The organism is Morganella morganii H1r, from assembly GCF_000633515.1.
In the GTDB taxonomy this organism is placed as follows: Bacteria; Pseudomonadota; Gammaproteobacteria; order Enterobacterales; family Enterobacteriaceae; genus Morganella; species Morganella morganii_B.
Genome location: NZ_AYMP01000041.1, coordinates 1 through 41,999, shown reverse-complemented (window position 1 = coordinate 41,999; position 41,999 = coordinate 1). Strand labels below are relative to the sequence as shown.

Sequence of the window (41,999 nt, the reverse complement as noted above, 5' to 3'; positions counted from 1 at the left end):
AAACACCAACTGAAAAATCAGATGTGATAAAAAAACCAAATCCAAACATCTCATTACTATGCAAAGACATTAGTAAGTAAACATAAAACATAATAACAGGAAAAACCAGCAGGAGAAAAATGATTATTTTTGATATCACTCGAAGAAAACAAAACAACATTGATATATTTTTCATTTCGATACCTGTTCTGTTAAAAATGGCTGGCATAACCAGCCATGATGATTATCTTTCACTGCCAACACTGTGATTTGATTTTTTACGGTCAGGCTTAAATGACTTATTCATCGTCTGTTCCAGCGGCCTTCCCCAGCGTTCTTCTTCATGAACATACTCGCCTGAACCATCGTAAAAAGTTGTTGTGTAAATTTCAGTAGTTGTACAAATAGCTTCAACACCATCATACTTATCATTATTCCAGTAAATGTAACCATTTTCCGGACAATTACTCCCTCTGCTTTCTTTTATTTTCCCTTTTCCGTAGTTGGTATAAGTTCTGTACGTTTTCCTGTAACTGTAGGGTTCGGCAGACTCCCCGACTGAACAGCTATTCCAGCTTGGCAGGGGTGATTTCCCTTTTTTTAAACGGTTTTTAAAGGCACTGTGTGCAGCCCCGCACCCCGTACCGAAACCTGCTGGCAAACATAACCAGATAGCGCATTCATCCTGACTGGCGGCATATGCCTGATTGCCCGGTAATGCACTTAACAACCCGAAAACACCGGCAAAAGCAACAGCAACTGTTTTTTTCATCGTGGTAATCCTTATTAAAAATCAGGTTCAACTACAAAAAGGCTATCCCGCTCTTTTAGTTCAAAAAGCATTTTAGCCAACTCGTTCTGCTCTACATCTAACAATGGAATATCCGGAATATGAGTTTCCGCATACTTTTTGCGGTCACTAAAATACGGTTCATCAAAATAAACGATTTTATCCGCGATAAATGGTCTGACAAACTCACTTTTTATAATTTCACGTAAAGCCATACCAGAAGAATGTTTAATATCACGTAATTCAATAATCTCCTGCGGCAGCATAAGAGCGCGTTTTTGAATGTTTTCAGCCTGAGATGTGGATGATGATTTACCCCGGGTTTTACTTTTATTAGTAATTTTCATGTCATAATAACCCAGCGTTTCACTCATTTTTTTTACAGAATCATCAACTTCTTTTGGCGGATAAACTAACTCAACAGCACAGTTTTTCAGGATAGTATTTCCGCCATTTTTTCCGTACCCCTTTTTTTCATCAAAAAGCTGCTCCTGATTTTGAAGAATGAAGACAAAACGCATGTTATAACCGGCTGTAAATGCCAGTGAAACCTGAATAATGTCTAAACATCCCATAGAGGTGAATTCATCCAGCATCATCAGACATTGATATTTCAAAGACGGATCATGCTCAGGCAGAGTACGCACATTTTCATTAAGAAGCTGACTGAAAAAAAGATTAGTTAAACGTGCGTACTGACTCAGTGCAGCCGGAGCCAAACCAAAATAGACGGTCATTTTTTTTCTGCGAACATCCCGCAAATCAAAATCATTACCATCAGTGGCGGCTGCTGTCACCGGGTTAGCAAACATTTTCATGTTAGCATTAAACGTCAGCATAATACTTTGTTGCTGTTCTGGTTTTTGCTGTGCGAACTGGCGCATCAGTGTCACTGTATCATCAGATAACAAACAAAGCTCGGGGCGTGCAACAGATTCATCCTCTTTCTTTAAATGCTCAAGATAGGTATTCCATGCCGCCTTATTTTCATCCGTATTTCTGAGTGCTATCTCACTTAAAAACCAGTCACCCAGCGTTTTTCCGTCTTTAGGTACAGATAATGAGAACACTTGAGACATAGTGACTTTATATTTTTGTTTTACGCGCTCCTCATAATAAACATTACCTTCTTTTTCAATTTCAACATCCTCAGTAATCGTTTCATTTTCTGTGTCCAGTAAAAAAAGCACAAGGGCATTAAAAACGTTTGCGGATAAATCAGTCCACATATCATTTTTATCCCCTGTCAGAGGAAATAATATAGAGGATATCTTTGTTAAATCACCAAACCGGTTAATCGGGTCACGGCGAATATAAAATAATGGGTTGTAGCGGTGGCTCCGTATGTTTTTCTCTTTCATATCATCACTATTCTGATAACCGTCCGGACAAAATAAAAAAACATCATGACCAAGATTATCTTGCCTGTGACCGGCTGTCGAAATGAAGTTTTCAAGCTTGATATCAAGCACAACTAAAGATTCAAGATAAAAAAGACAGTTAGGAATAACGATACCAACCCCTTTACCACTTCGTGTTGGTGCGTACAACATCAGAAACTGCTGCCCCATGTACTGAATATACTTTCCCTTAAACCGGCCCTTCGGCATTTTTCCGATAAGCACAGCAGTGGATGATTTTTTATTCGGTTTGTTTTTAGCCGGGAAAAAACCTGATTTAGCAAGGTCTATATCACTGGCAAACCGTGCGTTACCGTGAAGTGTTTTTTTCGGTCTTAACCCGGCAATAATAACACCGGTAAAAATCACCCATATGACCAGAGGCGCGGCACCGCCTGCAAACCCTGCAATAATATATTTTCGATATGCTTTTTGTCCTCCGTATGTCTGATAGATATCAACAAACAGATTCCATTTCACGGACTCAAAGGTTATAGGTTGTCCGATCATCTTTAACACTGCCATACCGGACGTATAAAAACCCGCAATCAGGGCAGTGATAAATAAAAATAACAGAAAAATAATAAAAGGCTTTTTGTCAGGCATGGTTTTACCTTTACTGTCAACGTAGATTTAAGGTCATAAATAACTTTGGTTTTATTCAGAATTACATTGATGCCAAAATTTTCATTTTCTCAAACGGATCATAGTAAACCTCAGTCATATAGGTATGGTTAAAAAACAGGATGATATCGATACTGGATTTAATCGTTTTTTGCACTAAATCCATATCCAGCGTTAATCCGACCTCAGACTGTTTAACTATCGACGCAAGCCGGGCAAACGAGGCATAAGTGTTATTAGCATGAATCGTTGTGATGCTTCCCTCATGCCCGGTATTTAAGGCTTCAAGGTAACTCCATGCTTCATCTCCCCGCAGCTCCGCAAGAAAAATATGATCGGGTTTCATCCGCATAGCCGCCTCAATAAGATACCGGGGCTGCATACCACCCTGTTTATAAAACAGGTGAACATGGTTATGGTGATAAGGTAGCGGCATCTCATGAACATCTTCAATTGTGATTATCCGCCGGTCATGAGGAAACAAATCTGCAATGGCTTTTCCTACAGTTGTTTTACCTGATCCCGTGCCGCCGACAACCAGAAAATTACAACGCGCCTCAACACCTTTACGGAAGAAATCAGCGTAAATATCGGGGTTACTCTGAGCCTGCTGATAGAGATCCCACAGCTCCTGTTGTTGCGCCGTAATCTTTCCTTCTGATTTTTTTGCTTGCTTTGCGCGTGAAAATCGTCCCGAGCTGACATAATCCTCTATAGTAAAACGGTTCAATGACGGTTTACGAATAGTCATTGAAATATACCCCGGCATACATGCCGGAGGAATAATGATTTGAGATCGTTCTCCGTGCGGCAAAACCAGTGATTTAACCGGTGACTTCGCATCAAGACATCCGGCGTTATTAAATGTGGTTAATGCTGTTCCCAGCCGCAGGAGATTATCAAATGTAGCTCCCGGGGCATCAAAAAACTCCCAGCCATTTTGACCCTCAATCACAATTTCGCCCGGCTGATTAATAATAATTTCAGTAACACCCTCTTTATCAAGATAATCCTGTAACCCTGTTTCTTTCAGATAATGCAAAGCCGTTTTATCTTTATCAGATGACATTTTTAACCTTTTTAAGTTAGAAGTGAAAATAACCCAGCAAATCAGGAATCACTATGTTAAACGTCACCTTCAAAAACAACCTGCAACGTTTTTCCTTTATTTATTCTCTCATGGTTTTTTATTAAAAAACCGATTTCAAGAATCCCCATGTAATTTTCAATAACAAGAACATCATCTTTGATCCACATGCTATCATCAAGGTCATCACTCTCATTATTACTAAGATAAATTTGCAGCATCTCCGCTAATTTAATTTCCCTCATTTCTTTACCAAGTGCATCTTCGGTCAGAATGTCCTTACCGGTTCTTGCAGCAATTCCATAAAAAACTTCAACCTTTTTTATTATCATAACGCTGACCTCTTTGAATAACATTACCTTTAATTGGCGAGGTATGAATCATACCTCGCCATAATTAATCACCAGCCAACCGCGAATCCGGCACCGGCAATTGAGTTATTATCATTATCCCAGGAGAAATTAACCCGAACGTTAGTATTTTCTGATGGTTTATATTGCACCCCTGCTGCGATGGCATTACCGTTTTTGTAGTTCCCCATTCCCATACCGAAAGAGAACCCATCTTCAGCCACATAAGGAATTGATGATATTGCAGTTACACCGGCAAGACCGGCATTTACACGTTTTTCAACGGTATCAATCCGTTTGTCAATCTGATCAAAACGCATCTCATTTTTTCCGTTTAACTGATTGAAACGATAATCGGTATAGTCATTTGCATTTTTTTCAGAGTTTTTAATATTTTGGTTAATGATTGTATTGTTTTCACTCACTTTGTTGTCAGTGTAATTATTGGCAGAATTAAGCGTATCTTGTGCCTTTTGGTTCATCTGCCCCACATTCACCGCGTCAGTATCCTCGACTCCGGCCTTGACGTTGGTTAACCATTTTTCGTTGCCGCTATCTCCGAAAGAAACAGAGTTATCACGATCTGTTTTTGACCCCGTACCAATCGCAACACTGTTATTATGTGACGCATTTGCCCCGTTACCCAGCGCAACAGAACCATTCTTCGCCGAGGAATTTTCACCTACAGCTGTCGAAAGGTTGTCGCCGGTAGAGGCTGAGCCGCCGACAGACAATCCGTTACCATGACCTTTATCAACTTTATTTCCCGCATCGATGGTAATTTCATTGATTTTCTGGTCTGTATATTTATTGCTAATACTAATTGCATCATTTTTTGCATTGTCGATATTTTGATTAATAATGTTATTATGCTCACTGATTTTACTATCAGTGTAATTATTTGAATTTTGTTCGGCTTTATCAGCGGCATCCTGTCCTTTCTGAATTGCCTCATTTTTTGCATTGTCAATATTCTGGTTAATCACCTTATTATTTTCAGTAATTTGATTATCGGTATAGCTATTTGCGGAATCTAACGTTTCTTTCGCTTTATCATTAAGCTGTTTTACGTTTACGGCATCAGTATCTGCGGTTCCCTTCGCCACATTCGTTAACTGACGTTCTGCACCATCGGAACCAAATGAAACCGTATTGTCACGGTCATTAGATGAATTATTACCAATAGCCACTGCATTATTTGCATTAACATCAGCGGAATGACCAAAAACTAAAGAATTATCACCATTTATACTTCCTGTTCCAACAATAACATTTTCATTACCATTAATGGTACTATCTATACCATGTAATATATTACCATTCCCTGAAACTGTATTTTTATGTCCATAAACACTATTATGTCCACCATCTATATTATTAGATTCTCCAAACACTTCAGTTCCGTTATTCAATGTATTATTTATCGTATTACCATCACCAACAATGGTTACTACACCATCAATACCAGTAATTTTATTATCAGCACCTGCTTGATAAGCAGCCATTGCCCCCGGCATATAGAGAGCCGAGCTGACCAATACACATAACACGCTTAATGTTTTATTGGCAGGTAATTTATTGCCCCTGTTCGGTGCATATGACATCAATTTTTGTGTTACATTCTCACTTGCAGTTTTCATGCTTAATGTTTCCTGTTTGATTGACATTACGTTAATTTGTGAATCTGCACGGTATGCCGTGCTGGAACACGGCATACCACCCTGATATCACTCCGTTTTATATACAGATGAAAAATCGATATTTCGCGGAACAATTACCGTCAGCATTTCGCCCTGATTGACATATGCAGTCGGTGGTATATTGATTGAGTTTTCCAGTGCCATTTCAGCCATATTTCCGGCAGTGTTACGTGTGTTATCGACCGTCACACTACTGTTTTCTTTGCTGGCATGACTCGCAGCAGCTGCTAATGCATCATCAATGAAAGACAACATGATCGCCCCGCCGAAACGCTCACCAAAATGACTGTCAATCCATGCAGGAAGCCCTGAAGCACCAAGACCATCAGCACCCAGCGCATCGATACGCACACGGATATTTCCGTCTTTAACGGTAGACCAGTTAACAAAAACTCTTGCAACGCCCTGCTGCATAACCCGGGTTTGTTCTCCCTGTAATAACGCACCTGCTCTGATCAGAATTGACTTTCCGTCATCGGAAACCACATTCTTGGTCAGCTGACACATTACGACCCCCGGATAACTGGTGACAATTTTTGTTCTGAGTACGCATGACATAGATGTACCGGCAGACAATAAAAACTCCCGGTTCCGGATGATACCGACTTTACCGTCAGCAAAACTCGCCCCTTTTAAAAAATCATTTTCACTTTTTGTAACCTGACGGCTATCAAGTGACTTATTCAAATCAGCTTCATTTTTTACCGGGACCGCGATACTTTTGGCGGATATTAAAATATCACCCTGCATTTTTCGCATTTCAGGGGTTACAACTTTTTTATTCTCCCGGGTATCAGATTCAGCGGGAGGTAAGATAATTACATCCTGTTTTTCCGGGACCTTTTTCTCTTCTTTTACTTTTTCCTCCTGATTGACTTCACTCATTACTTCACCGAGTGATTTTTTTTCATTTTTTTCCTGCTGACGTTTCAAATCGGCAAGAGATTTTGTGCTGGCTTCATTCCGCGCATATTGTTCAACTTCCACATTTTCATGAACAACCTCAACCGGCTTACTGTTTTTTTTGCTTAACAATAATGAACCGATAAGCGAAATAGCAATAATACCGGCACAAAGAACCGCAAACCCGGCTATCAGTTTTTTACCGCCTTTTCTTTGCTTCCCCTTAACGTTATAAAGGCCGCGATCACCTTCTATTTCACTAAGGATTGTCTCTGAGACGTTATTTTCAGTAATAGGAGTAATTTCATTACTTTTTTTCTTTTTATCAAAAAGTCCCATTATTGCCGCTCCGTTAATTTTTCTCCGGTGGTTGTACCGTTATAGTTATAACCGCGCTGAATGATATGATCTGTCTTCACATCCATAACATTTTTCCCTAAACGGATAACAAAACGTGGTGAAACCGTATGAATAACCATGATATTTTTATCCATATGATAATCTGCCAGTTGTTCTTTTCCGTCAGGTAAAACCCGGTAGATAACCGGTAAATCAACAGCATTCGTCCATTTAAAACAGGTAAATTCTCCGTTATCCCATATCGCAGAAGGAGTCAGAGATCTATCGCCTTTGACTTCATAATCAACGTTGACTTTACCGCCGTTAAAACACGGAATATCAATCTTCGATTTACCGAGGAAAACAGTCTGTTTAACAGGCTCCGGCTTTTTCGGGTAAACATACCGCATAATATAAGTAGGTTGTCCCTCGCCGCTGTCGGTCAGCTGAATAGAGTATGTGCGTTTATTTGTTACCAGCCCGATGTTTGTATCCGGCTGCTCTGCCACAGGCCGTAAAAAAATATTATTTCCGCGAACTGACACATTCCATGCCATCGGATCACCCAGCCCCATTCCGGTATAATCCCCTTCAAGAAATTCATCCTGTTCGAGCTGGATCAGGGTTGCCACGCCGGATTTTACTTTAACAACCGTAACATTGTTGGGGTTATACATAATTTCCTGCACTCTTGCATCTGCGCCGCTGGAACGGGGAACCGCCGCAGAATATGCCTGAAAAGAGATCGCAGCTGATACAGCTAATGTGATAATCCGTTTCATCATTTAATTACCTCAGCATCGACCCGGTAAGAGATAATTGACATACCAAGCGGATTTAACAGCCGCTGTTGCTCTGTTTTAATTTGCTTTCCGAAGTCAAATTTAACCGTAGCCAGCCATTTCGTGGTCTGATAGCCGGTTGCCTGCTTTCCGTCCGGGTCTGCAATCATTTTTGTAAACCGGATTTGAGCGGTATCACTATCAAGGAAAGTAATTCCGTTAACCTTCACCTGCATTTTCATACTTTTAGCCAGTTTTTTAACGGGTGAGTATTCACTCATCATGTAATTTTTATACGCATCAAAAACAGATTTTCCCGATGTGGCTTCAACATAATCATACATATTCTGTACAGTGAACCACTCATAACCTTCGCGGTTTTCAATATACCGGGCGAGGAAATAACGAATAACAGATTCATTAACGGTATTACGGCTGACATTATAAGGTTCAACCTTATCAACAAACCCGGTCGTGTTATCGACACGCAGAACAAAAGGCTCGACTGTTTTTAACGGCGTTAATCCGGCAATAGCGACAGAAACAGCAATAACAGAGATGCCCAAAAATAAAGACAGGTTGCGATATATCTTAATCTGTTTGTTTTTCGATTCAATAATATCGGATTCAAACATTTTCGTAGCTTCAAAAACTTTTTTTACTGCATTTTTTTCAGCCTTAATTTCTTCCGGGGATTTTGTTACTTCCCTGATAGAATCCGAAAAATATTCCTGATTATCGTTCATATTATTTTTCCTGTATATCCGCGAGTGTTGTATTTAACTTAATCCAGTTGCCTTTTGCCTCTGGTGCATCAGGCGGATTTATCGCCGTACATCCGGAAAGAACAAAAAATGCCAATAAAACTACTGTTATCTTTTTCATATCATCCGCCTTTAATCTGACCTTTACCTGTTGACGTTCGCAGCGCATTAGCCGCTGCACGAGCTGCATTTCCGGCACGGGAACCCATCATTGGCCCCCTTTCCGGGCGATTACCGAATGCAAACTGCCCCGCTTTACCTGCACCTCTTAAAGCCCCGCCGAAACTTCCGCGAATAGCTCCGCCAATAGCACCAGTCAGCCCGTTAATACCCACACCACCGGTTAAAATACTCATTAGAGTGGCGACCTGTTGCAAAAGAAAAACGCCGACAGCAAAAACAAGGGCTATGGTTGCGATATACCAAAAATTATTAGGCTCATTCTGCAATTTGTTTAGTTCAACAAATTTATTCAGATACTTAATCATGATGGTAAATAAAATTGAGTAACCGACATTTAAAAATATATAGTTAAAGCAACTGCCAACCCATGCCGTAAACATTTGCCGGGTTGCAGGGAATGGAGCAAAACCTATAAAAATACATCCAAGTGAAAGCAATATACCAACCATAACCATAGCAATAATCAGATACGCTGTTGCGTATAGAATAAAGGCACCGGCGAATATAACGAGAATAATCAGTTTAGCCACGTACAATAACGCCTCACCGAATTTATCCCAAAAGCCAGAGTCATTAAAAATCTGTTCTTGCTCTTTACCTAATTCAATAACGGTATCAATCATTTTATCAATCAGCTTTCCTGTTGAACCAGATTCATTTCCGACAAGATACCCTGCGATTTCGGAACCGCTGTTCATGACCATAGGGACAATATCGGTAAGATAAACAGTCCCAGCACCCATAAATACCGAAACAACAGAAAGCACTGCAATATGTTTAAAAAACTCACTGATAATAACCTGTTTTTCACTGTAAATAATTTCAAATACAATCACAGTAAAATAAAGGAGAACAAACCCCGACCAGATAGGCCATACAATTTCGTATAACTTCTGGAAGTTTCCCGCAACCTGTTCTGAAATAGCATATTCCAGTACCTTAAACATGCCATCAATGGTATTACTTTCGCTCATTTTATTTATACCCCGTAAAGAAAATAATTAATCGAGCGGAAAATAACCCGTTATTTTTGGGGATTCCATCTGTTCAGCCATATGTTTTTTCAGAGCCTCTTTCTCTGCAATAGCATCTTCCTGTTCTTGTTTTTTCATCTCAAACTCAACGGCTTTCATCGTATTTTGCATACTCAGATTTTCGAGTTGAATCGTATTCAGGATTTCTTCCCTTTTTTGCGGCGTTGTGGCTCCTTTAAACTCACGTTGCAGAGAATCCATTTTTGCTGATTGCACAGTCAGGTTATCCTGTAACTTTTCATAACGATGAATTTTAGCCGCTCTGCGCTGATATTCAGCCTCTAACCCAGAACCCTTTTCTGTTTCAATTTTTTGTTTAGCTTGCCAATCGTAATAATCTGCATCACTTAAATCTCCCTGAATATCTTTCAGTGTATCTTTAAGATATGCCGTAGAAGAATCAAAAATATTTCCGAAATCAGTAAATCCCTCAAGGCGTTTTTTGGTTTCCTCCGCCTCTTTCCTGAAATCTTCTAACTGACTTTTAGCTGTTGCAACCTGTTCTTTTAATTCTTCTAACTGCTTTTGTGCTTCAGCAACCATTTTAACGGATTGCTGAACATTAAGTGCATCAAAAGTAGGAATACCGTCAGCATAAGAAAAACTGACAGAACAGGTAAATATAACGAATAATGCCATAATATTTTTACGCATAACATCACCTTAAATTTATTCTTTGAAGCTTTTCTTAAATGCAGGAAGTTCTTTCAGAAAAACTGGAATCCAGATATGCGGGTCATCCGTTCCTAACCTCTCCCGGATTATTTCACATAACCGGATTCCTGCCGTAGAACCAGAAATAATCGGTAAATAATCGTCGAACCCGTATAAATCCATTTTGGCAAAGACAGAGCTGTTTGACTGCTTAATCAGCATTGTTCTTGATTCACGCCCTAATGATTTTAAAAGCGCAAATTCTTTCCGTGTTAAACCGATTTTCCGGTATCCATCTTCTGGTGCATCAGGGTTAGGCAAACATATTTTTGTACTGGTCTGCTGGACAATCTCAGCAAAAATGGCGCACTTAATAGCATCCTCCGGACTCTGACTGGTGAGCCATATCATTTCACCTTTCATACGACCCGCTTTCAGTGAATCTTGAATCATATCCTGTGTCATCGGGAAATTCGCCGGCTTCCAGAATTCCTCAATGATTGTCAGCATTAATTGCCCCTCTTTCTGCATACGGTTTTTGTAAAAAAACAGGACGCTGAGAATCATTTCACAGGCAGGGTGATCTTTCCCGTTGACACGTTTCAGAATAACCGTGGTATCAAATCCGACTTTCCGGTAATCCGCCGGATTGAATGTATTGGTTTCACTATCCAGAGCCCATGCCAGCGCACCTTTCCCGCACCATTTTTTTAGTCTGAGTGCAACATCCGAATCAGACGGCAGACTTTCAAGCAGCCGACTGAAACGGCGTATTGACACCGGCATCCCCATCAGGGCATCTACCGCATTATCAATTTGTTCAGCTTCTTTAGCGGTACAATCTTCTCCGGTATTAAAGACAGCCCCCCGTTTAACCCACTGTTTGAGGAATGACATAAGTTCTGCATCATCACTATTCCCAATCTGAAACGGGTTCAGGCCGGAATATTCACCTTCTTTCAGCGAAAAATAACTCCCGCCGAAAGCACGGACGAATAGCTCCGTAGACCGCTGAAAATCAATAACAAACATATCCGGATTAAAACGTTGTAAAAATGCCGCAGCTGAACCTTCAAAGGTAGTCTTACCCACACCTGACGCTCCGAGAATAAGCGCGTGACCAGCTATCATTTCGCCGGTAACAACCTTATGCAGATCGCTGTAGTGGGTATTAAAATAATACAGCGTATCGGAAACGCTTTTGAGCGGCATAATTGCCGTTCCGTCACCAATAGGATTGCCGGTTGCCTTTCCGTAACTGAAATTATGCAGTGAAAAAAGACAGGCAAAATTAGTCAGTGTCCGTTTTGACGGTAAAGGCCGGTACTTATTCATTGGCAAATGCGAAAAATAAGTAATCGGTGCTTCCTGAGTTGATTTCACGAACCGGAATCCTTTGCCGCCAGTGATGAACTCAGAAGATACTTTGATACCGTTATCCTTGGCTTTTTCCGGCGTTTCACCAAATACCGATAAAACCGCATGATAAGAACCAAACAACGTTGTCCCATCCTGGACGCTTTCCTGCCCAACTGTCAGTTCTGCCTGCTGCGTTTTACCGGCATCATTCGCGGATTCCATTTTATTAAGTTGTGAATCTATTAACTTAATTGATTTCGTTACAGACTCAGCGATAAAAGACTGTGTGAGAATAAACTCAAACGGTAATTTAAGCAGAAAATCCCACTGCCCTGAAATAGTTGTCCGGGGAAAATCCTTAACAACATAATTTGTACAATAAGTGTTTTTATTTGATTCTGACGGACGAATTTCTGTTATATCAAAACCAAAGATAACATCACCATCAGAGAGACTGTCACGGATTTTTGTTCCTGATAACGGAATATCTTTATTCTCATGATTGATAAGATATGAAAGATAATCACTTACAATACTACTGATATACTCATCACGTACACCCAATGTTTTCACGTTCATACCAGTCAGAGTAGCTTTGACTTGCTGAATAATTTCATTCAGTTTATCAATGCCATCTTGTACTGAATCTTTAGTGGACGATACAGAAACACTAAGAGTCAATGCATAGTCTGTCCGGAAAAAACGCCCGCTAGATAGTGAATCGATATATTTATCTGCAAAACCCTGTAAAAAATTATTGTCTTTAAATTTATAAAAATTATCCAGAGTCATTCGTCGTTTAATAATATGTGACCATATAGCTAATCCTCCCTGCTTGCCGATACCAACCAAGACATTTTTTAAATCATTAAACCTGATGACTATTTCATTATCATCCATTGATTCAAAAGGAAAACCATCAATAAATAATGGAGCAATCAGTTTACCTTCAGAAAGATAAACAATGTCTTCATCAACATGAAATTGATATCCCGGAATGAAATTACTCATACCTATAGATTTTATACTCATTCATTCCCTCCAACACGTAAAATAGACTTTCCTTTTCTGATAAGGAAACCATTAAATTTCAATAATAAAAATCGCAGAGAGTTAGGATCATCTTCGTTAATTATTTTTATAGCCATCATAATCAACCCACAGATAACCGCCGGAATCATTCCGTAGAATCCAAACGGAGGTATAAGGATAAATAATGAAAAAATAGCGATGCCAGTTAAAGCCAAACCCAAAACAATAGGAATCCCTCCCATAATTGTTGCCGGTCTGTTTAACCCGTTGTAGGTAAGAAATTCATCATTTATCTGCGTATTACCAGGTTCATTTTTTTCACTCATAAAATAACCTCGAAAAACGGGATAAGTTCCGAAGATACTTACCCCCAAGCCAGATTTATTAATCCCACATGCCGAGCATATATTCACCAGCCATTAATACGCCGCCTGCCGCCGCACAATAAACCAGTCCCATCCCGACATCAGACCATTGTTTTCTTTCCATAAAAGTCATAACAACAAGATACAGAAGATAACCAAGTGCAACTATTGCCGCAAAAGAGTTAAGCCATACATTAAGATCACCCGCTATATCATTTGATTTATACAAATTATCCAGCCCGCCGCCGCCAGCAGCTATTGCAGGTTGTGCAGCAATAAGCAAAATAAAAGCTGCTGCTATTAACATAAAATTGATTAGCGCATCTTTGTTAAAAGCATCACGTAACACCGAATTTTGATTCATAATTAATAATCTCCGAACACATCCCATTCCTGAGATGATTTAATTTCTTCATTTTGTTTAACAATAACCGCCTCCTTTTCAGTACGTTTATTTTCGGTACTCTGATTTTCAGAAACGGGTACACTTTTGACGCTGACAGCAATATCAGGAATCTGATAATTTTGTTCTGCTTTCAGTTCAATGCGCTGCACATAACTTTTTCCGTCTGCTTCTTTTTTAAACCCCCTTGACATGTTTCCGGAATAGTAACAACTCATACCCTTTCTGATAGCAATTTGCTTATCATCAGGATTTTCCTTTAAGGCTTTGGCAAAACATTGTTCAAGGATAGCCGCCCCTGCTTTTATATTTGTGCAGTGATCGAATACAGTTTCATTAGTCAGGCCATAAGCACTAAAATTTTTACTGTATATCTGCATTAATCCCGCGCTGTATGTTTTATTTTGAGCAGCAAGTTTATTAATATATAAAACGGCATCATCTTTATTATTAAACTTAGCACTTTTATTGTCCGTAACATTAGCGACAACATAGGGATGCCCTCCAGACTCAACACCAACTAATGCATGTAATGTCACAGGGCTTATATCCGGCGCACACTGTAAAAACAATGCACTTAGCACAGTAGCTTTGAGCATGAATAACCCTTTCAAATAAATGAAATAAAATATTAAATAGAAAAATTAATTAAGAGAGTCTTGCATCCACAAACAAATTAATTTCAGCTCATCCCGCTTACTTTGTCCGTTTTCTTTTGATACTTGCTTTAACCATGAATGAAAGCTTAACGGAAGATCTAACGTAACCCATTTTGTTAATTCTTCTTCATCAATCTTATTGATGTAGTGTTTTCTTTGATCTTGCCAGCATTCCTTGCTGAAGTGAGAGTCTTCAGCCATTAAATCAGCACAAAGAATCTTCAGCTCACCAAGCTTATATCGCTCATTTTTCTTAGCCCGGCTTCCAAGCCAGCAATGGAAACTTATAGGTAAATCAAGTGCAATTCTTCTTTTATTTACATTATCCACAATCAGATCTCACATGAATTGATTTGTTGGTAATTATTCTACGAATATAAAAATCAGTTGTATGTCCCGCAGCGTGGGACAAGAGACAAAAACAAAAAAATCCACCGTTAAAACAGTGGATTACATTACAAAAAAACATTTTATTTACTTATCTTTGCGTATATTTACATAACTGAATTAAAAAAAACCGCTCCGGTTCTCTGTAGAACACCCTGAGCGGTCACGCGAATATTAAAAATAATCCGCAGATCATGTATTGATTCACAATTTAGTTTTCGCCTCGCCCTTTTGAAATGTGTATCAACGGACGATTTCTCAACCCCTCTATCTCTGGCTATATCAGCCGGAGATTTCCCCATACAGAATAAAACAACAGAATCTTGCTCTGCCTCACTCAGTTCAGGAAACAGTTGCGAAAGAAGACGTACATAGGTACGATCCGCCTCAGTCATATTGACCTCCAGTATAGGTTAATGTGATTAGTTACGTGGGAGGCCGGAATCCTCTCACGTAACGTTAATACGGATGTGCAATACTACTCAATCTTTTTAAAAGTAGATTTCTTAGGTGAGTACAATGTAATAATTTCATCCCCTGAAATTTCAAACATTTTTTTATTGTTTTCTCCAACCAAAAAATTACCATCTTTTTTAGCAAACCCTACTAATGTAGGAGTGGAATTTTCATTGTAAAAATACTGCACCTCATAGTCCTTGTCTTTAAATGTAAGAACCATTTTTGAATTTGACTCAGGTTTTTTATAAACCCCCGCCAACTCCCCATTATCGCCACCACACCCAGATAACAAAACAACCACAGATAAAACAAAAGCAAATAATTTATTCATTTTGAAAACCTCCATTGATATTAATTTAATTTTAATTCTATTTAACTTGATAAACAACAAAAATTACATAATGTTTTTATAAAATCTATGGGAATCACAAATTTCCTTGAATCTCAAGCTTGCCATTTTTACTGAGATTTATAATTGGCAACTCTGATTCATTAGGAAGATCTTTTTTTAAAAAGTTGTAACTACATAATAGAATATCTGTATATATTGCTAGCTGAGGATGATTTAAAAAATCAATAACAGCCTTTATATTAATAGATATATAGTTATCATTACTAGCACTAATAATTGATCCTGATATTGCTGGCGCACTTAACCAAACTAATTTTTGTTTTATCAAAGAAAAGTAGCGCGATTTAATTACCATGTTACCATCATACTTAAAATCAAAATCAAAATCACAAGTTCTTTTTTTAATCAAAAAAATACAACGGTTAATATTTTCAACCAATAATAAATTATTTTTTATAACTTCAATTTTTGACTTAATTCTATTTTTAAAAATAACCTCTCTGCTTTTATTTTTTGAACTCAATTTATTTATATGTTTTTCAAAATTAATAGCGGATTTAACCAATGGGAATATATGTTCAATCCGCTCAATTTCCTTTAATGCACTTATTTCAAAAAACTCTGTATAACCATCATTTTTATTCATTTTTTTCTTAAAGGGTGAAAGAACCAGATGTAATGCCCCCTCAAGCTTATATACATCTGACTTATCTACTTTAATTTGATAACTTTTTTCTAAATCCGGAGTCCCCCAATGACCTAATTGCTGAATGCGGTTAAGTATCACATCCGCTTTTCCAACTTTGATCGCATTCAAATGAGGGTATACTAAAACATATACAAAAGAATTAGGCATATGCTAACCTTTTTTTATTTTAACAAGATTATTTTTTGTAATTTCAAAATACCAGCCATTAACATCACAAACCTTTCCAAGAGCAATTTTTAACTTGTATTTAAACTTAGCTAAATTTTTGTCATTAATGCCTGAAAGTTCATTTAGTTTACTTACAGAGTAATCTATCGGTTTATCATGGGATTGATAAAATCTAAAAAGCCACGTTTCAAGCCCTGCAAGAAATTGATTGTCAATCGATAAAGGTAGTCCCGTCCATGATCGCGCCATAAACATTTCAGCAATTTTGCTATTTATATTTAACTCAATGTTTTTTAAAACACGCTTACCATCAATTTCCGGTCTTGATATCAAGGACTCACTAATTAAATGACCTGAGTACTCCAACCCTAGCTTATGATCAACAATCCCCACATTTGCTTTTTCAAGTCTTTTTAAACTCGCCAGAATAAATTCATAATTTTTTTGAGATGGAGAAACCCCCATCATTTTAAAAGCTCTGTGCGGTATGAAATTGATATTATTTTTTTTATCTTCTTCAAATGATTTAATACACGTCATCCAAACCGTCAAATCCCGCTGATCTAACTCCTCGCCCGTAAATGAAATGGAATAATTAGATAATGATGCCCTTATTTCATTTTCTACATAATTTCTTTTTTTAGGCAATTTTTTAGCCGAAAAAAGAGCCCCCCTAAGAAGAGAGTTAGGAGCTAAAAAAACATCCTCCCCAACAACCGGAAACGCCAACGCCTCTATCTTAGGTAATTTAATAACATCTTTTGATTTTTTTGAAACCGATGCCCTTATTTTTTTTTCAGCTATTGAGCTGCTGATTTTTTTTGAAAGAGAATCGATTTTTTTTTGAAAATCGCTAGTCATTCAAAAAACCCTTTTTTCTCATAATTTCTTTTTGATGCCATCGCTGATGGGCATACCTGACAGTAGAAGGCGATATCAAGTGAGCCTTTTCGGCTGCAAGCCACATTGCGATTTCCTCATAGGTATAGCCAGCCTCGTCCTTTAAAAACACAATATCATCAATAAAATCATTCGTTTTTTTCGCATTTTTCAAAATGCATCTCCTTAATTTAAAGCGACTTCAACCAGCATACAATAATTTTATCAAAAAACTGAACGATTACAAGCAGTATTATTTTAAAAAAATAAAACAATAAAAAACAATTAATTACATGCAAATAATCTTCCGGAAATTATTAGATTTCGTACTTTCAGGGATAAATTAAGCAATATAATAATCCTCTCCAAATCAAAAAGACTAAAATGTTACAAATTTAACAAAAAACGAACACGCAGCAGAGATTCATTGTTCAAAAAAAAAGCAAAAATAATAATAACCTCGTTCTTTCAGGGATAATTCTCGTACTTTTAAGGATGCAAGCTCGTTCTTTCAGGGATAATCGTTCGTACTTTCGGGGATAATTGTTCGTACTTTCAGGAATGTTAAATTTTTTCAATCAATTGATATAAAAAAAGAAAATGTTGTTTTCCTTCCCCTATAGTCTTTTTTAGTATTTTTTAATCAAAAGATATAGAGCAATCGGAATAACAAACAAAATGATGATCTGTGGATAAAAAATTTTATTTCCGTAACATAACATCAACAACACAGTGACCGCGCCCTTATCAACTCCACGGATATTACGCTTCCTCGCCCGTTCGCTCACTCCGTTCGGTCTCGGGCTGCGGCGAGCGTTGCGGTTCAGGAAGTAATCCGATTTTTGTATCAAAACGGTGTGACTTAGTGTTACTTCACTGCTAAGATGATACTTGATGAATATGTTTTTTAGGGGGGCATCATGGCTATAACAAAACTGAGACAACAAGGCGGCGCTGTCGTCATGGCTATTCCTCGCGAGATCCTTATTGCAAAAGGTTGGTCAGCAGGAATGCAGATGAAAATTGATTCTGTCGGAGAAACAATCACAACCACGCCATTAAAGCGCATTCCCCGGGGGCGTAAAAGTATTTCTGAGATACTCTCAGACGTAGATCTCGCGGAGATCAAAAAACTCAGTGAACAGTTGGAAGACGGCAACCCGGTTGGTCTGGAGTTAATCTGATGGCAAAAAAAACTCCGGGAAAAGGTCAGATTTGGCATACAAACGGTGATCCTGTCAGTGGTAAGGAATTTAAGGGCAGTCATTACTACCTTGTAATTTCGGATGAGGTATTACACAAAACATTAGGAACCGCGATTTGTGTTCCGATTACGAGCGCAGGACTGAGAGCGCGTTCCACAGGGGTTACTGTAATACTTGATGGGGGAAGTACAGACAGCGGATATATAACAGGATGCGTTTTATGTCATCAACTACGCACACTCGATTTAAATGCCAGAGCCGCGAAATTTAAGACAAATGTAACGCCTGAAATTCTGGATGAGGTTATTGGAAAGATAGTCGATATTATTGATCCTGCGTAACTCCCCATCCGGGGAGACAGGATTTCACAGTTCACCAAGAAAAGATCCGAAGATCCAATTTAGATCCTATAACGATCACATTCAAAAACGCCACCAAACGCACTGTACGCAATTTTTACCACCAAACCCAAACCAACCTACCAATAAATAAAAATAACGTCTCAGAATCCGTTTCAGAGATGATTATTTTTAACCCTCCGGAATAATGAACCAAACAAAAAACATTATTTTATCATCATAAATGTTGTTTTTGAGCCGGTGCTTTGATATTATTTAAGGGCTGATTAAGGGGGAAACTTTGAAATACAGCGAGTTCCGAAGATGGCTTTTAGCTCAGGGTGCAGAGTTGGTAAAAGCGCCAGGCGGAGGGAGCCACTCAGAAAGAAAATACTTAAGGATTTGGGGCTGTAAGCCCCTGCCTTTTTGTGGAGGTGTCAGATGTTTACTTATCCTGTAAAAGTGGAAAAAGACGCTGAGACAGGCGCATATATCGCTTCCTGCCGTGATTTACCGTTGATGAACTCAGTGGGTGATGATTTGCAGGATGCACTTTTTGAATCTGTTTCAGGACTGGTTACTGCCATTTCAATTGAAATGGATGAACGCCGTCCGGTTCCCGTTGGTTCTGCACCAGAGCAAGATGAGCATTTAGTTACGGTTCCTGTTTTGGTGGCATTAAAAGCGTCTCTGCATAACGCTATGATTGAAACAGGAACACGAAAAGCGGATTTAGCCCGGAAAATGGGTAAAAATCCGCAGCAGGTAGATCGACTTCTGGATGCAATGCATTCATCAAAGGTTGAATCTGTTGAACAGGCTTTGTATTTGTTAAACCGAACAGTTGCCGTAAATGTAATTCAACATACCGAGCGATAGGTTATACCTACAGTGTATTTATGATGTATTTACATTGTATTTCTTTGTATACTTTTAATCTGTGAAGGGGGAAACCCCTTCTGATTCTTACCGTGTTTCCTTTCTTTTGCCTCCGGCCATTTTACAACCGTGCTGTTTTGAGTGTATTTCAGGACAAAACCGGCCTTGCAGTGAGTGGAGGTGTTACCGGCCCTTAAATCAATCCCCCGCTTTTATCGGCAAATTTGCAATAGTGATCCCTTTTCTTTCGTGTTGTTGCCTTACATGCCCTGCCGGGCATAAAAAATAAAGATTGTTGTTAGTGATTAATAGTCGAATATGAAAGACTATTTAGTATTGACATGCGACCTAAAGGTCGTAATATATGTGTATCGAAAGGGAAAATTTACGCAATCAAAAAGCCCAACCGGGCAGGGGTATAAAATGGCATCACGTAATCAAGATATTGCAACTACAATCTTATCTCAAATGGGCGGTAATCGTTTTATTGCCATGACAGGGGCAAAACATTTAGGTTTTATAACAAATGGTTTACAATTCAAACTCCCTGCTCGTTTTGCCGCTAATGGGATTAATTGCATTCAGGTTATTCTTGATCCGTCAGATACTTACACAATGAAATTTTTAAAAATCAGAGGGTTAGATTGTAAAAAAATTGCCGAAATACAAGGGCTGTTTTTCGATCAACTTCAGGAAGTTTTTACAGAGAAAACAGGGCTTAATACGTCATTATAATTTTATCAAAAGAGAAAGTATTGCATTGACAATACGACCATAAGGTCGTAATATGTTTATATCGAGGTGGGAAAACTCTGCAACCAAAAGCCCAAACGGGCAGGAGCATGAAATGAGTAAATTACAGCAGGCGTTAAATGTATTTGGATTATCTGGTGAGCTGACAGAGAAAGACATAAAAAGAGCTTATAAACAGGCAGCTTTAAAATATCACCCGGACCGTAATCCTCTGGGCGCAGAACTGATGAAAGCTGTTAATGCAGCGTTTGATTTTCTGATGGCTAATCTGGATAAGATTAACCAATATCAAAGTACAGATGAAACTGAACATTATCACTATGGTGAGGCATTAGAATCTGTATTAAACAGCCTTAGCGCACTTGACGGGATCACTTTTTTTGTCGCCGGTAACTGGATATGGATTGAGGGAGAAACAAAAACACATAAAGAGGCATTGAAAACGCTGGGGTGTAAATGGGCACCTGTTAAGAAAATGTGGTTTTACCGTCCTGATGAATACAAAGCACATAAGAAAAACAAAGAGTACACAATAGACGAAATCAAGGAAAAACACGGGTATAGCGGTAATATAAAAGCTCGCGGTTTTCAGAGAGTTGAAAATAGAGTATGAAAAAACGGGGGCAATGCCCCCGTTAATCTAAGATTTACGATGTATTTACAATGTGTATTCGGTGTGCATATCTTTTATTTACATCGTAATGCTACTTTTATTACTCTGTATTACGCTTAGGTATCTATATGTCCTCTTTTTTTGAACAAAACCGGATCACATTTGATATTGTGTGCCGGTTACTAGGTAACGGCTGGCGCGTTAATTTGCTTGACGATTGCCAATATCGCATCAAATTGAGTTCGCCCGAACTGAAGGGATTCATTATTACTGCCAGACCCGAAAAAGGCAGGCTTAAATTGTGTGGTTTTGTTGATTCCCGACTTTACCGGGGTCAGTATTTTACCTGTTCGCTGTCGCTATCACGAAATACGAATGCTATCGCACAGGCAATTGAACGAAAGATTTTACCGGATGCCCCTGCGGAGTTGGAGAAAGTGTGTATTGCTGAAAAAAGGGAACAGGACGCACTATATCAGGATAAAATCATCAAGGGGATGCTGTCCCGCCTGGTAAAGCTGGAAAGCCACTACAACGCCTTTACGGGCTTTAAGTCTGATAATGGGTTGCATGGTTGTATTAGTGAGCATTTTGATGGTTACGGGTTGACGGTGCGGGGATTGAGTGTTGATCAGCTAATTAGATTGTCGGGTCTGATTAATTCACTGTGATAGTGGGGGGGGGGATGCGTAAAAATAAAGGTGATGTTAGCTATTATATGGAGATATCAGGAGATAAATATCACCTGGTAAAAAAAATAAAAACACGGAATAAGGCATTGTTAAAAGACGGGGCAAAAACCACAAAACTAACAGTTTGCGATATTTTTTTTTCTGCTGGGGACTTATCCCCTGAATTTTTTATCCGGGATGGATTAAGGCCGGAGGATCAAAATATAGTGATACAGTTGATGATTGATATTGAGGATAAATCAGATGGAAATGGCTAATACCCCTGAAAACATTAAAGCATTACGCTTAAAAGCTGGCTATACACAAAAGCAGTGTGCGGAAATCTACGGGATAGGGTTAAGGGGCTGGCAGAAAAAAGAAGAAGTTAACACACAGAATAGCCAAAATTTATCAAAGGTTGAATTTGAGTTTTTATTGCTATTAGCAGGAGAACATCCTGAATATCCCGGGGTAAAACTCATTAAATAGTAGGTAATACTAAATTTTAGTTAAGTTATCCACGGTTTTAAAAATTTGAGCAGGATTACCGCACCCTTAAAAGTGCGGTAATCTGTAGCGTACGGGTAGCCGTTAGCGTAGCGCAGGCGTGCCTGCAAATTTTTAAAGCGGTGGATAACTTTATGCTACAGAAGGAGAATGGGTGCTTAATACCTGGTCTCAGCAATTCGGAGAAAAAGCGGGGGATTGCTCCCCCGCTGGCATCACCTTTCTTCGTAAGAAAGGCTTGCCTTAACTACTGTATTCCCGTTGCTGACGCTGACAGAACAGAGCCTGTCCCGCATCACCACTGAGAAACACAGCACCGTCACACAGACGGCAATCAGCCCTATCAGGGCATATCTGGTCATTCTCCTTGACTCCTAAATTGTAAGGAGGCAGAATCTTAATTGTCGAGTTAAGAGTCTGGCCTCGTTGGTTGAATATAAACAACTAACGGGGCTTTCTTCTTTCTGGTTCTCACAAAATGCTTGAACCAGTCAGGATCAAGCACCCGTGATAACTATATCATGCCTGATATCAATTTTGTTGCACCGCTAATAAAAAGTCATGTCCTGATTTGTAAGTGTCATCAGAAAAATCTCAAAGGGATAAAATATAAGTTGCGAATACGACTAAAAAGTCGTAACATGTTTATGTTGGATGGAGAGAACTTCGGGTAAACAGAAGCCCATACGGGCAGAGGTAAAAATGAGATTTTGCGATTTAAAAAAAGATGAATCTGACTATTCAATTACAGCTATTTTCGAATATAACGGTTTTTATACTTATCACATTCAAAAAACCGGAGCTATTGATCAGGTAATTGAGTTTGATAGTGATGCGAACGTTACAAAAACATCATTTCAAAAAAATTCAATAGAGGAAAAAGAGGCAATAGAATTTATTCGCAGAGTGCGGAGCAATCATATTTGTTCCGTAATTTAAGAAATGATATCAGGGGTTGCCCCCCCTGATATCTGACAAGAAACCATAACGGAGATTTGCTATGTCAGAAAAGATGATAGCAGCGGCTAAAGATTTTGCCAAGAACAAGCGCGGAACATTCCCTATCATGACGTTTAGTGAGCTACCTTTATTTTTTCAACAAATCAGGAAGGAACAGGCCAATTTAGATAATTAGAATGGAAAAAAACCGGGTCCGCCCCGGTTTTTTAACGTAGCTGAAAACGTTGCATCACAAAGGAAAAAGGGTGCCCGATACCTGTCTAAGCAACCAGGAGAAAAAGCGGGGGATTGCTCCCCCGCTGGCATCACCTTTCTTCGTAAGAAAGGCTTGCCTTAACTACTGTATTCCCGCTGCTGACACTGACAGAACAGAGCCTGTCCCGCATCACCACTGAGAAACACAGCACCGTCACGCAGACGGCAATCAGCCCTATCAGGGCATATCTGGTCATTCTCCTTGACTCCTAATTGATTAGGAGGCAAAATCTTCATTGCTTATGTGAAGGATGTTGCCTCGTTGGTTGAAGATAAAAACAACTAACGGGGCTTTCTTCTTTCTGGCTCTCACAAAAGGCTTGAACCAGTCCGGATCAAGCACCCGCAAGCATTATACAACAGCGACACGCAGCCGAAACCACAATTTCGCAAAATTAGAGAAAAGAGTCTGAATTTCACTGGTTTTACGCAAAACTTTGCACTTTTTGATTAATACTTGCTCATTTTTCTGGTGATGTTTTTGAGGGGCTGGAGGGATGAAAACAGAAGAAAAAGCCGGGCTGCCCCGGCTGTTTTAACGCAGAAAAAAAGAGGCAGCAATACCGCAGGCATTAATAACCAAGGTTGCCCCGATTATGAGCCATGCTGTTTGTCTGTTGGTATCTTTAACAACCTCTACTCCCTCTGTAAAAACATTATCTTTTGCCTGACGAAGTTCTTTTTCAAACACAAGAACGTTATCGCGCATAGTCTGAGCAAAGATATTTAGCCCCATTGCATTAATAGTTTCCACTTTTGTTTGCAGGTTATTAACTTCCTGATTTACCTGTTCGCGGGTTTCGGTCAGTACATCCCTGAAAAGTGCAACTTGCTGATCAAGATTCTGAGGCAGATCACCAATAGAATCATTAATGGCAGTCAGATTTTTACTGAGTTCCTCCGCCGATTTTTGGATTTGTGATATTACAGCGGTATTCACTGTATCGGGAAGATTAGCAATGATTGATTCAAGTAATTTTTCAAGATCATAACCTTTCTCTAAAAGGCTATTCATGAAGTAAGCCCGAAGTTCAGGGTTATCCTGTAATGCTTCCAGTGCTTTCGCCGTATCCAACCCAGATAACGGAGTTTCTTTTTTTTCATTTTCAGACATTGATTAATCCTTTTATCAAAAGGGCGCAAATGCGCCCTTTTCTGCTACTGTAAATCAAGCGCGACAAAAACATCTTGCAGATTAGACTGATAGGAGTCAAATCCCATTTTGTAAAATTTCAAAATATTGAGTTCGGTTTTTTTCTTTTTATCTTCTTCATTCTTAATTTGTTCTTCGAGTTTTTCAGAAGAAATATCCCGGATAATTGAATAATCAATATCGGCTTTTTTCAGCGATTCAAAGAGTCCCGCATTGTTAATGCCGGTGTTCAGGTTGTCAAATTTGTAGCCAAGAAATTCAAGTTTATCACTGTTAATCAGTGTGGAAAATTGAGATTGTATATCTTTTTTTGGATTTACACGGTTAAAAACAACCTTGATCTTATCATCGTCTACGCCTAAATTTAAAAGCATGATAATTGTTGCGATAGTATCGCGCTGCTGCTTTTCTTCCGGTGTAACAGGAATGACAAAGTAATCAATAAATGAGTGTGAACCAACAAACTCATTTTTAAGTTTATGGCTGAACATTTCAACGTTTGATGCACCAACATCAACAATAACGTTATCATTACTTAAAATGGATTCGAAAATTTCATCAAACTGATCTGCACCTAACTTCTCACCAGTGCTTTCACCATCATCATTCAAAGTTTCAACCCGGATAACTTCAGAATCTGGTAAGCGAGGTAATAACAGATTTTGACAGATAGTTGTTTTTCCAACGTTACCACTGTTATTGATTACAATTGTTTTCATAAATCATTCCTTTAAAGATTGCTGTATTTTTCACGCTTAGATTTAACTTTTAGCTTTTCGCAAAAGCGGTCTATTTTTTCGTAAACAGCCATATCATCCCCGATTCCGCTGATACCAATTTCCTCTAAATCGTTGAGAGTTAAACCGTGATCTGAAATCAGCTTTAGTGATAGTCTGTTTAAGTTTTTAAATCCTGATAAATCAATGTCGGTATTATTACCTTTTTCAAAACCTGTTGTCGATGGTTTTTTTCCTGCCGTATCCTGATTTTCTCTTAAAGTCATTTTTTTAGGTCTTGAAACCTTACTAATATTTTTTTTCTTTAATGCTCTGTAAAGCATGTTTTGCAAAAAACTTTCTTTTATCTCTTTGCCGGTTTTTTCATTTATAAAATGGGTTATGTCACTCCAGCCATAGAGATCTTTAGCCAGAACTAAATCATCATAGTATAAGTCGATACACTTTTGAATCGACTTATATCGGTTTTCAGATATCGCCTTACATAAAGCATCTAGTTCATTCATTTTTCACCTCTGAGAAATGATAGCAAAAAAAACGATAAAATCAAATGAAAGTGCTTTGTTTTTGCTTTGAAAGTGCTTTGTTTTTGCTTTGTTTTTGTATTTTGTGCTTTGTTTCTGCTTTAGAAGTGCTTTGTTTTTGCATTGAAAATGCTTTGTTCCATTAGCCGAAAACTGATGTTAAAGATATACAGGCACGACAGCGATTGTACACAAACCCTACCGGGTATGTTACAATCGACGTGCTTAGGGGGAATCCCCCCTAATACCCCCGCAGAGCGGCTTTCATTGACATTACAGGGAGTCTCTACGAGCCTATGAAAGATGATAAAAATAGAAAAAACAAAAGTAACCATGTTACTTTTCGATTAACTGATGAAGAGTATCTTCCGTTTAAAAAAGCCATCGATGCTCTTGGGGTTTCCCGCTCAGAGTTTTTTCGATTACTTTGTATAAATCAGCTTGATCCGGATATTCATAACAAAACTAATTCTGAAAAGTATAACCGGCTCTTGTTTTTATTTAACAAAGCCAGTAATAACATAAACCAGCTGGCAAAGCAGGTTAACACGGCACATAAAGACGGATTACTGACAGAAAAAAAATTGGCTGACTGGTATCGTAAGCTGAGTATTATCACAGATAACTTACTGGCGGGGATTAATCGTGCTGGCTAGAATCGGAGGTGGTAATAGTGGGATTGTTTACTATCTTGAAACCGGCCAAAAACAAGGACGGGAATTAGGCCGTGATGATTTGGATTACCGGGTTTGCCTTGATGGTAATATTGAGCAGTTAGATCAGGTGATTGACAGTATTGCTGATAAGGGACAGGAACGCTATTTGCATATATCGCTTTCATTTCATGAAAATCAGATAGATAACGAAGTATTGAAAGCTGTTTGCGATGAATACAAAACGCTTTTGATGAATGCATATGATTCGGATGAATACTGTTTTTATGCAGAAGCACATATCCCGAAAGTGAAAAATATTGTTGATGAAAAAACAGGTGTACTGATTGAACGAAAACCGCATATCCACATTGTTATCCCTGAAAAAAACTTAGTTACCGGGAATAAACTCAATCCTACAGGTATGGTAGAGCATTATGTGAAAAATCTTGATGCTATTCAGGAACACATTAATAATAAATTCAACCTTGCCAGCCCGAAAGATGGGGTAAGGGTCAGTGATCAGAATCACGCTAATGTTTTGTCCCGTATGAAAGGTGATTTATTCAGTGAATCAAAAGCAGAGTTAAAGAAAAATTTACTAGATAATCTGGAAAAGAAAAACATCAGAACGGAAGACGATTTTTTAAAACATTTATCCGGATTTGGTGATGTGAAAATCTATAATCAGGGGAAAGGTAATCAGTATTACGGAGTTAAACCGCCAAAAGACAGTAAGTTTATCAGGCTTAAAAGTCCATTGTTTTCAAAACAATTTATTGAAACCCGTACAATTCCGCTGATCAGACCGACAGCAAAGCAGATTGAAAAAGATGTGAATGACTGGTGCAATAAAACCAGTTATGAAATAAAACACATTCACCCAGCGGGTGAAAAATTACGAAAAACCTATGCGAAACTGAATGACGCTGATAAGACGGCTATGCTGTCTTCTGTAAGGAGCGATTATAATGAACGATATAACCTCAGACGAGAAGAAAAAGAGCTTTCTGGACAACTACGAGGACGGAGAGATACACAGCGAGGTGCTGTTAATCATTCCGGAAGAACTCAATCCCGATCCGCGCCGCAGCGACTGCCACATTTGCAGGAACGCCACCTGGTTTACGAGTTACGGGGATTCGCAAAGCAATCAGGCGGACAATCTGAGTCTGTATTGTCAGCACATGAACGTGGTATTGCTGAGTACCGACAACAAAAGCAGCAATATTCTGATCGGGGAATGCGACGGGTGCAGGATCACGGAGGACGGGGAAGAATAACAAATCCGGTTCAGCAGGTTTTAAATGATATTGAAAATAAACCAACAAATGCTGATTTAGTGCTTATGCGTGATATCAGAAAAAACATCGAGCCGGAACGGTTCTTATCGTATTGCGTCAGTAAGTACAACATTGACCCTGAGTTGCATAAAGTCACTTTTGCAAATGATAACAGCCCGAGGTTTCAGGCCGGTAAGTTGAATTTAAATGCGAGTGATTTTCTCACAAAACATTTAGGTTTATCGTGGCAGGATGCTAAAATAGATTTACTGACCGTTAATGAATCCCAGCAAAAAAACGAACCTTATTTATCTGTTTTATCCAGAACACCTTTAAACAGAGAGCAGGCTGAGGAACGCACCCGTTCAAGGGAAAATGCAAAAAAGGCATTAAACAGTATTTACCGGGAAGCCAAACGGGAAAGTGAATTGGAATACAGAAAATTAGTCAGTGAGTTAAAATACATTAAAAACCCTCAAAAACGTGAAGTTGAAAAAGGATTTTTAATGTTTACCAAAATGAAACAAGATGAATCAATTAATCTTATCATGCGGGAAAAACGAAATGTGGTTAATGCAATACATAATCACTGGAAACCGGGTGATAAACTGCAACAGGAGTTATTGATAATGGCATTAAAACCTAAAAATGAAAAAGTAAACATGATAATGAATGCTGATACTGATTTTTCAGTAACAAAATCTGTTTCTCAGAAAAAACAGTTTAATCAGTATCAGGAGGATTTAAAAAATGGCGTTAAACTTACGGATTTAGTTGCAAATAAAAAAGATAAAGAAATTCAGTATCTGAACCAGAAAACAAAAGAAATAGTATTTAAAGACACCGGAAAATGCCTTGAAGCAAAAGCAGTTATCAGTAAACAAGAAGCAGCTATGATGCTGGAGTATGCAGAAAAAAAATACGGGGGGGCATTGAGGCTTTCCGGGAGTGAGGCATTTAAGGAAACACTGGCTCAGGTTGCCGCAGAAAAAGGCATGAAAATTATTCTTACTCCGGATAAATATCATGACATGATGATTAAACATGCAGAAACGCTGTCACAGGATAAACAGAATCCGCAGCCGGTGCCGGAAGTAAATGTGGTTCAGAGCGATTCACGGACTGTAAGAGCGGAGCAACAGCCAGACATTCCTGTAGTTCAGGAAATGCCACAACCCGAGAATACTGCAACAGTTGATAAACAACGGAATGAGCAGTCCTCGATTCAGGAAGAACAGCCTGAATTGCCAGGTAAATTGCAGGAAAGAGACGCAAAAGAAACGCCTAAAATCGATGGCAGAGACTTTAATAAACTGATTATTGTTCCTGTACATAAGAATGATGGTTTTGAACAAAAAACCGAATTTAAAGTTGCCTTTAAGCAGGATGATAAGATGGTGATTCAGCTTAAAGATCTGACAGAAACTGATTTAAACAGAATGGGTATCGATACTAAAAATATTGATATGCGTAAGGTTGACCCAGTTAGTATTAATGTCAGTACACTGAAGTCTCAGGATGTAGTTTCACCACTCAAACATGCTGAAAAGGAGCTGGTTCATCATGTCGATATCATGAAGTCAAAAGAGTGGCCTAGAACAGAGTTCGACGCGCTTAAAGAGCAGCGAACTAAGTTGGAGGCCAATGTAGAGAAGGCCAGACAACAACATGCACCGGAGCAGAACCAACAAAGCGAGCATAAAAAAGCCCATGAGCAAAATAAAGGGCATTCAATTTAATAATAAATGAGGTAATTTTTGTATTACCTCATTATCAAACTATTCGGATTAATATTATGAATATTAAAGAATTAAAAGAGTTACTCAATGGTTTAACAGCTTCTGGTGTTTCGGAGTACACTCCTGTTACTATTCTTACAAAGCCAATAGAGATTCAAAATGACCTATTAAAATATGCCGATAAGATTAAAGATAAAATAGATGATTCAAATGTTATTAGTAATGGTATTGTAGAGCTTCATTCTGCGGGTATTACTAAAAATTGGTATTTCACCAGACCAAACGAATCTAGTATTAGTTTTGGTGTCGGAACAATTTTAGTTCTTAATGCAGATGGTTCTATAAATATCAGTGAAGATGAAGATATTTAGGCTGGATTCTGACTACCCTATGTTGGAGAGTGGCCTCCAACAGAGATCGGCGTTAATCCTGATTCCGGTGAGCCATAAATGCGCTACGTAAAATCTTTCGGGCATAGCCCCTGGATTTGCCTCAGATTTTGCGTAGCGACACCTCTGAATTTGGTTCCGATAAGACCCATTATGTTAAAGTCTCTGGTTTCACTATAAAAACAGGGCATTCAGTGCTTTTTGATTGCCCGGCGTTTATTTCTATACCCGATCACCCCGCTATACCTCTCAGATCTGAATGTAATTTTATTACAGAATCAGGACATTTTTCTGTGTCAATTCTCCCCCTGATGATTGATCGTAAAATCAGCCTCTGGCCTGTAAAAGGGCATGTTTACTATTTTTATCCGCTTTTTGATGTTTGTGACACTGTAACTCATGGTGTGTAAATTAAATGTATTTACACTGTAAACACCCGCGCGTCTTTACATTGTATTTTTATTGTAAATAATATCGCGTATATACATTGTGTTTACGATGTAAATTACATGGTGTATTTACGTGGCATTTACTATGTAAATGCATTTGTGTGTTTATGTCATCTTTACATTATAAAGATTTCTATGTATAAAGATCTTGTAAAGATGAATCAATCTTTGTTTCGCAAAGACACTGTAAATACAAGGAGCATTTGATGGGTAAGATTTTACTGGTTGTATCAGATAAAGGCGGAGTAGGAAAAAGTACATATGCAGCTAATACAGCCTCAATGCTGGTAAACAAAAATAAGTCGGTAATTGTCCTGAAAACGGACAAAAACAAAGACATGTTAAGCTGGAGTGAAAAACGCCAGGCTAACGGCCTGTTATCTGTACCTGTTTGTGAAGCATACGGGAATGTAACCAGAGAGATAAGTCGCCTGAGTAAGCTCTGTGACGTTCTGATCGTAGATTGCCCGGGGCATGACAGCCAAGAGTTTCGTAGCGCACTGACAGTATCGGATATCATGGTAACACTGGTAAAACCATCATCTGATTTTGAAAGTGAAACACTAACCAGTGTGACAGAAAAAGTCAGAATAGCTCAAAAAACAAATCCCAATCTGCAACCGTGGGTATTAATGACCCGCATTAATCCAAGTAAGCCACGCCACAAACAGAAAGCCATTGAGCTGGACAAAATACTGCGTTCTGACAGTGTTTGGATTCAGCCACTAAAGACAAGAATATCCGAACTGGATGTATTCGAAAACGCATGTAATGAAGGGGCTGGTGTGCATGATGTAGCCCGGGCTTCCAGTCTCAGTAATGCCAAAGGACAGCTTGAGCTGGTAGGTGTTGAATTAGGAATTATATAATTAATTCATGTAATTAACACTATGTTATTTATGTTGTAAATACATAGTAAAGATGCCATGATAAAGATCATCGATTATAGTGTCATAACTAAAGAGAACTAAAATGGCTTTAAAACTCAATACCCCCAAGATTCCTGAATCGAATGAACCAGCGACTAACGCAGAAACAGCGCGGTTCATTGCCGGAGCAAATAAAAAACCTGTCACCTCAAAAGCAAAGCTGCAAAATTTTCGGTTGAATGAAAGCTTTGAAGCGATCCTTGAGTCGGGTTCAGCGAGAACCGGACAAAGCAAAACAACCATACTAAAGGCGGCACTGGCAGCATGGGATAATATGGATGAAAACCAGCAAAACCATTGGATATTAGAATCAGCAAAAATGGGGTAATTTAGCATGATTGACACATTAACTTTTTAATTTCTTATTTTGCTATTTAGAAAAAATAATTTAAAGGGAATTCAAAATGAATGATGTCTATTATACAATATCACATTGTCATAATCATGATTCATGTGTTTATATGACAACGGATAACCACCAAGATTTTACAACGCTACCACCTGAGCCGGGAAAGACCATAATTTACTTTACCAGCAAGAAATTAGCTGAGAAATACATTAAAAACATCATAAATAATGATAAGTTATGTGTTAAAGAAATAAAAAATAAAGATGTGAATAGGTTAGAATGGATTTGTTGTTATGATTATAATATCCCTTTTGAGATAAATTTTTTGGGGATAATTTTACTTGGTTTTTTTATGACTGGTGCCTGTGCATTTATTATATGGGCTATGCCGTCACCTGATGATGTGAAAAACTGGATAGAAGAACACAGGGATATTGCCTCTGGTTTATTAATTACCTTGATTTTACTCTTATCAATACCACTCTTGAAGGGAAAGAAACACAAATGAATCTCATTCCCGAAAAAACTTTTTACACTCTGCTATTCCTTTTATCTAAAATGATATTAAAAGGATAAATCTATTATGATTACATTTTTACTCTGGGCGACTATAGTTGGCATGTTTACCGGACTCGTTGGTCTTTTTATGTTTTTTCATACATCAGATAAATCGGGTACGGGAAAAGATTTAATCTTAATTGGCATGGGGCTTGCCGGTTTATGTGCGACCGGCTTATTGTGGATGAAGAATTTTAGTTAAAAACATATTATTAAGTTTCCCACACCATATATAAACAGATAAGGATATATTAATGAATACTCAACGACTGTCACAGTTAATTTTTTTGTTTGAACGTATAGGCGGCAACGAATTAACCTTAGCGGCTGCTGTCGTCAGAAAGGCGGTTGAGGAAATGGAAGAAAAAGACCTGACCCCGGAAAGAGAATATTTACTGAGTAACCAGTTATGGGGACTGATCAGCACGGCTATCGATCATGCCGGTTATCCGGATTATTTTAACGAAGAACTGGAACAGCTTGAGTATGAGCTTGCCGGGCGCGCTCTGAACTATCGTCTTTTACAGGGTTGGTTAATCCGCGCACCCGATGCACCAAAATACTTTGAAAACTTCATTGACTAATCGTAGAACTGAACAGGACAAGACAGCAGCTGGACGATACCCAGCAAGCGATAGCCGGTTACAAAGACGCACAAACTGCATTGTTTAAATTAGTATGACGTCAGTTTATGCCGGTAGCTGACAACGATACCCCTCAAATAGCATCAAAGAACGATTGGCCAGCTGACCGGCGCCACGATTTTTGCAGTCAAACCAGAACTTGCCCAGCTAGCGGGGATTAATGATTATCACTATTGCTGATGTGGTTATTATCATTATTATTGGAATGTTGTAACTAATTATATTCAAAATAATTGCTGCATAATAACCCATTCCTGATTGCGGCCGCAGATGTTTATCTCACGCCAGCGAAATGCAGATTTGTTGTTTTACAAAAAGTTATGTGAATCTTACCCCTAAGAATATCAGTGAGTATTTTTGATTGATATCCTCGCGCTACGTGAAATCTGAGGTTTTGCAGCAAGGATCGTGTGCCGGATTTTACAGAGAACGGGCAAGAGAAAGGTAGCATTCATTGCCTAACGAAATTTCAACCCTGAACCATCCCTATACGTTTTTGACAGTTACCGCAGTATGCTGTCTTTTTTTCCTTAGTCTTAACGTAATCCCACATATGCGTGTTATCCCCATCTTCTCCATCAAAACGATAAAAAACGGATATGGAGCCGCTGACAGTCGCCCGAACATAAAATTCCTCATATCCACAGTACGGGCATTGCTGAATATTACCTTTGATTTTCTTCATTATATTTATTCCAGCTCAACACCACATTCACCGCATACCAGACTAGCCGAGGGTTTAGCCCACGCATTTAAACCACATCCCGGACACGTAAATTTAGTGCGCGTTCCGGTGCCTTTTGCCGGAGGGCGGATATCAATTACAGGATTCGGATCAGAAATCGGGCCTGTTACATCAATATCATCATCCGGAGATGAATTACGTTTATTCACCGTCCTGGTCAGCTTGCTGATAAGCTCCGACTCACTTTTATCTGTTACCCGCAACCAGTCATCAAGAATATCTCTGTTTATTTTAGATACAGGGATTATTCCGTCAGACCATTTATCGTACCAGGAGATGGAAAAACCATTTTTAAGAAGATCATAAACGGCTGTCTGAAAACGGCCACCACGGATAATAAAATGCGTCATTTGCTGCCCGGTTTTTTTTCCGCCCAGTAAACCGGTATTTGAGGGCATCAAACCAATCTGTTCCATTTTTTCACCCCAAACCCGATCATGGTAGCCCCCACGACATTTTTTTACGCCTGCAGTGTGATACTGCCAAACATGCACCATTTCATGTACAAGCGTGGAAAGCGTATCGGCTAACGAACGCCCCCCGAAGTAGTCCGGATTCATCGCCAGTTCTGACAGATTAGATTCACCGGTGAACCTATCCGGCGCAAAATACCCGAATGTATTTTTTCCGCGCTGGAGCGTGATCAGCATATCCGGAAGCAGCTGATCAAATAAAGTGGTGTTGAAAAAATCATAGGCTTGCTGTAGTTCCGCATATGCCTGGATAGAGGGTTTTTTGTTATTTTTCATGACAAACACCTTTGCAATGTACAATACAAATAATAGCGCAAAAAATTGTTTTGTACAATACAACTTCTGGCGCTATTATCAGATTCAACATTCAACATTGTAACAGTTTTGAATTTTGCCTTATAATCAGTTATGGATTTTTATTATTGTTATCATTAACTTAAATACGCATAGGTAGAGTGAAATATGGCTGACATTATTTATCTAACATTAAAAGGAAATAAACAAGGGATTATATCTGCTGGTTGTTCTTCTTATGATTCAATAGGAAACCGTTATCAAAATAATCATACCGATGAAATTTTAGTATATTCGACAGATTATGATATTAGTCGTCACCAAAATATTTCTCATGCTCCTTTTATTTTTGAAAAAGCCGACGATAAATCCTCCGCATTACTCCTGTCAAGCGTAACAAACAATGAAATTTTGGAATGTGATTTTAAATATTATCGTATCGATAAAAGCGGAGGATTATTACACTATAAAACGATTAAACTAACTAAATCATCAATTATTAGAATAAAAAACACTCACCCCAATTCTTTATTAGAAAACGAATCTTACCCAATGGAAACCATTTCACTACGATATGAGAGCATTACAGTTAATCACATCACGGCTAGCACGTCCGGTTACAGCATAAGTAATAATATCTAAAGGTAGCATTGTGATGAGAAATGATGTCTATAATAATCGTTATCATGTGCCAGTAATCACATCACCAAACCCTGTCAATCAAGCAATGATGAGTGATCCTGTTAAAATTTATATCATGATTAATAACGAATTCATTGGTCATGTAGGATTAGTTATTGGTGAAGGGGAAGAGGCATTGCTATACGATCCCGCAGGGAGCTATACCGGATGTAAAAATAATCAATGTGAAGGTGGCTCCTACACTACAAGGGGATCGGGTGATTTTTTTGAATATCCTGATTTCAATTGGGATGATTACCTTTCTTACCAATTATGGGATGGTAATGATATCGTTATTATAGAATTTGTGATCCCTAGGGAACAAGCTGAACATATTACCAAACTCATTTATGATCTTGGTGGTGCTAATGCTCTATTTTGTGCAACCAGAATTAATGATGTTTTAAAGCTATCAGGTGGTGTATTTAGTAACCTTGATAATCCGCTTTATATACGTTCTCCTTGGGAGCTAAAAAAACAACTCCTTGATATTTACTTCCCGGAACGAGGAGGGATTATTTCAGGTGCGTATTAATAAGAATACCCTAATACCATATATATCAATATTCATCAGTGTGATTTTCTATTATGCTGAAATGGCTCATCAGTTTTTCTTTAAAATATTTCCACATGCAACAAACACCATTGCATTATCCGAACATATCAAAACTATAAGTCACTATTATATAGTCTATCTGATTGTTATAATACCTATATTTATCCTTTTAAATGGAAAAATAAATTTACTATATAAGTGCTTGTTTTATTTTATTTTCCCTTATTTATTATCTTTATTTGTATGGTATGCTCATATCTATTTTTATTTACCAAAAAATCCTAACTTAGGAAGTGGAACATTACTTGGTGAACTTGGGTACATAACTGTGACGATCTATATCATATATGGATCATTCTTAATTCCTTTGATTGCGGTTTTGTGTGAGATATTTATTCGATTACTCTGTCGATATCTAGGCAGAGAGCCTTAATATAATACTGTCTTGCGCACACTTTGTTTTGTAGTGCCGCTACGTAAAATCCGGGGCAAATACAAGGGTTATGCCCGAAAGATTTTACGTAGCGCATTTACATGAATTTTTGAGCAAAAAAACCAATTATTAGAAATAAAGTTGTGGCAACAATAGGCATAATCAAGTCATACCAAATTGAATCTTTGTTTTGCGCGGGCATTCCTCTACCCATGCTCGCCAAACAACACAAGCCTATAGCCCACGGAATAGTTATATTTTCTACTCCAAAAGGAACAATGAACCATGACCAGAGCAAAGTAATAACATAACTGCTATAAAATAAACTAAAGACCCATACCCCTAACCCTAGTAATATCAACATATATTCCCCTCTTTAATTGCCTTCATGATTATCTGTTGAGCATCTGATTTATTCATGCTCAACGCCCCACGCTCCGCATACATCAAGTAATCTGCTGACAATCAAATCAGCCCCTTTTATCGTGTAATGAATACCATCCTGTGATCGCACCATAACCCCCCCCAACTTGTCGCTATACTCAGACCCGATAGCAACAGCAGGATTAAAACAAATCGCGCCTGTCGCGTTACAGGCACGATTAATCGCTATTCTGGTAAGGGTCAGTGATTTTTCTTTCCTCTCATCTTTCATTACCGGCGGCAAAATCCATGTGATCAGGGCATTTTCGTTACGGTTGCTGAGTAACCGGATAAGCCCTGTCGCTTTCTGCTGATAGCTATCTGTTTCCCGCTCAGTGATACCGTCATTTGCGCCAAGTGAAATAATGATATTTGAATAGCCCGAAATATCTACTGATCCGATGTAATCAGGCCAATTAAGTTTACCCGGATTTTTCAGCCCGGTACTCTCGAGGTAAAGACCATCAACAGGCATAACAGTCTTCATACTTTCCGCTACCGGATAAGCAAGGCTGTCTCCGATAACCAGTGTTTTGGCATACACTGATACAGAAAGCAGAAAAAGAGCCAACAATAATTTTCTTAGCATATTCAATCCCTAAATAGTCTTAATAAAAAAAACCCCGAAATTAAACGGGGCTTTGTTGATCAATCGGTTTTACTCAAAACCCATTTCTTTATTGTAGTCTTCAGCATACAGCATCAGTGTTTCATCGGTTTCACCGGCAGCCTTAGCTTGCTCAATCCAGTTAGCCATCCGACCGCGACCACTGTATGTAAGCCATTCACCACTATCAGGCTTTTTCCAGGCAAATTTAGCTTTACCCGGTTTAGATACTGTTTTACTGCGTTTTTTACCTGTAACACCACCAGTTGCCAGATACTCCGCAGTTATTGGCGTAAGAAACTCAGGGGGGATCGGCAATCCTGCATCTTCCAGTAACTTAATAGCCTGAATACGTTTTTCATCACGTTCACCGGCTTCCTGTTCAAACTGACGAAACTCAGCCTGTCTTTCTTCCTTGATGGATGCCAGTTTTCCGAGAATGTCATCCATGATATCAATCGGAGTATGTTTAAAACACCCGCGAATAGAAGACAGATTAGCCAGTACTTTACGTGCTATTTCGTATTCTTCATTTTTTGTTAAATCGTTCATTGTTTCCCTTTTTCTGAATCCGTTAAATTAATACCGTTATTTTTTTTCAAACTCAAATGATACTTTCCCTGATGCTGTATCTAAAATCAGTTTAGCATCAAAAGGTTTATCTGCTTTACTTTTAAAGCCTTTAATCATGCCCGTTTTACCGTCCCGTATCAACATTTCAACCTGTTTTTTGGTTATGCTTTTACCATTGATAACTTTCCATACCACAAATCCGCAGCGGGCTTTACAGGATGCAGCAACCTTACTGTTTTCGGTCAATTCTCCCTGACAAACAGGACACTTAACCGAAAAAGCGTTACCGGATGATGCGGCATTCACTTTAAGCTGGCTATCAATACCTGAACTGATCAGAGTTTGTATGTCAGAATAAAGCTGACTGACAAAATCATCAACAGACAGTGACCCTTTTTCAATATCATTTTGTTGTTCAGACCATAAAGCGGTTAAATCAGGCTGAGTTACATTAGCAGGCAGTGAATGATAAAAATCAAGTCCTGCCTGAGTCGGGATCAGTTTCTGTTTTTCAATCGCGATAAATCCCCGTTTAACCAGCAATGGAACATAACTAGCCCGGGTTGCCGGTGTACCTATACCGCCATGCTCATCTTTATTTCCGGCATCTTTCGCTTTTAGTGCCGCTTTGATTTTCGGATCAGAAACATAATTTGCTATCCGTGATAATGCCTCCAACAATGTTAATTCTGTGAATATTTCAGGCGGTTTTGTTTCACGGTTCGTATAATCACATTGCTCACAGGTTACAGTATTTCCTGTCCGCAGCCCAGATATAACCTTGTAAGTATCTGGTGTTTTTTCAGGTTCATCCGGTTCTGGATCATCATTAACATCACTGAAAAAAGCGGTATAACCTTTATCCTGAATTTCGGTTGCCCGGCAACTGAACGTATCACGATCATATTTCAGCACCGCCATTGCTTCTTTATAAATCTTTGGTGGTAAAAATTGCAGGATATATCGCTCTGCAATCGTCAGATACACCGCTTTTTCATCATCACTGAGTGAGGACATAGCCGGAACATTTAACGTCGGAATAATAGCCGTGTGAGCGGTTATATTGGCACTGTTAAACGCTTTACTTTTCTGATGCTCATTTATCGGATACTCCGAAAATTGTGCCAGTCCTTTTGTCAGGGCAGACAACAGCGCCGGAGCATCATTAAACTGATCATCTGATAAATACTGACAATCAGAACGATTATAGGTGATGGCCTTATGCTTTTCTCTCAGTTCCTGAGTCAGTTTTAAGGTTTTCTCTGCTGAAAATTTATGTGATTTTGCCATTGCCTGAGCCAATTTAAGTGAATTAAACGGCAGAGGTGCAAATTTATTTTTATCACATACAGCAGCTGATACAACATCAAATGTTTTTCCTTTAAAATATGCTGTCAGTCGTTTGGCATAATCTTCATCATTCAGGCGTTTTTTATCATCCTGTGGTGCATCCTCACTGACTTTCCAGTTAGCAGGAAAAACCATCCCACCTTGTGAAAATTGCCCCTGAATTGTCTGATAATAACTCACCTTGTGATTTTTATTATCCTCATAACGTTTACAGATCAACCCTAAGATTGGTGTCTGTACCCGTCCGACAGACAGAACGCCCCGATACCCTTTTGATTGTGCCGCCAGTGTATACGCCCGTGTCATGGATTTACCGTAAATATCATCCCCGACACTCCGCGCCAGTGCTTTTAAAAAGAGTCCTTTAAATTGCTTGTTATCTTTAAGGTTATTGACCGCTCTTTTAACGGCTGCATCCGTGTTATCGTTAATCAACAGGCGTTGTACAGGTTTTTTATAGCCCGCATAAATCAAAACCTCATCAACCAATAACTGACCCTCATCATCCGGATCGCCGGCATGGACAACACTGTCCGCCTTTTTCAGTAAATCAAGAATGATTTTTACCTGTTTTTTCGCGCTATCTTTCGGCACGTATTTTACCGGGTATAATTTCAGTGGTAAATCGTCTGCTTTCCACTGTTTATACTCAGGGCAATAGCTTTCCGGCTCCGCGCTGGATAATATATGTCCATAACACCACGTAATCACATCATTACCCAAATCAAAATACCCGTCTTTTCTTTCGGCCTTACCGCCCAGAGCTTTAATAATGTCTTTTGCAATATCAGGTTTCTCTGCAATCCATAATCTCATAATTCACTCTCCTAGAATAATCTTCGGTTTAAAAAATTCGCTTTTAATTAATTTAAATTAAATTTTCGGCATTAATTTCATGGTGAACCAGTTCACCACCCAGCAAGACAAACAAATAAGAAAAGGTTTTACCTTTATCAGCCAGCCATTTTTTATAAGTTGAAAGGATAAGCTGCCAGTCGGCTGAACCATAATGAGATTCAATAACACCAGTCTGACAACGGCTACCATCATCCTGTTTTTCGCCAGAAAAAACCATCCCTTCCCCTGAAATGGCGAGGTAATGACCACTGCCATCTTTAGGAAATGGCGAAGTATCAACCTCCATTGTTTTGTAATCAACAACTGTTGTGCCAATAATGATTGTTGTCATAATCGCCATTTATTTATCCTTTGCATCGAATTAATTTGTTAGCGCAACGAATAGCTCTTTCTTCTGAAACAAATCGCTTCCAGTTTTCTTCACTTACTGAATCCTTAAATATCATCTCCACACCATTAAATGCAAAGATACCTTCACGATTAAGTATGTTGGTTGCAATATCATATTGTGCAATGCGAAGGAATGCAGTGACCGAAAAACCAGATGTATCTGAAATTTTAGAGATAATGCATTCATCTGATTTAATTAATGCTGCGAAAGGTACGATTCTTTGATAACCAATCGACATTACGGGAAATGACCGAATAGAATAAAATGCAATCTGGTGACAATACTGCCCATAATCATCAATAGCAGCCAACCAGAAATTCTCTATTGACTTTAGCTTTTCATCAATATTTTCATCTGACATTTCAGGATTTAACAGATACCCCCCGTAGCACACATAATAAGGGTGTTCAGATTCGCAAAAATCCGTTAGTTCTTCAACATGGTTATCTTTCCAGTCTTTCAACAAACCAAACTCATTGGCATCAAGCAAAAATTTTCGATTTCCAGCATCAAATAGTGCATATTGCATAATCACTCCTTCACTAAAAGCGGAAAACTGATCTGTACATCACTGACATAGTTATCAAACCATATATCGAAAAAGTCATGCGATTGTTCGTAGAAACCATTCTCCTGATAGAATTTTTCAGCTTGAGCATTTGCATACATAAAGGAAAACTGCATAAACTCGATGAACTGAACATTACCTGGATCAACAAAACCCTTCATATACTGCCTGCCATCCCGCATAAAAGAGTCCTGCAAGTCATGAGTATCGGTAAAAAGCTGTTCAAGAATTGCAAAATCGGCAGTTTTGCCCGTAAAAAACAGGCCAGATAATGAGCCGTAATCACCAACATGTAAATCAACATAACAATCATGATTAAAATCAAATTTACTAAAATCTATACTAACAAGCTCATCAGTATTTTTCATTCCAAATCCCCTCCATCATATTCAGTAAAATTCACCTTTAAACCGTTATAGTTGAAAACTAATACGGAAACGTGACCAACAATCTTTCGCGCATTCAAAAATATCAAATGATTGTATTAAATCATTTTTTTGTACAAAAATAGAATCATCAATAAAAAAAGATACATACGGCAGATTGTTTATGGTGCAAACATCTGAATCAATAATATATGTGCGTTTACATAGTAAAATTAATTTTTTTATTTCATCTTCACTTGTAACCTCTAACACTCCATCCTTATTATAATAAGATTCATTCAAGCAATCAGAAAGCGTAACCTCATGCCCTGCATCGACAATATCAACAAAAGCATCAAAATCATTACCGCGATTTACATTAAAAACCTCGATCAAGGCTTTTTTATTTTATTTAAGTAACTCAAGTTGATTTTTAATTCTTTCAATTTTTAAAATAGTGTTCATTTTTACTCACCTCTGTCATATTCAGGAAAAACAACTTGCAACGGCATTCCGTTAGTTTTAACCATATAGTCTTTAACCAAACACCCGATTTGTTCCTCAGTCATGTAAACCTCAACTGTAAGCATTTTATCGTCCATCCATGATTCACTATCATTCATCCATGACTTAGCACTTTCAGGAGATTCGATTATCAATGGTGATTTTTTATTGTCAGCTCTATCCTGCAACCCGACTTTGATAGTTAAAACCGCCAAAGAAATAACAACAG

Annotated in this window: 57 protein-coding genes and 1 pseudogene; 20 read left to right on the top strand and 38 right to left on the bottom strand. The window is 38.5% G+C overall.

Going from position 1 to position 41,999, the window contains the following annotated elements; genetic code table 11:
- The 22 genes from U868_RS25755 to U868_RS0119640 form a co-directional block, all read right to left on the bottom strand.
- Positions 1-208: hypothetical protein (locus U868_RS25755; RefSeq protein ID WP_205275538.1), on the bottom strand; the 208-nt coding region annotated here is incomplete at its 3' end.
- Between the two features lie 15 nt (positions 209-223).
- The gene (locus tag U868_RS24190) at positions 224-751 is read right to left on the bottom strand and encodes a hypothetical protein (RefSeq protein WP_025154780.1); all 528 of its coding nucleotides are present in this window, start codon (positions 749-751) and stop codon (positions 224-226) included.
- Between the two features lie 14 nt (positions 752-765).
- Complete coding sequence (locus U868_RS0119735) at positions 766-2,775, bottom strand: type IV secretory system conjugative DNA transfer family protein (RefSeq protein ID WP_025154779.1); 2,010 nt, start codon at positions 2,773-2,775, stop codon at positions 766-768.
- A gap of 61 nt (positions 2,776-2,836) precedes the next feature.
- Positions 2,837-3,862 carry a P-type DNA transfer ATPase VirB11 gene (virB11, locus tag U868_RS0119730; RefSeq protein ID WP_025154778.1) on the bottom strand — a complete coding sequence of 342 codons (1,026 nt, stop codon included), beginning with the start codon at positions 3,860-3,862 and terminating at the stop codon, positions 2,837-2,839.
- Positions 3,863-3,918: 56 nt separating this feature from the next.
- Positions 3,919-4,212 carry a hypothetical protein gene (locus tag U868_RS0119725; RefSeq protein WP_162817267.1) on the bottom strand — a complete coding sequence of 98 codons (294 nt, stop codon included), beginning with the start codon at positions 4,210-4,212 and terminating at the stop codon, positions 3,919-3,921.
- Between the two features lie 68 nt (positions 4,213-4,280).
- Entirely contained in the window at positions 4,281-5,870 is a 1,590-nt protein-coding gene (locus U868_RS26200) for a YadA family autotransporter adhesin (protein WP_162817266.1), read from the bottom strand.
- Positions 5,871-5,957: 87 nt separating this feature from the next.
- On the bottom strand, positions 5,958-7,172 hold the full coding sequence (locus U868_RS0119715) for a TrbI/VirB10 family protein (protein ID WP_025154775.1): 1,215 nt from the start codon (positions 7,170-7,172) through the stop codon (positions 5,958-5,960).
- Positions 7,172-7,957 carry a TrbG/VirB9 family P-type conjugative transfer protein gene (locus tag U868_RS0119710; protein WP_025154774.1) on the bottom strand — a complete coding sequence of 262 codons (786 nt, stop codon included), beginning with the start codon at positions 7,955-7,957 and terminating at the stop codon, positions 7,172-7,174. The genes U868_RS0119715 and U868_RS0119710 overlap by 1 nt, the downstream gene beginning before the upstream one ends.
- On the bottom strand, positions 7,954-8,700 hold the full coding sequence (locus U868_RS0119705) for a virB8 family protein (protein WP_025154773.1): 747 nt from the start codon (positions 8,698-8,700) through the stop codon (positions 7,954-7,956). Before U868_RS0119705 ends, U868_RS0119710 begins: the two co-directional genes overlap by 4 nt.
- A gap of 1 nt (position 8,701) precedes the next feature.
- Positions 8,702-8,839: a lipoprotein gene (locus U868_RS25610; RefSeq protein ID WP_162817265.1), complete on the bottom strand. Its 138-nt coding sequence runs from the start codon at positions 8,837-8,839 to the stop codon at positions 8,702-8,704.
- 1 nt (position 8,840) lies between these two features.
- Positions 8,841-9,875, bottom strand: coding sequence for a type IV secretion system protein (locus U868_RS0119695; RefSeq protein WP_025154772.1), 1,035 nt, complete (start codon positions 9,873-9,875; stop codon positions 8,841-8,843).
- 27 nt (positions 9,876-9,902) lie between these two features.
- The gene (locus U868_RS24185; protein WP_025154771.1) at positions 9,903-10,589 is read right to left on the bottom strand and encodes a type IV secretion system protein; all 687 of its coding nucleotides are present in this window, start codon (positions 10,587-10,589) and stop codon (positions 9,903-9,905) included.
- Between the two features lie 15 nt (positions 10,590-10,604).
- Positions 10,605-12,980 (bottom strand): VirB4 family type IV secretion system protein, encoded by a 2,376-nt coding sequence (locus tag U868_RS0119685; protein WP_025154770.1) that lies wholly within the window; start codon positions 12,978-12,980, stop codon positions 10,605-10,607.
- On the bottom strand, positions 12,977-13,306 hold the full coding sequence (locus U868_RS0119680; RefSeq protein ID WP_025154769.1) for a hypothetical protein: 330 nt from the start codon (positions 13,304-13,306) through the stop codon (positions 12,977-12,979). Before U868_RS0119680 ends, U868_RS0119685 begins: the two co-directional genes overlap by 4 nt.
- A gap of 58 nt (positions 13,307-13,364) precedes the next feature.
- A complete protein-coding gene (locus U868_RS26045; RefSeq protein WP_025154768.1) occupies positions 13,365-13,709 on the bottom strand; it encodes a hypothetical protein in 345 nt (114 codons plus the stop codon).
- A 2-nt stretch (positions 13,710-13,711) separates the two neighbouring features.
- On the bottom strand, positions 13,712-14,347 hold the full coding sequence (locus tag U868_RS0119670) for a lytic transglycosylase domain-containing protein (protein ID WP_025154767.1): 636 nt from the start codon (positions 14,345-14,347) through the stop codon (positions 13,712-13,714).
- A gap of 45 nt (positions 14,348-14,392) precedes the next feature.
- Positions 14,393-14,737: a hypothetical protein gene (locus U868_RS0119665; RefSeq protein WP_025154766.1), complete on the bottom strand. Its 345-nt coding sequence runs from the start codon at positions 14,735-14,737 to the stop codon at positions 14,393-14,395.
- Between the two features lie 164 nt (positions 14,738-14,901).
- Positions 14,902-15,189, bottom strand: a complete 288-nt coding sequence (locus U868_RS26385) for a sigma factor-like helix-turn-helix DNA-binding protein (RefSeq protein ID WP_025154765.1) — start codon at positions 15,187-15,189, stop codon at positions 14,902-14,904.
- An 83-nt stretch (positions 15,190-15,272) separates the two neighbouring features.
- Entirely contained in the window at positions 15,273-15,584 is a 312-nt protein-coding gene (locus tag U868_RS0119655; RefSeq protein ID WP_029991361.1) for a hypothetical protein, read from the bottom strand.
- Positions 15,585-15,678: 94 nt separating this feature from the next.
- Positions 15,679-16,461 carry a GIY-YIG nuclease family protein gene (locus tag U868_RS0119650; protein WP_025154763.1) on the bottom strand — a complete coding sequence of 261 codons (783 nt, stop codon included), beginning with the start codon at positions 16,459-16,461 and terminating at the stop codon, positions 15,679-15,681.
- A 3-nt stretch (positions 16,462-16,464) separates the two neighbouring features.
- The gene (locus U868_RS0119645; RefSeq protein ID WP_025154762.1) at positions 16,465-17,343 is read right to left on the bottom strand and encodes a hypothetical protein; all 879 of its coding nucleotides are present in this window, start codon (positions 17,341-17,343) and stop codon (positions 16,465-16,467) included.
- On the bottom strand, positions 17,336-17,536 hold the full coding sequence (locus U868_RS0119640) for a hypothetical protein (RefSeq protein ID WP_025154761.1): 201 nt from the start codon (positions 17,534-17,536) through the stop codon (positions 17,336-17,338). The genes U868_RS0119645 and U868_RS0119640 overlap by 8 nt, the downstream gene beginning before the upstream one ends.
- A 745-nt stretch (positions 17,537-18,281) precedes the next feature.
- Between U868_RS0119640 and U868_RS0119635 the strand changes: the two genes are divergently transcribed.
- The 8 genes from U868_RS0119635 (at position 18,282) to U868_RS0119600 (ending at position 22,309) form a co-directional block, all read left to right on the top strand.
- The gene (locus tag U868_RS0119635; protein ID WP_025154760.1) at positions 18,282-18,545 is read left to right on the top strand and encodes an AbrB/MazE/SpoVT family DNA-binding domain-containing protein; all 264 of its coding nucleotides are present in this window, start codon (positions 18,282-18,284) and stop codon (positions 18,543-18,545) included.
- Positions 18,545-18,907, top strand: a complete 363-nt coding sequence (locus U868_RS0119630; RefSeq protein WP_029991360.1) for a type II toxin-antitoxin system PemK/MazF family toxin — start codon at positions 18,545-18,547, stop codon at positions 18,905-18,907. Before U868_RS0119635 ends, U868_RS0119630 begins: the two co-directional genes overlap by 1 nt.
- 438 nt (positions 18,908-19,345) lie before the next feature.
- Positions 19,346-19,783, top strand: a complete 438-nt coding sequence (locus U868_RS0119625; RefSeq protein ID WP_025154758.1) for a hypothetical protein — start codon at positions 19,346-19,348, stop codon at positions 19,781-19,783.
- A gap of 423 nt (positions 19,784-20,206) precedes the next feature.
- Entirely contained in the window at positions 20,207-20,518 is a 312-nt protein-coding gene (locus U868_RS0119620) for a hypothetical protein (protein WP_025154757.1), read from the top strand.
- A 112-nt stretch (positions 20,519-20,630) separates the two neighbouring features.
- Entirely contained in the window at positions 20,631-21,149 is a 519-nt protein-coding gene (locus U868_RS0119615) for a J domain-containing protein (protein WP_025154756.1), read from the top strand.
- Positions 21,150-21,277: 128 nt separating this feature from the next.
- Positions 21,278-21,820 carry a hypothetical protein gene (locus U868_RS0119610; RefSeq protein WP_025154755.1) on the top strand — a complete coding sequence of 181 codons (543 nt, stop codon included), beginning with the start codon at positions 21,278-21,280 and terminating at the stop codon, positions 21,818-21,820.
- Positions 21,821-21,834: 14 nt separating this feature from the next.
- Positions 21,835-22,098, top strand: coding sequence for a hypothetical protein (locus U868_RS0119605; RefSeq protein ID WP_025154754.1), 264 nt, complete (start codon positions 21,835-21,837; stop codon positions 22,096-22,098).
- Complete coding sequence (locus tag U868_RS0119600) at positions 22,085-22,309, top strand: helix-turn-helix domain-containing protein (RefSeq protein WP_025154753.1); 225 nt, start codon at positions 22,085-22,087, stop codon at positions 22,307-22,309. Before U868_RS0119605 ends, U868_RS0119600 begins: the two co-directional genes overlap by 14 nt.
- Positions 22,310-22,542: 233 nt before the next feature.
- Here the strand turns inward: U868_RS0119600 and U868_RS24800 are convergent, their stop codons facing one another.
- Positions 22,543-22,689: a Hok/Gef family protein gene (locus U868_RS24800; protein ID WP_071997746.1), complete on the bottom strand. Its 147-nt coding sequence runs from the start codon at positions 22,687-22,689 to the stop codon at positions 22,543-22,545.
- A gap of 292 nt (positions 22,690-22,981) precedes the next feature.
- On the opposite strand from U868_RS24800, the gene U868_RS0119595 reads away from it, so the two are divergent.
- Entirely contained in the window at positions 22,982-23,266 is a 285-nt protein-coding gene (locus tag U868_RS0119595) for a hypothetical protein (RefSeq protein ID WP_025154752.1), read from the top strand.
- Between the two features lie 61 nt (positions 23,267-23,327).
- Complete coding sequence (locus U868_RS26195; RefSeq protein ID WP_275886628.1) at positions 23,328-23,462, top strand: hypothetical protein; 135 nt, start codon at positions 23,328-23,330, stop codon at positions 23,460-23,462.
- Between the two features lie 130 nt (positions 23,463-23,592).
- Here the strand turns inward: U868_RS26195 and U868_RS24795 are convergent, their stop codons facing one another.
- The 4 genes from U868_RS24795 to U868_RS0119575 form a co-directional block, all read right to left on the bottom strand.
- A complete protein-coding gene (locus U868_RS24795) occupies positions 23,593-23,739 on the bottom strand; it encodes a Hok/Gef family protein (protein WP_071997745.1) in 147 nt (48 codons plus the stop codon).
- A 338-nt stretch (positions 23,740-24,077) separates the two neighbouring features.
- Positions 24,078-24,656, bottom strand: coding sequence for a hypothetical protein (locus U868_RS0119585; RefSeq protein ID WP_025154751.1), 579 nt, complete (start codon positions 24,654-24,656; stop codon positions 24,078-24,080).
- A 44-nt stretch (positions 24,657-24,700) separates the two neighbouring features.
- Complete coding sequence (locus U868_RS0119580) at positions 24,701-25,414, bottom strand: hypothetical protein (protein WP_025154750.1); 714 nt, start codon at positions 25,412-25,414, stop codon at positions 24,701-24,703.
- 11 nt (positions 25,415-25,425) lie between these two features.
- Complete coding sequence (locus U868_RS0119575; RefSeq protein ID WP_025154749.1) at positions 25,426-25,938, bottom strand: hypothetical protein; 513 nt, start codon at positions 25,936-25,938, stop codon at positions 25,426-25,428.
- Between the two features lie 314 nt (positions 25,939-26,252).
- Between U868_RS0119575 and U868_RS23790 the strand changes: the two genes are divergently transcribed.
- The 8 genes from U868_RS23790 (at position 26,253) to U868_RS0119535 (ending at position 32,889) form a co-directional block, all read left to right on the top strand.
- Complete coding sequence (locus U868_RS23790; RefSeq protein ID WP_025154748.1) at positions 26,253-26,612, top strand: plasmid mobilization protein; 360 nt, start codon at positions 26,253-26,255, stop codon at positions 26,610-26,612.
- Entirely contained in the window at positions 26,602-29,631 is a 3,030-nt protein-coding gene (locus U868_RS25120; RefSeq protein WP_025154747.1) for an LPD7 domain-containing protein, read from the top strand. Before U868_RS23790 ends, U868_RS25120 begins: the two co-directional genes overlap by 11 nt.
- Before the next feature lie 56 nt (positions 29,632-29,687).
- On the top strand, positions 29,688-30,002 hold the full coding sequence (locus U868_RS0119560; RefSeq protein WP_025154746.1) for a hypothetical protein: 315 nt from the start codon (positions 29,688-29,690) through the stop codon (positions 30,000-30,002).
- A 673-nt stretch (positions 30,003-30,675) separates the two neighbouring features.
- Complete coding sequence (locus U868_RS0119555) at positions 30,676-31,338, top strand: division plane positioning ATPase MipZ (RefSeq protein ID WP_025154745.1); 663 nt, start codon at positions 30,676-30,678, stop codon at positions 31,336-31,338.
- Between the two features lie 103 nt (positions 31,339-31,441).
- The gene (locus U868_RS0119550) at positions 31,442-31,726 is read left to right on the top strand and encodes a hypothetical protein (RefSeq protein WP_025154744.1); all 285 of its coding nucleotides are present in this window, start codon (positions 31,442-31,444) and stop codon (positions 31,724-31,726) included.
- Between the two features lie 76 nt (positions 31,727-31,802).
- Positions 31,803-32,255 carry a hypothetical protein gene (locus tag U868_RS23785; RefSeq protein ID WP_162817264.1) on the top strand — a complete coding sequence of 151 codons (453 nt, stop codon included), beginning with the start codon at positions 31,803-31,805 and terminating at the stop codon, positions 32,253-32,255.
- Positions 32,256-32,330: 75 nt separating this feature from the next.
- Entirely contained in the window at positions 32,331-32,507 is a 177-nt protein-coding gene (locus U868_RS25605) for a hypothetical protein (protein ID WP_162817263.1), read from the top strand.
- A gap of 52 nt (positions 32,508-32,559) precedes the next feature.
- Positions 32,560-32,889 carry a hypothetical protein gene (locus U868_RS0119535; protein ID WP_025154742.1) on the top strand — a complete coding sequence of 110 codons (330 nt, stop codon included), beginning with the start codon at positions 32,560-32,562 and terminating at the stop codon, positions 32,887-32,889.
- 529 nt (positions 32,890-33,418) lie between these two features.
- Here U868_RS0119535 and U868_RS0119530 read toward each other — a convergent pair.
- Both U868_RS0119530 and U868_RS0119525 read right to left on the bottom strand, forming a co-directional pair.
- Positions 33,419-33,634: a hypothetical protein gene (locus tag U868_RS0119530; protein WP_025154741.1), complete on the bottom strand. Its 216-nt coding sequence runs from the start codon at positions 33,632-33,634 to the stop codon at positions 33,419-33,421.
- A gap of 5 nt (positions 33,635-33,639) precedes the next feature.
- Positions 33,640-34,443: a SprT-like domain-containing protein gene (locus tag U868_RS0119525; RefSeq protein ID WP_025154740.1), complete on the bottom strand. Its 804-nt coding sequence runs from the start codon at positions 34,441-34,443 to the stop codon at positions 33,640-33,642.
- A 186-nt stretch (positions 34,444-34,629) separates the two neighbouring features.
- Here U868_RS0119525 and U868_RS24780 point away from each other — a divergent pair, with 186 nt between their 5' ends.
- Positions 34,630-35,103 carry an Hcp family type VI secretion system effector gene (locus tag U868_RS24780; protein ID WP_071997742.1) on the top strand — a complete coding sequence of 158 codons (474 nt, stop codon included), beginning with the start codon at positions 34,630-34,632 and terminating at the stop codon, positions 35,101-35,103.
- Between the two features lie 13 nt (positions 35,104-35,116).
- Positions 35,117-35,677: a hypothetical protein gene (locus U868_RS0119520; protein ID WP_025154739.1), complete on the top strand. Its 561-nt coding sequence runs from the start codon at positions 35,117-35,119 to the stop codon at positions 35,675-35,677.
- A 551-nt stretch (positions 35,678-36,228) separates the two neighbouring features.
- Here the strand turns inward: U868_RS0119520 and U868_RS0119515 are convergent.
- The 9 genes and pseudogenes from U868_RS0119515 to U868_RS0119475 all read right to left on the bottom strand — a co-directional run.
- Positions 36,229-36,495 (bottom strand): hypothetical protein, encoded by a 267-nt coding sequence (locus tag U868_RS0119515; protein WP_025154738.1) that lies wholly within the window; start codon positions 36,493-36,495, stop codon positions 36,229-36,231.
- Between the two features lie 48 nt (positions 36,496-36,543).
- A complete protein-coding gene (locus U868_RS0119510) occupies positions 36,544-37,143 on the bottom strand; it encodes a hypothetical protein (RefSeq protein WP_025154737.1) in 600 nt (199 codons plus the stop codon).
- 69 nt (positions 37,144-37,212) lie between these two features.
- Complete coding sequence (locus U868_RS0119505; protein WP_025154736.1) at positions 37,213-37,713, bottom strand: H-NS family nucleoid-associated regulatory protein; 501 nt, start codon at positions 37,711-37,713, stop codon at positions 37,213-37,215.
- A 36-nt stretch (positions 37,714-37,749) separates the two neighbouring features.
- Positions 37,750-39,900 (bottom strand): type IA DNA topoisomerase, encoded by a 2,151-nt coding sequence (locus U868_RS0119500; protein WP_025154735.1) that lies wholly within the window; start codon positions 39,898-39,900, stop codon positions 37,750-37,752.
- A 52-nt stretch (positions 39,901-39,952) separates the two neighbouring features.
- Positions 39,953-40,282: a hypothetical protein gene (locus U868_RS0119495; protein WP_345840336.1), complete on the bottom strand. Its 330-nt coding sequence runs from the start codon at positions 40,280-40,282 to the stop codon at positions 39,953-39,955.
- A 4-nt stretch (positions 40,283-40,286) separates the two neighbouring features.
- Positions 40,287-40,862 carry a hypothetical protein gene (locus U868_RS0119490; protein WP_025154733.1) on the bottom strand — a complete coding sequence of 192 codons (576 nt, stop codon included), beginning with the start codon at positions 40,860-40,862 and terminating at the stop codon, positions 40,287-40,289.
- A gap of 2 nt (positions 40,863-40,864) precedes the next feature.
- Complete coding sequence (locus tag U868_RS0119485; protein WP_025154732.1) at positions 40,865-41,269, bottom strand: hypothetical protein; 405 nt, start codon at positions 41,267-41,269, stop codon at positions 40,865-40,867.
- Between the two features lie 45 nt (positions 41,270-41,314).
- The gene (locus U868_RS25600; RefSeq protein WP_162817262.1) at positions 41,315-41,662 is read right to left on the bottom strand and encodes a hypothetical protein; all 348 of its coding nucleotides are present in this window, start codon (positions 41,660-41,662) and stop codon (positions 41,315-41,317) included.
- A 71-nt stretch (positions 41,663-41,733) separates the two neighbouring features.
- Positions 41,734-41,999: pseudogene (locus U868_RS0119475) on the bottom strand (hypothetical protein); the annotation flags it as partial.

Excerpts from the sequence above, each read along its gene's own strand:
- U868_RS24190 (WP_025154780.1), bottom strand. The coding sequence starts at position 751 with ATGAAAAAAACAGTTGCTGTTGCTTTTGCCGGTGTTTTCGGGTTGTTA.
- U868_RS0119735 (WP_025154779.1), bottom strand. The coding sequence starts at position 2,775 with ATGCCTGACAAAAAGCCTTTTATTATTTTTCTGTTATTTTTATTTATC.
- virB11 (WP_025154778.1), bottom strand. The coding sequence starts at position 3,862 with ATGTCATCTGATAAAGATAAAACGGCTTTGCATTATCTGAAAGAAACA.
- U868_RS0119725 (WP_162817267.1), bottom strand. The coding sequence starts at position 4,212 with ATGATAATAAAAAAGGTTGAAGTTTTTTATGGAATTGCTGCAAGAACC.
- U868_RS26200 (WP_162817266.1), bottom strand. The coding sequence starts at position 5,870 with ATGAAAACTGCAAGTGAGAATGTAACACAAAAATTGATGTCATATGCA.
- U868_RS0119715 (WP_025154775.1), bottom strand. The coding sequence starts at position 7,172 with ATGGGACTTTTTGATAAAAAGAAAAAAAGTAATGAAATTACTCCTATT.
- U868_RS0119710 (WP_025154774.1), bottom strand. The coding sequence starts at position 7,957 with ATGATGAAACGGATTATCACATTAGCTGTATCAGCTGCGATCTCTTTT.
- U868_RS0119705 (WP_025154773.1), bottom strand. The coding sequence starts at position 8,700 with ATGAACGATAATCAGGAATATTTTTCGGATTCTATCAGGGAAGTAACA.
- U868_RS25610 (WP_162817265.1), bottom strand. The coding sequence starts at position 8,839 with ATGAAAAAGATAACAGTAGTTTTATTGGCATTTTTTGTTCTTTCCGGA.
- U868_RS0119695 (WP_025154772.1), bottom strand. The coding sequence starts at position 9,875 with ATGAGCGAAAGTAATACCATTGATGGCATGTTTAAGGTACTGGAATAT.
- U868_RS24185 (WP_025154771.1), bottom strand. The coding sequence starts at position 10,589 with ATGCGTAAAAATATTATGGCATTATTCGTTATATTTACCTGTTCTGTC.
- U868_RS0119685 (WP_025154770.1), bottom strand. The coding sequence starts at position 12,980 with ATGAGTATAAAATCTATAGGTATGAGTAATTTCATTCCGGGATATCAA.
- U868_RS0119680 (WP_025154769.1), bottom strand. The coding sequence starts at position 13,306 with ATGAGTGAAAAAAATGAACCTGGTAATACGCAGATAAATGATGAATTT.
- U868_RS26045 (WP_025154768.1), bottom strand. The coding sequence starts at position 13,709 with ATGAATCAAAATTCGGTGTTACGTGATGCTTTTAACAAAGATGCGCTA.
- U868_RS0119670 (WP_025154767.1), bottom strand. The coding sequence starts at position 14,347 with ATGCTCAAAGCTACTGTGCTAAGTGCATTGTTTTTACAGTGTGCGCCG.
- U868_RS26385 (WP_025154765.1), bottom strand. The coding sequence starts at position 15,189 with ATGACTGAGGCGGATCGTACCTATGTACGTCTTCTTTCGCAACTGTTT.
- U868_RS0119655 (WP_029991361.1), bottom strand. The coding sequence starts at position 15,584 with ATGAATAAATTATTTGCTTTTGTTTTATCTGTGGTTGTTTTGTTATCT.
- U868_RS0119650 (WP_025154763.1), bottom strand. The coding sequence starts at position 16,461 with ATGCCTAATTCTTTTGTATATGTTTTAGTATACCCTCATTTGAATGCG.
- U868_RS0119645 (WP_025154762.1), bottom strand. The coding sequence starts at position 17,343 with ATGACTAGCGATTTTCAAAAAAAAATCGATTCTCTTTCAAAAAAAATC.
- U868_RS0119635 (WP_025154760.1), top strand. The coding sequence starts at position 18,282 with ATGGCTATAACAAAACTGAGACAACAAGGCGGCGCTGTCGTCATGGCT.
- U868_RS0119630 (WP_029991360.1), top strand. The coding sequence starts at position 18,545 with ATGGCAAAAAAAACTCCGGGAAAAGGTCAGATTTGGCATACAAACGGT.
- U868_RS0119625 (WP_025154758.1), top strand. The coding sequence starts at position 19,346 with ATGTTTACTTATCCTGTAAAAGTGGAAAAAGACGCTGAGACAGGCGCA.
- U868_RS0119620 (WP_025154757.1), top strand. The coding sequence starts at position 20,207 with ATGGCATCACGTAATCAAGATATTGCAACTACAATCTTATCTCAAATG.
- U868_RS0119615 (WP_025154756.1), top strand. The coding sequence starts at position 20,631 with ATGAGTAAATTACAGCAGGCGTTAAATGTATTTGGATTATCTGGTGAG.
- U868_RS0119610 (WP_025154755.1), top strand. The coding sequence starts at position 21,278 with ATGTCCTCTTTTTTTGAACAAAACCGGATCACATTTGATATTGTGTGC.
- U868_RS0119605 (WP_025154754.1), top strand. The coding sequence starts at position 21,835 with ATGCGTAAAAATAAAGGTGATGTTAGCTATTATATGGAGATATCAGGA.
- U868_RS0119600 (WP_025154753.1), top strand. The coding sequence starts at position 22,085 with ATGGAAATGGCTAATACCCCTGAAAACATTAAAGCATTACGCTTAAAA.
- U868_RS24800 (WP_071997746.1), bottom strand. The coding sequence starts at position 22,689 with ATGACCAGATATGCCCTGATAGGGCTGATTGCCGTCTGTGTGACGGTG.
- U868_RS0119595 (WP_025154752.1), top strand. The coding sequence starts at position 22,982 with ATGGAGAGAACTTCGGGTAAACAGAAGCCCATACGGGCAGAGGTAAAA.
- U868_RS26195 (WP_275886628.1), top strand. The coding sequence starts at position 23,328 with ATGTCAGAAAAGATGATAGCAGCGGCTAAAGATTTTGCCAAGAACAAG.
- U868_RS24795 (WP_071997745.1), bottom strand. The coding sequence starts at position 23,739 with ATGACCAGATATGCCCTGATAGGGCTGATTGCCGTCTGCGTGACGGTG.
- U868_RS0119585 (WP_025154751.1), bottom strand. The coding sequence starts at position 24,656 with ATGTCTGAAAATGAAAAAAAAGAAACTCCGTTATCTGGGTTGGATACG.
- U868_RS0119580 (WP_025154750.1), bottom strand. The coding sequence starts at position 25,414 with ATGAAAACAATTGTAATCAATAACAGTGGTAACGTTGGAAAAACAACT.
- U868_RS0119575 (WP_025154749.1), bottom strand. The coding sequence starts at position 25,938 with ATGAATGAACTAGATGCTTTATGTAAGGCGATATCTGAAAACCGATAT.
- U868_RS23790 (WP_025154748.1), top strand. The coding sequence starts at position 26,253 with ATGAAAGATGATAAAAATAGAAAAAACAAAAGTAACCATGTTACTTTT.
- U868_RS0119560 (WP_025154746.1), top strand. The coding sequence starts at position 29,688 with ATGAATATTAAAGAATTAAAAGAGTTACTCAATGGTTTAACAGCTTCT.
- U868_RS0119555 (WP_025154745.1), top strand. The coding sequence starts at position 30,676 with ATGGGTAAGATTTTACTGGTTGTATCAGATAAAGGCGGAGTAGGAAAA.
- U868_RS0119550 (WP_025154744.1), top strand. The coding sequence starts at position 31,442 with ATGGCTTTAAAACTCAATACCCCCAAGATTCCTGAATCGAATGAACCA.
- U868_RS23785 (WP_162817264.1), top strand. The coding sequence starts at position 31,803 with ATGAATGATGTCTATTATACAATATCACATTGTCATAATCATGATTCA.
- U868_RS25605 (WP_162817263.1), top strand. The coding sequence starts at position 32,331 with ATGATTACATTTTTACTCTGGGCGACTATAGTTGGCATGTTTACCGGA.
- U868_RS0119535 (WP_025154742.1), top strand. The coding sequence starts at position 32,560 with ATGAATACTCAACGACTGTCACAGTTAATTTTTTTGTTTGAACGTATA.
- U868_RS0119530 (WP_025154741.1), bottom strand. The coding sequence starts at position 33,634 with ATGAAGAAAATCAAAGGTAATATTCAGCAATGCCCGTACTGTGGATAT.
- U868_RS0119525 (WP_025154740.1), bottom strand. The coding sequence starts at position 34,443 with ATGAAAAATAACAAAAAACCCTCTATCCAGGCATATGCGGAACTACAG.
- U868_RS24780 (WP_071997742.1), top strand. The coding sequence starts at position 34,630 with ATGGCTGACATTATTTATCTAACATTAAAAGGAAATAAACAAGGGATT.
- U868_RS0119520 (WP_025154739.1), top strand. The coding sequence starts at position 35,117 with ATGAGAAATGATGTCTATAATAATCGTTATCATGTGCCAGTAATCACA.
- U868_RS0119515 (WP_025154738.1), bottom strand. The coding sequence starts at position 36,495 with ATGTTGATATTACTAGGGTTAGGGGTATGGGTCTTTAGTTTATTTTAT.
- U868_RS0119510 (WP_025154737.1), bottom strand. The coding sequence starts at position 37,143 with ATGCTAAGAAAATTATTGTTGGCTCTTTTTCTGCTTTCTGTATCAGTG.
- U868_RS0119505 (WP_025154736.1), bottom strand. The coding sequence starts at position 37,713 with ATGAACGATTTAACAAAAAATGAAGAATACGAAATAGCACGTAAAGTA.
- U868_RS0119500 (WP_025154735.1), bottom strand. The coding sequence starts at position 39,900 with ATGAGATTATGGATTGCAGAGAAACCTGATATTGCAAAAGACATTATT.
- U868_RS0119495 (WP_345840336.1), bottom strand. The coding sequence starts at position 40,282 with ATGGCGATTATGACAACAATCATTATTGGCACAACAGTTGTTGATTAC.
- U868_RS0119490 (WP_025154733.1), bottom strand. The coding sequence starts at position 40,862 with ATGCAATATGCACTATTTGATGCTGGAAATCGAAAATTTTTGCTTGAT.
- U868_RS0119485 (WP_025154732.1), bottom strand. The coding sequence starts at position 41,269 with ATGAAAAATACTGATGAGCTTGTTAGTATAGATTTTAGTAAATTTGAT.